Genomic DNA, 55,541 nt, shown 5'->3' on the forward strand with positions numbered 1-55,541 from the left:
CGGTGTTGTGCCAAATAACCAGATGCAGGATCAGGTCAGCATTGATATTGACCCTATCACCTACACCGTGATTAATTACCAGCGTCAGCGCACCACGAATTACTGAAGCCTCACCTACAACTGCACCCCAATCGTAATTCCCGTGTTAGGGGGGAGGTAGGGGTAATTGAAATTATCACGGTTGGTGCTATTGCGTTGCACCTGCCGTGATTGGCACACGCGGAAACCATCTTCCCAACCTATTTTGTATTCGTTCTTGTTTATCTGGCTCAAATCCTTGGAATAGACGAAAGCATTGTTGCCGCCTGCGGATAAACCACTTTGGCAACCGTCGTGATAGCCATTGATAAAGGTTGGCGATTGACCGCTGACCCCCGCCATTTCGCGGGCAAGTTGCGCCTCTGGTGGTGGGCTGGCGCAAGCGGACAGCAAGCAGGCGGTAATGCAAACGTATGGCAAGGTGTGTTTGATGCCCATGATAAATTCCTTGTGCGCTAGCTGAGTTGATTTTTCATTCTGTTATAGTAGAGAGCGCGGCAGCGTAACTCAAGGGAGCAAGGATGACAGTTTGTTTTGAAGAGCGGCATTACCCGTGCGGAACGTTGTATCTCGCGGCAGATGCCGTGGCGCTGCGGGCGGTGGCGTTCAGCACCAACTGGCCTCGCATCAAAGCGGCGTTGGGCGCGGTGCAAGCAGGCAGTAACCCCTTGATCGAACAAGCTGCGCAGCAATTGCACGAATACTTCACCCGCCAGCGGCAAGCATTTGACCTGCCGCTGCATCTGGATGGCACGGCATTCCAGCGCCGTACATGGCAGGCGTTACAAGCAATCCCTTACGGCGAAACCCGCAGTTATGCCGAACAGGCTGCGCTGCTGGGGCAACCGCAAGCTGTCCGCGCGGTCGGGCGCACCAACGGCTTGAACCCGCTTTGCATCATCATTCCCTGCCATCGGGTCATTGCCAAATCCGGTAAGTTGGCAGGCTACGCAGGCGGGTTGGAAGCCAAGCAGTATTTGCTGCAACTGGAAGCGGGCGGCTAGCTGCACCGGGTTTGTGATTTTGCATTGTTTGGGCTAGCGCGGCTGCTTACACTTGCGCCCCATATTTTCACTACAGAAAGGAAATCTCATGTCATACGAATTCAACACCACCATTCAGGGCAGCTTTGACGAAGCGGTGGAAAAAGTCCGCGCAGTATTGCTGGAAGAGCACTTGGGTGTGGTCAGCGAAGTCAACGTACAAGCCATTTTCAAAGCTAAAATGGATAAAGACATTGCGCCTTACCGCATTTTCGGCGCGTGCAACCCTAAATTGGCGTCTGAAATTCTGGCAGTGGAACCGAACGCGGGCACATTGCTGCCGTGCAATTTCGTCATGTACGAAAGCGCACCGGGCAGCGTGGTGGTGAGCTTTATGGATCCCGTAACCGTGCTGGGTTTGGCGCAAAGCGACGCGGCGCACCAAGTCGGTAAAGTGGCAAAAGAAAAACTGCTGCGCGTGATCGACAAGTTGTCAGCGTAAAAAAACTCCCGGCCTCCCCATCAGCGGGGGGCGTGGGATTGCCCTTTATTGCAGCAATATCCGTAGCGCCAGCAAGATCAAAATGACGCCAAGGCTGCGCTCAATCCACACCTGATGTTGCCGTAACCACACCAGCATTTGCCCCTGCGACAGTAACGCTGCTACCAGCACATACCACGCCCCATCCACCAACGTAATCGTGCCGACGAACACACTTTTCGCCGCAAAACTCATGCCCACATGCACAAACTGGCTGAACAGCGCGAGGAAATACAGCCCCACTTTGGGGTTAAACAGCGCCATCAAAAAGCCATCGCGGGCAGCATCACGCAAGGAAGCAGGCGCGGCGAGCGGGTTGCTGGTTTGCCCGCCGTTCGGTTGCGCCCGCAAGCCCTGATAGCCCAGCCACAGTAAATAAGCCGCCCCGGCGTAACTGATGCCTTTGAACAGCAACGGCGATTGCTGCAACAGCAACACTAAACCCAGCACCGACAGCAGCGCATACAGCCCGATGCCGAGTGCGTGGGCAATGCCAGTGACTACGCCGTGCAAGCGCGAGTTATTCAGCGTTTGGCGCAGCACCACCGCAAGGCTTGCGCCGGGGAACATCGCGCCCATCAGGCAAAGGGTGAGGAGGGAAAGCCAAGTGCTGAGGGTCATGGTTATGTGCCTGTTGATCGGATCGGAATTGTTTTACACGTAAACACGTGCTACACAGTAAAGTGTGGAGGTGATCACATGAAACAGAATATTACGCTTTCGTTGGAAAAAGAATTGCTCCAGCAAGTCAAAATCCTCGCAGCCCAGAAATCGACATCCATCAGTGCCTTGCTGACGGCAGAATTGGAACGTCTGCTCAAGAAAGACGATGCTTACCAGCAGGCGATGGAAAAAGCCTTTGCTTCGATGGAAAAAGGCTATGACTTCGGTGGTGGCAATTATTTGACGCGCGAGGAAATGTATGACCGAAAAAACTTTCGTTGATAGCAACATCCTGCTGTATGTCTACGATCATGCAGCAGGCTGGAGGCAGGAAATCTGCAAGCAAGCCGTGCAGGATTTGTGGCGGCAACGTTGCGGGGTGATCAGCACACAGGTCATGCAAGAGTTTTACCACAATGCTACCCGTAAACTGCGTAACCCGATGAATTACGCTGCGGCTAGAGCCGAACTGAAATTGTATCAATTATGGGAGGTTGTGCAGGTTGACCCGTTATTGATCCAGAGCGCGTCTGAAATTCAGGAAACGGCTCGGCTATCGTTCTGGGATGCGTTGATCGTCGCAGCGGCACAGCGGGCAAACGCCAGCGTTTTGTTGAGCGAAGATTTGAATCACGGGCAGGTGATTGGCGGGGTGCGTATCCATAATCCGCTGGTGAATCAGGTGCAGGAAGATGGTGCGGCGTATCAGGTTTAGGTGTGCTGAAAATCGGACAATAGGGCGGATAAACGGTATGATTCTGCCATCATCGCAGAGAGGCTTGTCATGCCAGAGAGTTTACCGCCGCCAACGACGCAAACTTTACCCACCGATTTAGCACCCGTGGAAACGTGGCTGGATGGCCTCAGTAATGCAGAAGCGGGCATTCTGGTATTGCTGTTGACGGTATTGGGCAGCTTGATAATGTGGTTATTCAAGCGCAAAAAGACAGACATACCGCCTCCTCCTCCCGGCAATACTAATACTCTCAATCCGACGATTACAGTCAGTCCGATCATTACGGTTAATCCTGCACCACCTGCATTGCCTGCGGTTGTGAAATCTGAAGATCGGGTTATCCACTCCGACCGCCTCCCCACCGTCAAAGGCGGCTTCTTCGGACGCTCCACCGAACTGCAACTCCTCAACGACGCATGGGCAAACACCACCACCCGCATCATCCAATTCATCGCCCCCGGCGGCACAGGCAAAACCAAACTGCTGCGCCACTGGCTCGACCACACCACCGACATCCCGGTGCTGATTGCGTGGTCGTTCTATTCGCAAGGGGCGAGTGAAGACAAGCAGACTTCCGCCACGCCGTTTTTCAGCCATGCGTTTGAAAAGCTCGGCTCAACCCGTGAGAAATTTTCCACGGAGGAAGACAAAGGTGAACACCTCGCTGACTTGTTGCGCCGTCAGCGTTGCGTGCTGGTGCTGGATGGTTTGGAGCCGCTGCAACATGCGGGGAGCGGAATGCGTGGCGAACTCAAAGACCGCGCCATCCGCCAACTGCTGAAAAGTCTGGCGGGGCGCAACAACGGCCTGTGCATTATCACCACGCGGATTGCAGTGCATGAACTCAGTGACCGTGAAGCCCCCACCGTTATCAGCCATGATCTGCAAAACTTGTGTGAGGTGGATGGCATCCAGTTGCTGCAATCTCTGGGGGCAAACGGCAGCACGGCGGAGTTGGGCAAAGCGGTGGGTGAATACGGCGGTCATGCGCTGGCCTTGAGTTTGCTGGGGAATGCGGTACGGCGGTATTTGGACGGTGACATCCTCAGACGTGACACCATCCGCGAACTGAATGACGGCAGCGGGCAAATCGAACACCATGCCTTCAAGGTGATGCGGGCGTATGAAACGTGGCTGGCGGGTACGGCGGAATTGAAAGTGTTGTACTTGTTGGGTTTGTTCGACCACCCGATTGACCAGCCTGTCCTTGATGTATTGCTGCAAGCACGCATCCCCGGATTGACCGCAGCACCCCAGCCCAAGCGTGGTTGGCTCAGCAAATGGTTGGGCAAGTCCAAGCCTACGTCACTCAGCCAACAAGAACAGCGGGAATGGGGTCAGGCAGTGCTGGCTTTGCGCGAAGAACACCACCTGTTGTCGCAGCATGACAACGGCGGCGACCTCGACTGCCACCCGCTGATCCGCGAATACTTTGGCGGGCAACTACAAACCCAGCAGCCGCAAGCGTGGCAACAGGCGCATGAACGGCTGTACGGCTACTACAAAGCCCTGCCGGAGAAGGAGTTGCCCGATACGCTGGAAGAAATGCAGCCGCTGTTTAGTGCGGTGGCGCATGGGTGTGCGGCGGGGTTGCATCAGCTTGTGGAAGACGAAGTACATTGGCCTCGAATTATTCGTTCAAATGCAAATGAAGGTTATATCGTCCATAAGTTGGGGGCATTCAGTGATGAACTTGCAACTATCTCGCACTACTTCGACGAACCTTGGCGAAAAGTATCGAGCAATCTGATTGTGTCTGATCAAGCGGCTGTTCTGAACTGGGCAGGCTTCGGCTTACGCGCCTTGGGGCGGCTGCGTGAGGCACTGGAGCCGATGCAGGCAAACATCGAAATGAACGTAAAGCGGGAAAACTGGAAAAGTGCCGCTGTCAACGCCAGCAACCTCAGCGAACTGCAACTCACCCTCGGCGATATGGCGCAAGCGGTGGAAAGCGGCGCACGCAGCAGCCGCTACGCCGACCAGTCCGGGGATATGTTCCAGCGTATGGCAAGACGCACCACCCACGCCGATGCCCTGCATCAGGCAGGGGACACCGCCGCCGCCCTTGCCCTGTTCCGGGAAGCGGAGCAACTCCAGCAGGAACACCAGCCTGCGTACCCGCGCCTGTATTCGCTGTGGGGTTTCCGCTACTGCGACCTGCTGTTGGCGCAGGGCAGCACGGCGGAGGTGCTGGAGCGGGCGGAATATGCTTTGAAAATCGCAAAAGATAGTGGGCAATTGCTGAGTATTGCACTGGATCAACTCATCCTTGGACGCGCCCATCTGCAACAACGATTGCTCCCCTCTACCTCTGGGAGAGGGGCTGGGGGTGAGGGTCTTCACTGGCTGGAGCAGGCTGTCGCTGGTTTACGTGCAGCAGGACAACAGGATGATTTACCTCGCGGTCTGCTCGCCCGCGCTGCACTGCACCGCCACACGCACGACTTCGCCCGCGCCCGGCAGGACTTGCAGGAAGTGTTCGACATTGCCGACGGCAGCGGGATGCGGCTGCATTTGACGGATTACCATTTGGAGATGGCGCGGTTGTTGGTGGCGGAGGAAGAAACCCCTCCTAACCTCCCCTTATCAGGGGAGGAACAAGATGCTTCTGCCACTACCGTGCAAGAATGCCCCTCCCCTGATAAGGGGAGGCCGGGAGGGGTTTCTTTCCACATCCGCGAAGCCGAACGCCTGATCCAGGAAACCGGCTACCACCGCCGCGATGCGGAACTCGCAGACCTAAAGACCAAACTTTACACCTGACAAACGCTAGCATATACGCTAGCATGAAAGCATTGAAACCGTAGCGAGTCACCCGCTTGAAAGTTGTTGTTGATACTAATGTCATGGTCGCTGCCCTGTTGGGAAAAGAAGCGGCTACTGCCCGACAAGTCATAGAACTTGGCTTGCAGGACAAAATTACACCCTTGATGGCGGATGCCCTTTTCAACGAATATCTGGACGTTATCAGCCGCGACGATGTAATGCAGAAATGCCCTTTCGATGGCGATGAACGCATGGAATTTCTGTCGGCTTTTCTCGCCTGCTGTCAGTGGTGCAAAATTTATTTCGGTTGGCGACCCAACCTGCAAGATGAGGGCGACAATCACCTAATTGAACTCGCTATCGCAGGTGGAGCCAAATACATCATTACCACGAATGTGCGTGATTTCAAAAACGGGGAGTTGCTGTTCGATGGGCTTAACATCGTCACTCCCCAACAATTTATCAAGGAGGCGTTATGGGCGTAATCACCGTCAGATTGCCAGAAGACACCCACCAACGGGTCAAAACGCTGGCAACATCCCGCAATATCAGCATCAACAAGCTGTACGAAGAATTCACCATCATGGCACTCACCCAGTTTGATGCTGAAAACCGCTTCAAGGCACTCGCCAGCCGGGGCAACAAACAGCGCGGGCTGGAACTGCTGAAAAAACTGCAAAACCACTACGGGGATGCTGGCTGAATTTGTTGGTGCATCGCTGGAGGGTACTCCCCTTTGAAAAAGGGGAGACAGAGGGGATTTTCTTCGATTAGTCGGACAAAATCGCCGATAAACGGTATTATCAGCGCATCAATGCTAAGGATGATGTGATGCCTGACAGCCCAGAACCCGCCCAATTTTGCTACGAATCGCTGACCTGCTTTCACGCATGGGTGCATGACCTGACTGATGGTGAGGCGACTTTGTATTCAATGCTGGTAGCGGGGGCGATTGCCGTATTGGGTTGGTTCATTAAACAACTGTGGGCGATGTTCCGTAAAAAAGAGGATGTTGTTCCTCCGGTAAGCACCAATACGGTTGCGCCTGTTATTACCGTCAATCCTATTATTCGGGTTGAGCATCCTGCCCAATCACTGTTACCCGCAGTTATTTCCAACGAACCGACTACACCCGAACACATCCACTCCGACCGCCTCCCCACCGTCAAAGGCGGCTTCTTCGGACGCTCCGCCGAACTGCAACTCCTCAACGACGCATGGGCAAACACCACCACCCGCATCATCCAATTCATCGCCCCCGGCGGCACTGGCAAAACCAAACTCCTGCGCCACTGGCTCGACCACACCACCGACATTCCGGTGCTAATCGCGTGGTCGTTCTATTCGCAAGGGGCGAGCGAAGACAAGCAGACTTCCGCCACGCCGTTTTTCAGCCATGCGTTTGCCAAGCTGGGTTCGAGCCGCGAGCGGTTTGCGTCGGAGGAAGACAAGGGCGACCACCTCGCCGAATTGCTGCACGGCAAACGCTACGTGCTGGTGCTGGATGGGTTGGAGCCGCTGCAACACGGCGGTGCGGCAATGCGCGGCGAACTCAAGGACAAAGCCATCCGCCAGTTGCTGCGCCAGCTTGCCCGCCATCCGTGCGGCTTGTGCATTATCACCACGCGGATTGCGCTGCATGAACTCAGTGACCGTGACGCGCCCACCGTCATCCGCCACGATTTGCAAAACCTGACAGCGGCGGATGGCATCCAGTTGCTGCAATCGCTGGGGGTAACGGGCAGCACGGCGGAACTGGGCAAGGCGGTGGGTGAATACGGCGGTCATGCGCTGGCGTTGAGTTTGCTGGGGAATGTGTTGCGGCTGCGGCATCAGGGCGATGTGCGCAAGCGCGATACGCTCAAAGCATTGGTCAAAGCCACGGGAAACCGCGACAGCCGTCATGCCTTCAAGGTGATGCAGGCTTACGAAGAATGGTTTGCGGGCGAGCCGGAACTGGCGTTGCTGCACTTGTTGGGGCTGTTCGACCACCCCATCGGGCAAGACGTGCTGCAAATGCTGTGGGATGCGCAGATTCCGCACCTGACCGCAGGCATTGATGAAGACGAATGGCTGGAAGCCATCGCCAGTTTGCGCGAAGAACACCACCTGTTATCGCAACATGACGGCGGCGGCGACCTCGACTGCCACCCGCTGATCCGCGAATACTTCGGCGGGCAACTGCAAACCCAGCAACCGCAAGCGTGGCAGCAGGCGCATGAACGGCTATACGAATACTACAAAGCCCTGCCGGAGAAAGAATTCCCCGATACGCTGGAAGAAATGCAGCCGCTGTTCAGTGCGGTGGCGCATGGGTGTGCAGCGGGGTTGCATCAGCAGGCGTTGGATGAGGTTTACTGGCCTCGTGTCCGGCGTAAGGAAGTGGCTTTCCTCGTCAAAAAACTCGGCGCTTTCAGCGATGACCTCGCTACCGTAGCGCATTTCTTCTCGACCCCGTGGCACACCCCCGCAGCGGGTTTGACGGAAGGCGATAAAGCCGCTGCGCTGAACTGGGCAGGCTTCCGCTTACGCGCCTTGGGGCGGCTGCATGAAGCACTAGAGCCGATGCAGGCAAACATTGAAATGAACGTAAAGCGGGAAAACTGGAAAAGTGCCGCCACCAACGCCAGCAACCTCAGCGAACTGCAACTCACCCTCGGCGATGTGGCGCAAGCGGTGGAGAGCGGCGCACGCAGCAGCCGCTACGCCGACCAGTCCGGGGATATGTTCCAGCGCATGAGCAAACGCACAACCCACGCCGATGCCCTGCATCAGGCAGGGGACACCGCAGCCGCCCTTGCCCTGTTCCGGGAAGCGGAGCAACTTTGGAAAAATCATTTCACTAATTTTCCCCGTATGTCTTCACTGTCTGGTTTCCGTTATTGCGATTTGTTGTTGGTACAGCACTATACTTCGGATGTATTAGATCGTGCGGAATATGCTCTCAAAATTGCTGAAGGACAAAGAAACCTACTAGATATTGCCCTGAATCAACTCACCCTCGGACGCGCCCATCTGCAACAACGCTTACTCCCCTCTACCTCCGGGAGAGGGGCTGGGGGTGAGGGTCTTCACTGGCTAGATCAGGCTGTCGCTGGTTTGCGTGCAGCAGGAACATTGCATAATTTGCCACTCGGCCTGCTCGCCCGCGCCGCCCTGCACCGCCACACCCACGACTTCGCCCGCGCCCGGCAGGACTTGCAGGAAGTGTTCGACATCGCCAACGGCAGCGGGATGCGGCTGCATTTGACGGATTATCATTTGGAGATGGCGCGGTTGTTGGTGGCGGAATCTCTTACCCCCTCTACCGCTTCGCGGGAGAGGGGGGCGGGGGGTGAGGGTCTTCAACACCACATCGCCGCAGCCGCCCGCCTAATCAAGGAAACCGGCTACCACCGCCGCGACCCCGAACTCGCCGAACTCCAGCAGCACCTAGCGTGAGCGCACCTACCGCACCCACCCCGGCAACTGCCCCATTGCCCCCTTCATCTGCGCGTGGATTGCCTTGTATTCCGGCACAAAACCCGCCACCAGCGCCCAAAACCGCTTGGAATGGTTCATCTCCACCGTATGGCACAGCTCGTGGATCAGCACATACCGCACCCATTCCGGCGGCAGCAGCATCAGCTTTTCATTGAGGTTGATGTTGCCGCGTGCCGAACAGCTTCCCCAGCGCGTTTGCTGCCCCTTGATGCGGCAATTCACGTAATGCAAGCCCGTTTCCGCCGCCACTTGCCGCAACTGTTTGCTTAAATGCACCTGTGCATAGCTGCGCAACCACTGGCGTAACGCCTGCTGGCAATGCGCGGGGTCGCTGACCGCCCCGGTAAGTGTCAGGGTGGCGTGCTCAAGGTAGTGCAGGGTAATGCTCTTGCGGGCGCTGGGTGTGTAAATGACGTGCAGGTTTTCGCCCGTTGCCAGCAAGGCCAAGCGTTCTGGCAAGGTGGAAACCGCAGCAGCGGGCGGCGGATGTTGCGCCAGTTTTTGCAAAGCAGCGGTAATCCACGGCTGTTGGCTGAGTACCCATTGGTGCAAAGCACGGGCGCTTACTCCCGGCGGTTGCGTGACCAGCAAACCGTGGGTGGGGTGTAATTGCATCCGCATGTACTTCGCCCGCGCCGACTGCCGTACCTGATAATCCAGCGCCCGCCCATCCGCCAAGGTTAACCGTGCCATCCTGCCAATCCTTTAATCCTGCGAATCCCAGTCCAGAAAGTGGATTCTACCCCGCAACCCGCCTAAAATCCCCGTTTTGACCTAACTTGAAAGCTGCAATGAACATTCGCCAACTGCTTGATGACCGCATTACCGCCGCGCTGCACACCTTGGGCGCACCTGAGACCGTGACCGCCATAGTCAAACCTTCCGCCCGCCCCGAATTCGGCGACTACCAAGCCAACGGCATCATGGCGGCTGCCAAGCAGTTGAAAACCAACCCGCGAGAACTCGCCACCCGCTTGCTAGCAACCCTAGACTTGTCCGATGTCGCCGAAAAGGTCGAAATCGCAGGCCCCGGCTTTATCAACATCCATTTGAAAAATGGCTGGCTCTCCGAATCTCTTACTCCTCCCCTGATAAGGGGAGGCCGGGAGGGGTTTTCTTCCGGCGGTGGAGCTTCAACCATCGTCATCGACTACTCCGGCCCCAACCTCGCCAAAGAAATGCACGTAGGCCACCTGCGTTCCACCATCATCGGCGATGCCGTCGCCCGCGTGCTGGAATTCCAAGGCCATAAAGTCATCCGCCAAAACCACGTCGGCGACTGGGGCACACAATTCGGGATGCTGATCGCGCACATGGTCAGCATTGCCGAGCAAAACGGCGGGGTAAGCGATGTTGCGCCGCAACTTGCCGACCTCGAAACCTTCTACCGCGAAGCTAAAAAGCGTTTCGACGACGAACCAGACTTTGCTAACACCGCCCGCGATTTCGTGGTGAAACTGCAATCCGGTGATGCCGAATGCCGCGCCCATTGGCAGCAATTCATCGACATTTCCTTGCACCATTGCGAAGCCGTGTACGAACGTTTGGGCGTGAGCCTGACCCGCGCCGATGTGAAACCGGAGAGTGCTTACAACGATGACTTGGCAAACGTGGTTAGCGACTTACAGGCCAAAGGTTTGTTGGTGGAAGACCAAGGCGCACAGTGTGCGTTCCTCGATGAATTCAAGAACAAAGACGGCAGCATTACCCCGATCATTGTGCAGAAAACAGGCGGCGGTTACTTGTACGCCACCACCGACCTTGCTGCCCTGCGCTACCGCAGCAGTGTGCTGAACGTCGACCGTGCCTTGTATTTCACCGATGCCCGCCAAGCGCTGCATTTCCAACAAGTGTTCACCTTGGCGCGTAAAGCCGGGTTCGTGCGTGATGAAATCTCGCTGGAACACATGCCCTTCGGCAATATGCTCGGCGAAGACGGCAAGCCCTTCAAAACCCGCACCGGCGGCACGGTCAAGCTGGTGGATTTGCTGGCAGAGGCCGAAGAACGTGCTTTCACCCTCGTGACAGAAAAAAACCCGGAATTGCCAGAAGACGAACGCCGCGCCATCGCCCACACAGTCGGTATCGGCGCGGTCAAATACGCCGACCTGTCGAAAAACCGCAACTCGGATTACATCTTCAACTGGGAAACCATGCTCAGTTTCGAGGGCAATACCGCGCCGTATTTGCAATATGCCTATGCGCGGATCAAGAGCATTTTCCGCAAGGCTGGAAACCCCTCCCCAACCCTCCCCTTATCAGGGGCGGGAGCCAACATCAGCGTGCAAGAATCTGCTGAGCGCACCCTCGCTATGAAGCTGCTGCAATTCGCGGAAGCCACCGACAGCGTGGCGAAAGAAGGCTTGCCTAACCACCTCTGCACGTATTTGTACGAACTGGCGGGCAATTTCATGAGTTTCTACGAAGCCTGCCCAATCTTGAAAGACGGGGTGGCGGAAGACGTGCGTAACAGCCGTTTACGTTTGGCTGATTTGACCGCGCAAACCCTGCAAACCGGCCTCGGCTTGCTGGGGATTGCGGTGATGGAGCGCATGTAAGGCTTACAAACTTTGCATCGCGTTGAGCGTTAAGGGGTAGAGCGCCGCCAGTGCCTCTACCTGTCCTTCGACCCCTGTTGGGTCATTAGCCTCACCTTTGTGCTGCAAATCTTTGCAGATGTCCGCCATTTGTTCCGCGCCTAAACTCACGCAAGAGCCTTTCAGTTTGTGCGCCGCTTTAGCCATATCCAGCCAGTTACCCTGTTGGGTGTGGGTACGGATTTCGTCGAGCAATGCCGGGGTCGTGTCACTGAACATCTTGATCAGCCGGGGCAAAATGACCGAGGGCAGGCTTTGCAAGGTTTCAAGCGCTAACAGTTTCATGAGCGTACTCCGGTTTATTGTGCTTGTTAGGGTTATGTTGGCAGCAGCGTTGTAGGGCAGCTTCGACCGCTTCCGGCAACACCGGCTTGCTGATGTAATCGTTCATGCCTGCATCCAAGCATTCTTGGCGGTCGCCTTCCATGGCGTTGGCAGTCATGGCAATGATGACGGGCTGGCGCTCAGGCGGGAAATCGGCACGGATACGGCGGGTGGCTTCCAGACCATTCATTTCCGGCATCTGCATGTCCATGAAAATCACGTCGTAAGGCTGGCGTTGCAGGGCGGTCAGTGCCTGCACGCCGTTTTCAGCTACATCGACCTGATAAGCCAGTTCTGCCAGAATGGCGGTGGCGACAATCTGGTTGATCGGATTGTCCTCTGCCAGCAGGATGGTAAGCGGCAGACGCTCGCCCAATTTGAGGGTAGAGGGGGGGGCTTTGGCAGGCAACAGGCTGGCCTCACCCAGCACGGTCATCAGGCTGTCGAACAGGCGGCTGCGGGTGAGGGGTTTGGTCAGGTACTGGTTGAACAGCTCACGCACCACTTCCTTGGGATGCCGATCATTGGGTGGGGCAATCAGGATCAGTGATAATTCCTGCTTGCTGTAACGGCTGCGGATATAGCGGCTCAGTTCCAGTGGTGAGTCCCCCGGCAGGTTGGTTTCGATCAGGGCAATATCATACGGTTTGCCCACAGCAAGGAGGCTGACGGCATCGGCAGCGGTTGGTACGGCATCGGCAACTGCTCCCCAGCCCCGGCAGAAATCCTGCAATGCCTGGCAACTGGCGGGATTGTTTTCCACAATCAGGATGCGCTTGCCGATAATCGCCGGGATATTGTTGTGCAGGAACGGTTTGAGCTGCCCTTTGGCTTTGCGTGTCCTGATGGTGAAGTGGAAACGGCTGCCAACTCCCACGGTGCTTTCCACCCAGATGCGCCCGCCCATCATGTCAATCAGGTGGCGGGAAATGGCCAGCCCCAGCCCTGTGCCTTCGCGCTGGCGCACCAGTTTGTCATCGGCACGGCTGAACTGCTCGAAAATGCTGTCGAGCCGGTCAGCGGGAATACCAGGGCCGGTGTCGTTGATCTGGAATTCGAGTTCGTAATCATCACCCTTGCGGCTGCGTGGCAGGACAAAGATGGTGATTTCGCCGCTGTCGGTAAATTTGATGGCATTACCGACCAGATTGGTGAGGATTTGCCGCAAACGCACCATATCGCCTTCAATGAAAACCGGGATGGAAGGGCCAACGGTGTAGGCCAGTTCCAGATTCTTTTCCAGCGCCTTGGCGTGCAGCAGGTTGAGGATTTCCTCGATGCAGGCACGCAGGTCAAACGGTTCGCGCTTGAGGTCGAGCTTGCCTGCTTCGATCTTGGAAAAGTCCAGCACGTCGTTGATCACGGTCAGCAGGTGTTCGCCGCTGAGGTGGATGCTTTCCACGAACTCGCTCTGCTTCTTGCTCATCGGGGTATTCATCAGCAGGCGGGTCATGCCGATCACCCCGTTCATGGGGGTGCGGATTTCGTGGCTCATGGTGGCAAGGAAACGTGCCTTGGTTTTGACGGCTTCCTCGGCAATGGCCTGCGCCCGGCGGGCGTTTTGGGTCATGTGCTGAAAGCGGCGTGAGAAATACAGGCGGCTGAGCAGCATGGCAAGGATGATGGCCAATGTACCCCACAACATGCCTTGCTTGAGCTTGTCTAGGCTAGTCTGGATGTCGCGGATATTTTGCTGGTTGGTTTGGGTAGTGGCATGGAGGGCATCCCGCGCCTGCTTGCCTAGGTGGTCGTCCAGCATATCCACTTGCATGATTTGCGGGTGTATCTGCTGGAGTGTCTGGTGCAGCAGTTTTACTTTGCTGCCCCATTCTACGACCGGGCTGGTTGCGAGAGCGCTGCTCTGCTGGCTGACGTCGGCTACGGCGTGCCGGTAAGCCTGTTTGAGGACTGGGCTGAGTTCTTCTGGCCAGCTTTGCAGCAGCAGTTCGGCCTTGACCGCCAGCGTGTTGCCGAGGATATGGATTTTCCGGGGGCTGAACAGGGACGTGTCTGGCTGGGAAGCCAGGTTGTCCAGCCCGCCCAGCAACTGGTCAAACACTTCGTGTTGGGCGGTAATTTTTGCGTCCAGTTCCTGTTGCTGTGCAAACAGGTGCTGGGTACGCTGGATTTGCAGGGTTGATCCTTCCATGTTGCCAGTCACCTGGCTGGAAACCCCGCTCAGGTTGAACCAGATCAGGGCGGTCAGTAACCCCGCCAACAAAGCTAGCACCAGCCCATCCAGAATGTAGGGCAAGCTGATGTTATGGCGGATGAGCCTGATCATGCCGGTTCCGCCTGCTTGTCCAAGCTGGCGAGTGAACGTTGCAGGGCAGCTTCGATCGCTTCCGGCAGGATCGGTTTGCTGATGTAGTCGTTCATGCCCGCATTCAGGCATTCCTGCTTGTCGCTTTCCATCGCATTGGCAGTCATGGCGATGATGATCGGTTGGCGGTCGGGCGGGAATTCGGCACGGATGGTGCGGGTGGCTTCCAACCCGTCCATTTCCGGCATCTGCATGTCCATGAAAATCACATCGAATGGCTTCTTGCGCAGGGCGTCCACCGCTTGCCGCCCGTTTTCGGCAATTTCGGCCTTGTAAGCCATTTCCTCGAGGATGGAGGTCGCCACAATCTGGTTGATCGGGTTGTCTTCTGCCAGCAGGATGGAAAGCGGCAAGCGTTCGCCCAGTTTGAGGCGGGATTGTTCCGGGCGCACGGTGACGAGGTTGAGTTCACCCATGACCGTCATCAGGCTGTCGAACAGGCGGCTGCGGGTAATCGGTTTGGTTAGGTACAGGTTGAAGATTTCCCGCACCGTGTCTTTGGGGTGGGCATCGTTGGGTGGGGCAATCAGGATCAGCGGGAATTCCTGCTTGCTGTAACGGCTGCGCACGTATTTGCCTAAATCCAGCGCGGAAGCATTCGGCAGGTTGCTGTCTACCAGCCCGATGTCGTAGGTGCTGCCGGTGGCAATCAGGGCAATCGCTTCACTGGTGGTGCAGCAGGCTTGGGTAATGGCTCCCCAGCCTGAGCAGAAGTCCCGCAATGCCTGATGGCTGGCGGGGTTGTTTTCCACAATCAGGATGCGCTTGCCGATGATTTCCGGGATGTCGGGGTGCAGGAACGGTTTGAGCTTGCCTTCGGTTTTGCGGGTCTTGATGGTGAAGTGGAAACGGCTGCCGACACCGAGGGTGCTTTCTGCCCAGATTCTGCCATCCATCATTTCCACCAGACGGCGGGAAATCGCCAGCCCCAAGCCTGTGCCTTCACCCCGGCGGGTCAGGGCATTGTCGGCCTGGCTGAACTGTTCAAAGATACTTTCCACCCGGTCAGCGGGAATACCTGCGCCCGTGTCGTTGATTTGGAATTCGAGTTCGTACTCATCCCCTTGGTGGCTGTGCGGCATCACGAATACGGTAATTTCGCCCTGTTCGGTGAACTTGATGGCGTTGCCGAGGAGGTTGGTGAGGACTTGCCGCAGGCGCACCATATCGCCTTCGATGAAAAGCGGGATGGAAGGGCCAACGGCGTAGGCCAGTTCCAGATTTTTTTCCATCGCCTTGGAGGTCAGCAGGTTGAATACGTCTTCGATACACGCCCGCAATTCCAGCGGCTCACGCTTGAGGTCGAGTTTGCCTGCTTCGATCTTGGAAAAGTCCAGCACATCGTTAATGACGGTGAGCAGGTGTTCGCCGCTGAGGTGGATGCTTTCCACAAACTCGCTCTGCTTTTTGCTCATGGGCGTATTCATCAGCAAGCGGGTCATGCCGATTACGCCATTCATGGGGGTGCGGATTTCGTGGCTCATGGTGGCGAGGAACCGCGCCTTGGTTTTGACCGCATCTTCGGCGGTGGTTTGGGCATGACGGGCGGAGTAAATGAGCTGTTTGAAATTGCCTGAAAAATAGGTGCGGCTAATAATGAGCAAGGTGATTAACAGGGCGGCGATCCACAGGGTGCGGTACTGGATGGTTGCTAGGCGGGTTGCCATTTGTTCGGCATTGCTGGCATTGCTGTCCATCGACTGCTGGATGGCTGACATCACCTGCTTGGCCATGGTGTCATCCATTGCTTCCAGTTCTTCCATCAGTTCGCGGGCTTCGATGGCAGTATCGTGGGCATCACGTGCCAGTTGCTGCCATTGATACGGTGATAATGCCGTTTCCAGTTCAGCGGTGAGGTTGGCCATGATGCCAGTGTATTCCTCAAACTGTTCCCGCAGTTGTGGGTCAGCGTCAGCAGGCCAGGCTTGCAGGAGCTGCTTGTATTTCAGCATCAAGTCATCAGACAGGTCATTCAGGACAGGCAGGTAGCTGCGGTCGCTATTCGGGTTATTGGCGAATTTGAAAAACTCTTGTTCCAGCGTGTCGTAGGCTTCGCGTTGCGCATCAATGCGGGTTTCCAGTTCTACCTGCTGCTGGAAAGAGGCATAGGCTTCCTGCATGGCTGTGGCAGATTGCTGCTGGTTCTGCTGGGCTTTGTGCGAAACATTGCTGAGGCTGAACCACAGCAACAGGGCAATAATCCCCAGCAGAATGATCAGCAGGGCGCTGTCGATAATTTGCAGCAGCCGCAGGTTGGTGAGAATACGCATGTGCTATGCTCGCTGCCGCTTCAGAATTTGAACAGCAGAGTAGTGGAAGTGAAGTGTTTGTTGTTATCGTCATGGTCAAACACGGCGATAGCTCCCTTTACGCTGCCATCCGGTGTGAAGCGCACGTCATCGGTCTGTTGTGTATCCAGCTTGCGGCTTTGTTCCAGATACCACTTGCCATCTTTCCATACCCCTTTGGCCTTGATGTCATCCATGCCTTTCAATAGTGGCTCTCGTGCCACGTATTTGGGCATCACATCTTGCTGTTTCTTGAAATAGCGTTTGGATTCATAGGGTTCTTCCCCGGCATCGGTGGGGCGCAGGATGTAGAGGGTTGCACCATCCGGCAGTGTGGCCTTGTAGGAACCTTCCATGGCCTGCTTGCTGATGATGGTCATCTTGTCGTGGGCAATGCCCATCGGGTTGGTGCGGCCCGCTTTCCAGTTCCACATGTCGGCCTTGAATTCCTTGCCGGAAAACCAGTTGGCGTCGTAATCACCATCCATTGCAAATTCGAGGGCGAAACGGTCTTCACGTTGTGGGCCTTCGATGTATTTCTGTTGGGCTTCATCCCACACATGCGGCTTGTGCTGGGTGTCTTCGGTGCTGTCTTCCCATTCGCTGTAGAAGAAGACTTCATCGCCGAACACACCGGCTTTCAGGGTGACAGTCTTGGTCAGTTCCGGTTTGCCGAGATAGGTGAGGGGGATTTGAGCGCCTGCAATATCTTTCCAGTCGTCTGCGGAGCCGTCTACTTGCGGTGCTGCTTTCAGTTTGCCGATAGTGATGGTTTGCGTGTCGGCGTGGGCAGCACCCAACAAGCCGCAGAGGAGGATAGTGGATATTCCCAATAGATGGCGTTTCATGCGCTTGTTCCTCATTAGTTTTGTTGTATTAGTTAGCAGCGCGAGTGCTTCTTGTGTGCTTTTTAATGCTAGCAGCAATTTTATTTATTGTGAATAGCCATTTACTGGTGCAGAAACGAAAAAGCCCCGCAAGTCATTGACTATACGGGGCTTTTAAATGATGGCGGAAAAGAAGGGATTCGAACCCTTGATACGTTACCGTATACACACTTTCCAGGCGTGCTCCTTCGACCACTCGGACACTTTTCCGCAGGATTTTACACGGGGCAAAATCAAGGGCGCAATCGTAGCGCAGGACAGGCGGCTTGTAAACTGCCGATTGATTGCCCGGTAGGTAAATATACACTTGGTCGGGTCAAGTTCGACAGACGGGGGTGGGTGGGTTAGGCTTGCCGCTGGGGTTCTTCAATAAAAATATAAAAATATGTCATTCATGCCAAAACTTCGAGCATTCATGCGCTGGTGGGGGGAAGGGTTATTCAATAGCCTGCCGGATGCATTGCGTAAATTATTCCGTAGTGACCTGCCGTGCCTTGTCTTGCACCTGCGTGATGCCACGCACATTGATGTGACTTGGCAACAGGATGGCAAGACCCAGACCTGCGGTGAGTTCCTGCTGGGGGAAGCCGGTTCCGCGCTGGATTGCGTGCCTGCCTCAATGGCGGGTAAGCCGTATCAGGTTGAATTGCGTTTGGGCAAGGCACAGGTGTTACACCTGCAACGCCATTTTCCCGAAGCGGTGAAAGATAACTTGCGCCAAGTGGTGGGCTACCAGCTTGACCGCCTGACACCTTTCAGTGTGGATAATGTGTTGTTTGATGCGCATCAGGTGCAGCACGATAAGGCACGTAAAGAAGTGCTTGCTGACATCCATGTCGTCCCCAAACACATTATTGACCGCCTGCTGCGGCAATTGGAGGAGGCAGGGATTGTGCAAGTGCATAGCCTTTCCGTGGCGGATGCTGCCAGCCACGTCAACTTGATGCAGGATCAGCACGCCGCACGGGCGCAGGGCTGGTCGATGATTCCTTTGTATTGCTTTATCGGGGCGCTGATCCTCTCGCTGCTGGCTCCGCTGGCTTATAAATACCGGCGGGTGGAACAAATTGACGAGGCGCTGGCGGGCTTGCGCCAATCTTCCGCTGCGCAATTGGCAATCCGCGACAAGCTGATGGCGGCGCAAGATGCCCTCAAGTTTCTGGAAGAAAAACGCAAAACCTCCCCAGTCGCCTTGGATGTGGTGGAAAAGCTATCAGATAAAATCCCCAGCGACACATGGTTGGAACGCCTGACCTTGGGTAACAAAGTGCTGGAAATCCGTGGTGAGTCGGGCAAGGCGCTGAGCCTGATTGACACGCTGGAAGAAGCACCGGAATTTTCCAATGTGCATTTCAAGTCGCCTGTGACCCGTAACAAGGATAACGGCAATGACCGCTTCCATATCGAAGCAACGGTGGAGGTCGCCCATGCTCAATGAAGCCTTACTGAAAAAGCACCAAACCTTATTGTCATGGGGGCTGCTGGCGGTGCTGCTGTTGGTGCTGGTATTCCTGCTGGTGATCCCTTTGGTGCAAGCGACTTTGGATTATGGGCAGCGGGTTGAAAGTGGCTATCAGCAATTGAGCCGTTTCCGCCAAGTTTCCAACGCGACCCCGGAACTCACTGCTGAATACGAGCGCGTGCAACAGCAGGGCTTGGATAAGCTGTTTTACCCGGCAGGCATGACTTCGGCGCAGGTGGCGAAGGAATTGCAGAAACATCTGGCGACCGTGATTACCCGCGACAATGGCGTATTGGTCAGTTCCGAAGTGGTTGACGATGCCCAGCAAGCGGATGAAAAGGAAAAAGATTCCGTCTATCAGCGGGTGATGGTCAAGGCGGTTTTCCAGAGTAGCCCAGCGTTATTGCGGGAAGTGTTGCATCAGGCGTACCGCGCCCGCCCGCTCATTTTCGTCGAAAGCATTGATATAAAGCCGATTGAGGATGAGGGCAAAGATAAGCAGGTGGTGAAGGCGGAAGTGATGATTTCCAGCTACTGGCGCGGTGGGGAGGTTAGCCATGAAGAAGCTAATTAATCCGCCCATCCAATCGCTGTTGTTGCTGGGCAGTGCAGGACTGCTGGGGTTGGCAGCGTGGAGTTTGGTCAGCCTGAAAATGCAGGATGAAAACCAAGGGCAGGCAGCGGACGAAGTCAGCGTGCATATCCCGGATGCCGGGGTGTTGGACACGCCAGAGATGGATGCTTACCCGCAAATGGTTAAAACCCCGCTGTTCTGGGCAGGCCGCAAAGCCGTGGAGCCACCCAAAGTAGAAGCCGTAGCACCCGTTATGGCGACGGTCGATTCCGCGCTGCCGGAAGGGCGGCTGATTGGCATCATTGATATGGGCGACCATTTGTTTGGGATTATGCAAAATTCCGCAGGTGGCAGCGTGCATTTGAAAGTGGGGGATACGTGGGGGGCGTGGACAGTATCCGGCATTGATCCTGACCGCTTGATTGTGGCCTTGGGTGAGCAAAAGCAAGATATTCCCTTGGTGGGTGATTTCGCGTCGCCGCAAGAAAACCCGCAGCTTGCCCAAACCAAAGCCGTGCAACAGCAAGCCAAGCAACAACAGGCGGCAACTGCCAAAACAAGGCCCCCGGCGCAGATGGCTCCGGTTCCGCAAGCGCTTGCCGCCGCTGTGCCTGCGGAGGCGATGCCTCATACGGGTGATCCGGCGAAAGAGGGGGCGGGTTTGCCGTTTCCGGCGGATACCGCGAAACAACCGCCCGCGCTGTCCGTCAAGGAAGCGCTGGAAGCACGCCAACGCTTGATGGCTTCGCGTTGGGGGAGCTTGGCTGGCGATGCAGAAGAGGCGCCACCGCCAACACCGGGGCAACCCGCCAAGCAGTAATATCGGGGGACTTCCGATAAACTGTACTTTTTATTGCATAAAAAAAATATTACTATGAATGGGGCTTCACATATCTGACCGCAAGGCGGATGTGTCGCATGATAAAAATAATAATGGGGTTTGCTTTGTGAATTACAGGGACAACATCGTTGGACTGGTCAGCGTGGCGGTACTTATGTCTGCTTGCGCATCCATTAAAGACAGTCCGGGCTATCGTGATAATACCAAATCCAAGGGTTTCCAACGCAGCGCGTCCATCCGGGAGTTGGATGATAAGGCGTATGCGCCTCCCGTGCTGCATCCAGTCAATACCGGCGGAGTAATGCCTGTCAGCGATACGGGTAACACGTCCGTGACGCCCTCAACATCCACCACACCCGCATGGGATACCATGCAGCCGACGGCTGCTGCCGCCAGTGCTGATGCTGATAAGAAAGGCAAAGGTGATGTGGAACTGATCTTGGGCGACCAGCAATATTACCGTAACGATGTGAAACGCCCGGCAATGGGTGGGAAAAAGGGCGATGATGACGGTGTGGCGCTCAATTTTGAACGCGCCAGCATCCGCGAAGTGGTGAAAGTGGTTTTGGGGGACATCCTCAAGCAAACCTACACCGTAGAGCCGGGGGTGGAAGGGGAAGTGACCATCAGTTCCACCGATCCGATCCCGCGTGACACCTTGATTCCGACCCTTGAATCTTTGCTGCAAACCCAAGGTGCGGTGCTGTACAAGGATGATACTGGCAACTACCGGGTGGCTGCCCGCGCTAATCTGAAAGGGCGGGGGTTTATGCCATCCGCAGGGCAAATCAAGCCGGGTTACAGTATGCAAGTCGTGACCCTGCGTTACATCCCTGCTGCCGAAATGCAGAAAATTCTGGAGCCACTGGCTAGCCCGGATGCCTTCGTGCGGGTTGACCCGAACCGCAATATGTTGGTGCTGGCGGGAACCAGTTCCGAGCTTGCCAACTTGGCGGCAACCGTCAAGACTTTCGACGTGGATGTGCTGAAAGGCATGTCGGTGGGGCTTTACCGCGTCAAAAATGTCGAAGCGGCAGTGGTGGCGAAAAACCTCGATGCCCTGTTCGGCGAAAGCGGCAATAGCCCGATGGCGGGTATGATCAAGATCATGCCGATTGAGCACATGAACAGCATCATGATCATTTCCGCCAACCCCGATTACCTCAAGGACATGAAGGACTGGGTAGACCGTTTCGACCAAGTAAGCCCGACCGCAGGCCAGCAATTGTTTGTTTACCACGTGCAAAACGGCGATGCGGAACATCTCGCGGATATGCTCAACCAAATTTTTGGCGGTAAGAAAAGTAGCAGTTCTAAAGTGGCGGGTGGCGGCAGTGCGTCCAGCCTTGCGCCGGGTTTGACTCCTGCTACCGTAGGCGCGGATGGGCAGGCAGCAGCGGGAACGGATCAAGCAGCAGCGGAACCTGCCAAAACCATGCTCGGCGATTCCAGTGGGGGTGGCGTCAATATCGACCCAGATGCGGAAGTGCGTATCGTTGCGGACAAAACCAATAACTCGCTGATGATTATGTCTACCAATGAGACTTACCAGCAAATTTTGGAATCACTCAAACGTATCGACCAGATGCCGATGCAGGTGCAGGTGGAGGCTTCCATTATGGAAGTGACCCTGACCGACGGGCTGGAATACGGCTTGCAGTGGTACTTCAGGAATACCGGCAATCTTGTGGGCAGTAACGGTTTGGGCAGGGCTACAGCTTCTAGCACAGGTTTTGTGCCGCCAGCGGGCTTCTCGTTCTCAACCAGTGGTGCGGCCTCCAACATCTTTGGTGTGGTTAATGCTTTGGCGCGTGAATCCAAGGTGCGGGTATTGTCTTCGCCATCAGTGTTGGTGCTGGATAACCAGACGGCTTCCATCCGCGTGGGCGACCAGCAGCCGATCTTTACCGGCAAGCTGGATACCGCGCAAGGTTCATCTTCCACCACCGTGCAGTACAAAGATACCGGGGTTTCCTTGCAAGTCACACCGCATGTGAACTCCAACGGTTTGGTGAAAATGGACATCCAGCAGGATATTACCGACACGGGTGAAATTGATGCTGCCACCGGCAACCGCAGTTTCTTGCAGCGTAATATCAAAAGTAACGTGGCAGTTAAGAGTGGCGAAACCATCGTGTTGGGTGGCTTGATCCGCGACAACAATTCCAGTGGGCGTAACGGTGTGCCGGGGCTGAGCAAAGTGCCGGTAGTCGGTGAATTGTTCAGCGGCAACAGCAGCAGCGGCAAGCGTACCGAATTACTGGTGCTGATTACCCCGACCGCGATTAAGGATCAGCATGACTTGGTAACGACTGGCGAGGAAATGCGTGACCGTATGCAACGCTTGATGGATGGCGATAACTTTATTCCACAATTGAAGGGGCAATATGCAAAGTAAACAGACTTTTATGGTATTGGCATTGTGCTTGCCGGTATTGCTATCAGCTTGCAATTTGTCAGCGGAATCGACAGTGGCTGCAAGTGCGCAACAGCGTTGGGATTCCCTCATTGCGGGGGATACGGAGCAGGCTTACCACTACTACACGGATGCTTTCCAGCAATCCACGCCGTATGCGCATTTCAAAAATAAGTTGCATGGTATCGGTTTGTGGAGCCATGCCAAAGTGGATAAAGCTGAGTGCGAACCATCCGGTAAGCGTTGTACGGTGGCGGTGGATGTGACGGTTACGATGAAAATGCGTGGCTTATCCAAGCCCGTGGATACCACTGACCGGGTGTCGGAAACATGGGTGAAAGATGGTTGGTTTTCGGACTGGCGGTATGTAAAACAATAGGTTTGGGTATAAAAAGACGAAATGGATTCACGTATAATGGCACGGTCTGCCCCGGAAATAGGTTGGTCTGGGAACATGCCTGAGATTATAAAAATGAATCCAACTACTACTCCGTAACAATAGATAAAAGATAGAAACAGGAGGCACGCAAGTGTTCATGAAAAACAAAATAGCCATCGGTGTTGCTGTTGGCATTCTGGGGGCTGTGGGGGTCATCACCAGTGCACAAGCTGTGCATGTCAACCCCGATGGTACAGGGCAGGTTCTGCTATTCCCATACTACAATGCGCGGGATGGCTATGTTACCAACGTCAACTTGGTCAACTCCACCGACCAGACCAAAGCCGTCAAAATCCGTTTCCGTGAAGGTAAAACCAGCAATGACGTGCTGGACTTCAATATCTATATGTCTCCGAATGATGTATGGACAGGTTCCGTCAAAGCCGGTGTGGATAAGGCCGGTAAACCAATAGGTGCGGTGAGCACCGCAGACCGTAGCTGTACATTGCCTGCACTGGTCAACTGTAGTAATGGTGAATGTGGCGGCAAACCCCAGCCATTTACAGGGCCAAACCTGTACCCTAACGTTACCGCTGATGATACCCGCGAAGGTTATGTGGAAGTCATCGAAATGGGTGTCGTTGATGATGCGACAGTCAAAGCTGGTGTCCTGCATAAGAATGGCACACCAACCAACTGCCAAGCGGTTGCCGATGCTTGGAGCACGAAAAAAGGCGGCGTCTTCACTAAAGGTCAGGGAATTTCTGCCCCAACAGGTGGCCTGTTCGGTTCTTCTGCTATCTTGAACGTGGCGGAAGGTTCAGCGTTCTCGGTTGACCCGGTTGCTATCGACAATTACAGCACGAAAGCCCAACACTACCGTGCGGATGACGTTAACAACTTCCTGCTGCCGTCCTTGGCTTCTGGTGATGTGACCAGCAGTAGTGTCATGGTGACAAAACCTACAGGTGAAACCGAAATGGTTGTCACCGATTGGAAGAGTGGCGCAGAAGTGGGTGATGCTTGCCTGAAAGACGGTGATTCACTGACACCTGCTTGCGGCACGAACCCTTATCCTGTTGCCCATGCCCTGCTTGCACCGCATTTGTTGAATGAATACTTCCTTGACCCGTCGTTTGGTTATGATGGTCACACGGACTGGGTAGTGACATTCCCGATGAAGAAACACGGGATTGCCAATGCCGGTAGTGACGTAATTGCTAGCTTTGAAAATGGTATCTTTGACCGTGAAGAGGGCAGCCAAGCTTCTTCAGGTGGTGGTACTGGTGGCAGCACTTCCGATGAAGAATTTGGTTTCTCACCGCCAGTGGGTGGCACAAACCCAGTGGATACCAGCAGTTCCTTGATACGTGAAGTTAACGTCATCAGCTTCAAGTCTACTGACCCATCGTACAATGACAGCCGCACAATCCTCTCCAGTGCTTCCAAACAAAGTGTCAGCGTTGGCCCATTTGTTACGGGTTGGGCACGCTTGTCATTCGCTGGTTACAGCTTGAAAGATGGCTTCAAGTCGGCAAAAGGTTACAGTGCTTCACCGGGTACGTATACGGCTGACAGCAATGTGTATAAAGGTGTTCCGGCGACTGGCGCAGCCTTTATCGAAGGTAATGTCAGCGAGAATGCCCATTCCCTGTTTGGCGATGCGCTCCCGCACAAAATCCAACGCGACTAATCTTGCGTTTGGTCAGGGGGGCGGCTAGTGCTGCCCCCCATTTTCTTGTTTCTGGCTTGCTCATTATTGTTGGTGCTTATGCTGCGTAAATACTTTTCCGCGCTGCTTTGCGCGTTCCTCCCCTTTTCGGTTGTGCTCGCTGATGCGGCGATGACGCCTGAAAACTTGTATATCCGTGATGCTTTGGCTGAAAAAGGAGTGAGTAAAGGCTTGGATAAAAGCCCCGAACTCGAAAAGCTGGTTGTCGAATTCCGTAAAGACCAATTAGCGCGTTTGGCGCTGCAAGCTTCCCTTGATGAAGGGATGCCGGATTTCAATGCCCGTGCTGAAGAACTCTACCAAGCCCGCAAAGACAAGCAATACCACTTGCCCTTACGTCTGCGGGTACGGATGCTGGAAATGGCAGCGTCTGGTGACAAAGAAGCTGCAACCCGTAAACAGTTGGCAGACATCCGCTCCCAAGTTTCCGCAGGGAAGCAGGATTTCAAAGCAGCCGTGCTGCAATACAGCGAAGAACCCGAGCGTAAATTGAGCGAAGGTGACAGCCAATGGTTTTCCGATGGGCAAAAGCCTGATGCCATTTACGCTACCGCTGAGAAACTGAGTGCTGCGCAACCCTTGAGCGATGTTATCGTGCAAGGCGGTACGGCGTATCTGCTGTATTTCCTCGACCGCAAGGAAGCCGAAACCCGCTCGCTGGAAGCCGTAAAGCCGGAAATCATTGCCGAATTACAGCAAGAGTACCGTCAAGACCAAGAAAAAGTGGTGCTGGACGGCTTGCGTGAAAAATTCAAGCAGAATGCAAAGATGTGAATAGCGCAAACCTGACCCTCCTGTGGCAACTGTTGCGGCGCGACCTGCAAGAACGTTACGCAGGCACGGCGCTGGGAGTGTTTTGGCTGTTGGCGCAACCGTTGTTCCTGTTGCTGGTGTATGCGCTGGTGTTCGGTGAAATCCTGCAACTGCGTTTTGGGGCGCAAACCAGTTCCGGGCAGTTTGCTGCCAACCTGTTCGCGGGTTTGACGGCTTTCAACGCACTCGCAGAAGTGTTGTCACGTGCGCCCGCTATCCTCACGGAACGGCGTGATTTGTTGCTGCATTCGCCGCTTTCCCCGATGTTGCTGCCATTATTACCTGTCGGTTCGTCACTGGTGTTGGAAGCTTTATCCATCGGTTTGCTGCTGTTGTGGCTGTGTGTGCAGGGGCTATGCCAGCCTACTGGCGTGTTGTTTTACCTGCCATTTTTGCTGTTGCGGGTGCTTTTTTCGCTGGCATTTGCTTACAGCTTGGCGGTGCTGGGGGTATTCCTGCGTGACTTGCGCCAACTGATGCCGCCGTTGTTGACGGTGTTGCTGTTGGTTTCCGCTATTGTTTACCCGCCCGAACTTGTGCCGGAACGTTTCCAGCCATTTTTGCAGTTGAATCCGTTGGCGCAACTGGTGCAGGGGTATCGTGCTGCGTTGCTGGAAAGCAGTTTCCGTTGGGAAAATTTCACCGCGTTGTTGTTGCTGGCGGGTGGTTTGCTAGCCTTGGCGCTGTGGCTGTTCCAACGCTTGATGCCGCGTGCAAGGTATGTGTTATGAGTGCGGCAATCCGGTTGGAACAGGCAAGTGTGGCTTACCAGCGTTACGCGCACCCGCGTGATGCTTTGTTGGAATGGTTGTTGCGCCGCCCACGCCATACGCTTTTCCACGCTTTGCAGGAGGTCAGTTTTAGCTTGGCAGCGGGGGATTCGCTGGGTGTTATCGGTGACAACGGCGCGGGGAAAAGTACCCTGTTGAAAATGCTGGCGGGCAACCTCCCGCCTACCTCCGGTAGCTGCGAAGTGCAGGGCAGGCGTTCGGCTTTGCTGGAACTCGGCACAGGAATGCAGCCGGAATTCAGCGGTGTGGAAAATGCGCGGATGGGCTTAGCATTACGTGGTCTTACCCGCAGCGAAATCGAAGCGCAGTTACCAAGCGTGTTGGCCTTCGCCGAACTGGGCGAGTTTGCCCAACAGCCAGTGAAAACCTATTCCAGCGGGATGGTGGTGCGCTTGGTATTCGCCATTGCAGCCGTCATCAAACCCGATGTGCTGATCGTGGACGAAGCGCTTTCCGTCGGCGACCAATATTTCCAGAAAAAATCCCTCGACCGGATGCGGGCAATCCTGCGTAACGGCGCTACGCTGGTGTTTTGTTCCCACAACCTCTACCAAGTGCGCGAAATGTGCCGCCAAGCCGTGTGGCTGGAACAGGGCAGGGTGAGGATGCTGGGCGATGCACAGACGGTGGTGGATGCGTATCAGGATGCGGTACGGGGCAGGGGGGAAGGGCTAGAAAAAAAGGATAGGGTGGTGTGTCGCATCGACGGTTCTCCGCAATTGCTCAATGTCACGCTCAATCGTCCGTACTTCCAAACTCACGACCGTTTTGCCGTCACTGTCCAAGCCAGCCGTGGCGACCGCCCATTGACTGATGTGCATGTGGGCATCGTCATTCGCCGCAACGACGACATCCAATGCTTCGGCATCAGCACCTTACACGACGGTGTGCAGATGCAAGACAACGGCAACGGCTTGCTGTCCGCGAGATTCGTCATCGACCGCTTGCCGCTGCTTTCCGGTGAATACTGTCTGGAAGTGTGGCTGATCGACAGTAGTGGTGTGCATGTCTATGACTCGCGGGAACGTTGCTGCCATTTCCGTGTGCAGCAAGCGTCGCAAGCGCAAGGGGTGGGGATGGTGAATTTGCCGCACCGCTGGGAAATGCCAGAAGTGTTGGAAAAGCAGGAGGAGCGGGAAGATGCGTTGGCGCTCTGATGATTTTTCCGTCCGTTACGATGTGTTGTTCCCCCTGTATGCGCAGTTGCCGCCGCGTGTTGGCTACGCTTTGGCGGCGCGGCAGGCTAGTTTTTTTGCCCGCAAGAAACAGGATGAACGTGCTGCCATCCGCAACCAGATGCAAGCCTGTTTGCCGGAAGCGACTGAATCGCAGCTTGACGGCTGGCTCGGCGATTATTTCCGTATGGTGGAACAGGAAGCGCTGGATACGTGGTATCTGCAACACCGACCGATTGCCGACATCGTGGCATTGCAAGGTTTTGAGGTGGTGCAGGAAGCGCTTGCGCAAGGCAAGCGGGTGCTGCTGACGGGTGGGCATTTCGGGCGTTTCTGGTTTGCCGGGTCGGCGATGCGGGCATTAGGGTATACGACTGGCACGATTACCCGCGATGGTGGTGATGAAAATATCCACGGGCTGCATCCGGCGGAATACCGCTTCCGTTTATTTAAGTTACAACGCTTGCAGCAGGCGCTGGGTGGGCCATTTTTAGTGGAAGGCAATGACCTGCGTCCGCTCTACCGGGCGTTGGATAATCACTTGATTGCATTGATTTTCGATGTGCCATACACACAAGCGCACACGGGTAACGTGACAGTGCCGTTTTTCGGTAGTACGATTGGATTACCTGCCGGTATCTATAGGATTGCAAAAAAAATGGAGGCAGTGGTCGCGCCCTTCTACATGCGTGACCGGGGGAATGGACAGGTAGTTGCGGAGTTTTCTGCCTTGCTTGATCCAAACGATTATAACGAACAAGCGATGATGTGCCAGCTTGCCAGCCAGCTCGAAGCGCGGATCAAGGAAAGTCCCGGACACTGGTGGTTATGGCCTGCATTGCCGCTATTACAACGGGACAACAATAATGAATCAGGCCGCTTTTGAACTGCCGTTGCACGACAACCATTCCCATAGCCAAATTGTGCGCCGTGTGCCGCGTTATGCACGGGTTTTAGAATTGGGTTGTGCGGATGGCAGCATGTCCCGCCTCCTCAAACAACAATGCGAAGCCAGCGTTATCGGTGTGGAGCAAAATGTTTATGCCGCATGGCAAGCGCAATGTTTCTGCGATTACGTTTTCACCGAAAACTTGGATGATCCGCATAGCCTAGATGCGCTTGAAGGTGAAAAATTCGACGTAATTACCTTGGTGGATGTGTTGGAACATTTGCAACATCCCGCTGATCTGTTGAAACGCCTGAAACCGCTATTGCTGGATGAGGGGCAGTTGTTGCTGTCAGTGCCCAATATTGCCCACGCTTCGGTACGTTTGGAGTTACTCAAAGGCGGCTTCAATTACGAAGCTACGGGGATTTTGGACGAAACGCACCTAAAGTTTTTTACCGCAGCCACTTTGCAAGCGCTGTTGACGGAAGCGGGTTACGACATGCAGGACTTGGATTACACCAGTCACGACCTTGCTGATACGGTGATTGCTGAACATTTGCAGGCCGCCGGTTTGCAGGTAACGCCCGCAACGTTGGCAACATTTCATGCCCCGGATGCAGTTGCTTACCAGTTCATTGCAGCAGCTTTACCCGTGCAAAGCACTACCAGACAGACGCGGATGCAACCGTTGAAACCTTTGGCGGCATCGCAAGATAGCTGGGCAGGTTTACAAAGTGAATTGGCGCAAACCCAACGAGCATTGGCAGATGCGCAAGCGGAATTGGGGCGCGTTTATTCGACACGGAGCTGGCAGATGCTACGGCGTGGTGCAGAGGCGTGGCGGGAGATTCAGTCGCGGTTCACGCACCGCTGATACACTCGAAGTGAATTAAATTGCAATAATAATAACAAGTTGGGGGCAGGTGTGGAGCAGCTAGCAGGCGGGAACATCAAGGTCAGCGTGATAATGCCAGCCTTTAACCATGCCGGTTGGGTCGGTCAGGCATTGGAATCGGTGCTGAAACAATCGTTTGGTGCATTTGAATTGATTGTGATTGACGATGCCTCCAGCGATGCGACGTGGGCGGCTATCCAGTCGGTGCGGGAAACCTACCGCGATGATTTACGTTTGCATTGCATCCGCCATACTAGCAACCAAGGCGCACCCGCCACCATTAATGAAGCCCTGCAACACGCACAAGGCGAATACATCGCCATCATCAATTCCGACGACGTGTGGGATGAGCAGCGTTTGGAACGCTTGCTGGCGGTAGCGGAAACCGGGCAATACGACTTTCTGTGTACTGATGTCACCTTGTTGGATGCCGATTCCTGTGTCTGCGAAACCCACGAACCGCATTGGGTCGCGTGGTTTGAAGCCTTAAAGCAAGATTACGCCAGCCACGCTGATGTTATCGCCACTTTGTTGCGCGGGAATTTTCTGATTACCACCTCCAATTTCTTTTTCCACCGGCGTGTGTATGCGCAGATTGGCGAATTTGCTGAGCTGCGTTACGTGCATGATTACGACTATGCGCTGCGGGTGTTGGTGGCTGGATTTAAGCTGCACTTTTTGGCGGAAGAAAAACTGCTGGGCTATCGCTTGCACGGTTCCAACACCATCCGCGAAAAGCCCTTGGCAGCAATTGAGGAAAACACCCGTTTGCTGCTGAATTGGTTGCCTTGCTTACACGGTTTGCTGGATGAGCAGCGTTTGCTGGGTTTGCAGTTCCAATTGCAGGGTTTGTACCGCTACACAGGTGAGGAATGGCAAACCACGGTGCATCGGCGTTTGGTGGCAAAAGAGGCGGAATTATTGCCGCTGATTGCTGACCGCGATGCTTGGATTGCTGAGCGTGACCAATTGATTGCTGCTTTGCAGCATCACTTACAACAACACCAACAATGGGTGGCTGACCGCGACCAGTGGATCGGGGAGCGCGACACCATTATCGAACAACAAACGGCTTTGCTCAGCGACCGTGAGCGCTGGTTACAAGACCGTGATGGCTGGATCGCCGAGCGCGACAGCCTGATCCGACAATTACAACAACAACAATCTGAATTGCGCAACAGCCGTGCTTTCCGTTTAGGGGAAAGCCTGTTGACGCCACTGCGCCGTTTTCGGCAGCTTTTTGTGGGGGATACGTTATGCCTGAAAAACTAATCTTACGTGATTGGCAGAAAATCCGTACTTGGCTGGAGCCGCGCATTGAAGCGGGGCAAGTCAGGCTTATTTCACTCGACATCTTTGATACCTTGCTGGCGCGCTGTGTGGAGCCGCCGGTGATCGTGCAGCACGCCGTGTGCCGTGCAGTCGGTAAGCAAGTGGGCATGGCTCCCAGCCTTGTGTGGCAAGCCCGCCAAGAGGCGGAACAGGCATTACGGGCGGAAGCGGTGGCAGCAGGGCTTGACCACGAATGCCGTTATGTCGAATTGTTACCGCGCTGGATGGAAAATATGTTCAAGGAACATGATCCAGCACTGGGGCGTTCGATTTGCCAAACCGAATTGTCCTTGGAAAACGCCAGTCTGCATATCAAACCGGATGCGCAAGTATTCATGGATTGGGTGCGTGAGCAAGGCGTGCGCATGGTGGCAATGTCCGATATGTACCTTAATGGCGATTTATTGGGCGAATTGCTGGGGCGCAAGGGGCTGCTGCATTACTTCGACAATGTATATGTATCGGCGGATTACAAGGAAGGCAAATACTCCGGGCGCTTGTTCCGGCGCATGTTGCAACGTCAGGAAGTGCGGGCTGGGCATGTGGTGCATATCGGTGACAACCCGATTTCCGACCGGCGCATGGCGTGCAAGGAAGGTCTCCAAGGCGTGTGGCTGTACGAGAAAAAAGATTTGCGCCGCCGCGAACGCTTGGCCTTATCTGCACGTATGGCGCAGCGCGGTGGCATTTGGGTGGGGCGGCATTTCTTCGATACCGTGCAAACCCGCATCCAGCAAAACGATGGCTTGAACCCGCGTAACTTTTTCTTCCGCTACGGGCGCGATGTGTTGGGGCCTGCGTTCAGCGTATTTATGCAAGGTTTGCAGGAGCGTTTAAACCGCCAGCTTCAAGCCAAACAGCCAGTGGAAAAACTGCTGTTTGTGGCGCGGGATGGTTTCCTGTTTGAGCGCATGTATCGGGAGCTGGATGAAAAGCTGCCCAGCGAATACGTGTACCTGTCACGCAAAGTGATTACCGCCGCTTCCACCGCTGATGGTTTGGATCACGCCCAAGCGATTGTGGCGTTTTACAACCCCAAACAGCAGGGGCTGGAATCGGTGTGCAAGGTTTATGGTTTGCCGGAAGAAGCCTTGCAACCCTTGGCACGCGAACACGGTTTCGCCAATTTCGCCGAACCGATCCACAACTGGGAAGACACCCGCCTGCACAATTTCCTCAAAGACCAGCGCGTGCAAAGCATTGTCCAGCGGGTCGGGCGCAAACACCGCGACTTGTTGCAACGTTATTTGGAACAGGTCGGTTTTTTTGCGCACAAGCGGGTGGCGCTGGTGGACATCGGCTGGAATGGCACGGTGCAGAAATTCCTCAAGCAAGCGTTTGGCAAACGGGCAGATTTCCCGATTTTGCACGGTTACTATTTCGCCTTCGTCCCCAAGCTGTACAACGACTTTGGGGAAAATAACGTCTGCGAAGGCATCGTGCATGATTCGCGGCGCGGCAATGCCTGCGAGCGTATTCCGGCAGAGTTCGAGGAAATCTTCGAGCAAGGTGCACGTTCGTGGGAAGGCACGACCATCGGCTACCGTGACTGCGACGGGCGCATTGAGCCGGTGCTGAAACCTGACAGTGCCCCTGACCGTCAGGCTGAATTGCGCTGCAACGCCTCGGTGGCGAGGATGCAGGAAGGCATTTTGTGCCATTGGGAACATTACCGTGCCGTGCAACAGTTGACCGGCTATGCCAGCCAGCAAGTGCTGCCCTACGTGCATGGCCTGTTGGAGCGTGCAGTGGTGTACCCGACTGCGGAGGAAACCCGCGAGTTGACCCGTTTGGTGCATACCGAAGATTTCGGGCATGACAATGTATTGGCCTTGGGTAACCGCGCTTTCGGTGTGCGTGATTTGTTACGCCCACAGCAAGTGTGGAACCGCATGAAAGTGGCGGCTTGGCGTTACGCACTATTGGATAAAATACCGACAGGATTGCCGAATTTCGCATTTCGGATTGCGTATTTGCATACCGTCGAAAAATAAAAAATAACAAAAGGGAAGGGCTTGAATGGTACTCAGTCCAATTAAACTGTTTTTGTATGCGCTGGCATTCCATTTCTCATCGGGGCGCGGGCGCTGCTTCAGCCCCGGCTTCAAGGCGCTGGCGGTGTGGTACGCCAGCCGTGCCGAAATGTTGCTGTTTGACCGTTCCGCAGCCAAATGGTGGCGCGGGCAACTGGAACGGGGTTGAACATGGAACCGTGCAGCGTACAGATTTTACTTTCAACGTGGAATGGCGAGCGTTGGTTGCCAGAGTTGTTGGAGTCATTGCGCTGGCAAACTTTCCAGAACTGGCAATTGCTGGTGCGCGACGACGGTTCTAACGACCAGACTTTGCGTATTTTGTTGGAATGGCAGGACGCGAACCCGGAAAAAGTGGCGGGGATTTTGTCGGATGGCGTCCATCTGGGCAGCACCCAAAGTTTCAGCCGTTTGGTGGAATTCAGCACTGCGCCGTATTTGCTGTTCTGCGACCAAGATGATGTGTGGTTTCCTGAAAAAGTGGAATTGCAATACACCCGTTTGCGCAGCCTGCAAGGTGAATACGGGGCGGAAACCCCGTTGCTAGTGCATTCTGACCTAGCGGTGGTGGATCGTCATCGGGAACTGCTGTCGGCCTCTTTCTGGGAATATCGCGGCTTTGATGTGGAACAAGAGCGCTGGGCTTACTTGCTCGACAATGTGGTGACGGGGTGTGCCACCGCGTTTAACCGCACGGCGGCGGATATGGCTTTTCCCTTGCCTGCGCAAGCGATGCAACATGACCGTTGGTTGGCGTTGGTGTGTGCGTGGTTTGGGCATATCCGCGCGATTCCCCATCCGTTGCTGCTTTACCGCCAGCATGAGGGTAATGCCATCGGTGCGCAAGCGGGTACATTGCGGGCGTTAGATGCGCGGGTACAAGCGTGGGGTGGGCAAGCGGAAGCCTTCCTGCAACGTTTCGGTGAACGCATGGCGGTCGCGGATTACCGCCGGGTGGAAGCGTTGGCTGATTTGCCACGTTTGCACGGCTGGGAACGGCGGCAGCACATTGTGCGTCACCGTTTGTTCAAACACGGGGTCTGGGCGAACCTCGCATTACTGCTGTTTGCATAAAATAAGGACAAAATAATGACAACAAGAACGCTCCGTCCTGACGTGGCGGTGATTGTGCTGACCCGTAATGCTGGGCGTTTGTGGCCGGAATGGTTGGATGCCATCCAGCAACAGACGGTTGAGGCGGGGCGCTATCTGGTGATTGATTCGATGTCTGCCGACCATACAGCAGAGTTGGCACAAGCCGCCGGGTTGGAAGTGTTGCGCATCCACCCGCAAGATTTCAGCCACGGTGGAACCCGCCAGCTTGCCGTCGAGCTTTGCCCCGATGCGGAATTGCTGGTGTTCCTGACGCAAGACGCGCTCCTTAAACAGCCGGATTCCTTGGCAACCATCCTGCAACAGTTTGATGCTGACCCACGGGTGGGGATGGCCTACGGGCGGCATTTGCCGCGTGCGGATGCGGATTTGTTGGAATGCCATGCACGCGGGTTTACGTACCCGGCGCAATCTTCCGTGCGTGAGCGTGACAGTTTCCACACTTTGGGTTATCGCGCGGCGTTTTCCTCGGATGTGTATGCAGTGTACCGGGCGCGGGCATTACGCAGCATTGGCGGGTTTCCGCACCATATTATTGTCAGCGAAGATAGCTATGTGGCGGCACGTTTGCTGCTGGCAAGCTGGAAAGCGGTGTATTCGGCGGACAGCACGGTGGAGCATTCCCACAGCTATTCCTTATGGCAGACCTTCCGCCGCTATTTTGATGTAGGGGTGTTCCACGCCTGTGAGCAGCCACTGATGCGCATGGTGGGTGCACCTGACAGGGAGGCCGGGGCGTATGTGCGTTCCTTGATTAGCTACCTCTACCAGCGGCGTAAACGGTTGTTGCCACTGGCGGCGTTGCAGACCTTGGTCAAGTTAGTGGGTTTCCGCTTGGGTAAACGTTACCAGTCATTGCCACCAGCGGTGTGCCGGGTACTCAGTGTGCAAAAAGCCTATTGGCGGGACGCGGGGGAACAGCCATCCGCCTTGCCCGCTTACCTGCCGAAAAAGTGTGAAAAATATATGACAAAAACGTTAAAGAATGTTGACAGTGAAGAGTTAGTTTATTAGAATATTCTCATATTGTTTGACACCGGACTAACACTCCTCCATCCTCCTTTGGTGGTAATTGCGCGGCCTAAAGTAACTGGCCGCGTTTTTTTTGTCCGCGATTTGGTCATCCCCCGTTTTTTCATGTGGTTGGCAACATTTATGGCCTTCCCTCTGGTGGAAGGCATTTTTTTGTCTGGGCTTCGGCGAAATACTTGAGAAATGGTGCGGCTTAGCCTAGAATGCCGCGTTTCTTTATTCCCTCAACTTTCGTGTTGGGGTGAATCGGCAAAACAGATTTTGAAGTGGATAGAGCAAGATGAAAACATTCAGTGCAAAGCCAGCTGAGGTCAAACGCGACTGGTTCGTCGTAGACGCCCAAGGCAAGGCGCTTGGCCGCCTGGCCTCCGAAGTTGCCCGGCGTTTGCGTGGAAAGCACAAGCCGGAATATACCCAACACGTTGATACAGGTGATTACATCATCATCATCAACGCGGACAAAGTGGGTATTACAGGCAATAAAGCTAAAGACAAGACCTATTACTCACACACAGGTTACATCGGTAACATGCGTGCGTTCACCTTTGAAAAAATGCAACAACGTGCACCAGGCCGTGTCGTCGAAATGGCGATCAAAGGCATGTTGCCAAAGAACCCACTGGGCCGCGCCATGTACCGTAAGCTGAAAGTTTACGCTGGCACTGAGCATAACCACCAAGCACAACAGCCTCAAGCGCTGGACTTCTGATCGGGTAGGAATGAATTACAATGGCTGAAACACAATATTATGGTACTGGTCGCCGCAAATCCTCATCTGCCCGCGTCTTTCTGCGTGCAGGTAGCGGTGAAATTGTCGTCAATGGCAAGCCACTGAACCAGTTCTTCGGGCGCGAAACAGGCAGCATGATTGTTCGCCAACCTTTGCACCTCGTTGACATGGTTGAAAAGTTTGATGCATACGTCACTGTTGAAGGTGGCGGTATCACTGGTCAAGCGGGCGCTATCCGTCTGGGTATTTCCCGTGCACTGCTGCAATACGATGAAACCATGCGTGGCACACTGAAAGCTGAAGGCTTCCTGACTCGTGACGCCCGTGAAGTTGAACGTAAGAAAGTCGGCTTGCACAAAGCACGTCGCGCTACTCAGTTCTCCAAGCGTTAATCGCTTTCCGGTACTGGATAGGCAAAAAAGCCGCGCTGTCACTAGCGCGGCTTTTTTTTGCCCAAAAAACGCCCGATTGTCGTCTTTTCAAGGATGTACTGTGGGGGTATCTGGTAGAACACCTGCGCTCATATTAGACTTGCGCCAATTTTTCTGTAAAGGCATCTATAAATGGAATGGGTATCAGACATTAATATCTGGAGTTCACTGTTGACGCTGACAGTGCTGGAGATCGTGCTGGGTATCGACAATATCATTTTCCTGACCTTGCTGGTCGCTAAAGTGCCAGAACACAAGCGCAACTTCGCCCGCCAGTTTGGTTTGTTGGCAGCGATGGGGACGCGGATTTTACTGTTGCTGTCGGTGGCATGGTTGGCGCGTCTGGTTGCACCGTTGTTTGAAGTCATGGGACACGAGGTTTCCGGGCGCGACTTGGTGTTACTGTTTGGGGGCTTGTTCCTGATCTATAAAGCGGTTTCGGAAATTCATGGCAGTCTGGAAGGCGGCGATGAAATGCATGGCCCCAAGCACGTTGCTGATGTGCTGCTGCTGGTAATTATACAAATTGCGGTGATTGACATCGTGTTTTCACTGGATTCGGTCATTACTGCTGTGGGCTTGGCGGAGCATGTAGAAGTCATGGTGGCAGCGATTGTGATTGCCATCGGGGTGATGATGTTTGCCGCTAAGCCGATTGGTGATTTCGTTGAAACCCACCCTACGGTAAAAATGTTGGCATTGGCTTTCCTTGTGTTGGTTGGTGTGGCACTGGTGGCGGAGGGTATGGGCGAAGAAATTCCTAAAGGCTATTTGTATTTCGCGATGGCATTCTCGTTTGGTGTGGAAATGCTCAACTTGCGTTTGCGTAAGTCTGATGAGCCAGTGCGTTTGCATCAGATTTACGATGATGAGCAGCGTGAGGCGGATGAGGCCGCACGTAAAGCGGCAGAGCGGGAATCATAGGATGGGCATAGCACGGATGCTTATGCCGCTGTGGTTGTTGCTGGCGGGAGTGTTGCCTGCCTCCAGCCATGCAGGTACACCGCAACTGCAAGTGCTTGACAGTTTTGTGATCCCTGCCGATAAGGTTGATGGGGTTAGGGTCAGTGAGCTTTCCGGTTTGGCGTGGGATGAAGACGAGCAGTTGTTGTATGCCGTTTCTGACCGGGGCGATGTGTTCCATTTCCGGCTGAAGTTGGAGGATGGCAGGATTATGGCGGTCGACCCGGTGTTTGCCGCTAAATTGCTGGACAGCAAAGGCAATGAACTGAAAAAGAAACGCCGCGATTCGGAAGGGCTGGCAGTGCTCAATGCCGCGAATGGCAAGCCGGGGGATACGCAATTGGTGATTTCCTTGGAAGGCGAGCCGAGGGTGGTGCGTTTCACCCCTCAAGGCCGGGCGATCCAGAATATCGGGTTGCCCCGTGCCTTGGATAAGAAAAACCTGCGGCACGGGAATGATGGGTTGGAAGCAGTTACGATCCACCCGCGTTACGGCGTGATCACTGCGCCAGAGATGCCTTTGAAAGGCCAGCCGGAAAATTGGCATACCCTCTATTCGACCACGGGGCGCGAATGGTCATTCACTGCTTATCCGGCGGAAAATAGCGGCATTTCTGCCTTGGAAGCGCTGCCGGATGGTAATTTGTTGGTGTTGGAACGCGCTTGGTCAGGGTTCCCTAGCCCTTTGGTGGTTAGCTTACGCTATCTGGATTTTAGGCAGTGTGACAAAGGGGGCGCGTGTACCTTGCAGGATTTGCAGGTGTTCTCCAGCCATCTGTTGATGGATAACTACGAAGGGCTTACCCACGTGAGTGGCAACCAATACCTGCTGGTCAGCGACGATGGTGGCGGGGATTGGCAACGTACCGTGCTGACCTTGTTTACGCTGGATTAGCTTAACGGTTTTCCAGCCGTTTGAGCCGCGCGTCAAGACGGTCAACGTCCATACGCAAGGTGTCCACCGCATCAAGATAGTGGCGGATTTCAGCATCAGCGGGCAACACCCGCGCTTCTTCCTGTAAGTATTCCTGTGTATTCAAGCGCATGGCGTGGGCGGAACTGCCCAGCCAGCCTTTGGCATTGCGTACCACTTGCCCCATTTGGTGCGCGAGCACATCACCTACCGCACGGGAAAGCAATTCTTCCCAATCCACGTCGATTTCGCGCAGGATTTGGCTGAAACGGTTGCCCAAGCCCATATCGCCTTCAAGTTTAATGCCCTGTTCCAACATGGCTTTACCGCTATCTTCGGCGGCGGAAAGACGCATCAGTGCCAGTGCTGAGCCGTGGATGGTTACGTCCGGTTCTGCATCGTAGGCGGTGGTAACGCGCACGCTGTCTGCGGTTGGCAGGAAATAGAGCCGCAGGTCGGGGTTGCTGATGTGCAGGCAAATCAGTTTGCCCTGCAAGGTTTGCAGGCGGGTGAGGGCAGAGCCGTGGGTTTCGGCATCCAGCTTCAGCCACGTATTGAAGGCGGTTTCGAGGGTGGCGGTGAGTGCGGCGAACAACATGGGCTAAATCCTTGTGGCGGTGTCCAATAGCTGCAAATCATACTACAAGTTATTTATCGGGCATTAGATTATTCTGTTCAGTTTTCATTAATCTTTCATTCACTTTCGGTTCAGCTTGTGGCACTATTAGCTCAACCAGAAACAAGTGTAGTTTGGTGACAGGAAGTCTCAATCATAACAATAAGGAAGAAGCAACATACGCGGAAACTTAGCCCTTTTCCCCGTCTTGTTTTGGTGTATAACAAACAATTATCTCTGGAAAGCCCATTGCGCCGTATGTCCCCTCATACGGCGCAAGTTTTTTTGTGTTCCCCACTATTCTTTGGTGTAATGACTTCAACTAGGAGCCACACCATGCTAATAAAACGCCCATCTGACATCCGTGAACACGAAGTAACCGATTTTGCGCTTTACCAGCGTCGCCGCGAATTCCTCAAAACTTTGGGTGGTTTTGCGCTGTTGGGGGCAAGTGGCCTGCCTTTGGTCGCGCACGGTAAATCCGCATTTTCAACGGATGACGAACCGACCCCTTACGACGATATTGTCAATTACAACAATTTCATTGAACTCGGCACGGGCAAGGAAGCACCGGCTGAAAATGCTGCCTTGCTGAAAACCTCCCCGTGGAGCGTCACCGTTGATGGCGAATGCGCCAAACCCGGTCAATTTACCTTGGAAGACATCCTCAAACCGCACCCCACCGAAGAACGCATTTACCGCCTGCGTTGTGTGGAGGGCTGGTCGATGGTGATTCCGTGGCAGGGTTTTCCGCTCGCGGCCTTGCTCAAACGTTTTCAGCCGACTTCCAAAGCCAAATACGTGAGCTTTGAAACATTGTTGGATCGGGCGCGGATGCCGGGGCAGAAGCGCAACCCGATTGGTTGGCCTTACACGGAAGGTTTACGTATGGATGAGGCGATGCACCCGCTGAGCTTCATTGCTACCGGGTTGTATGGCGCAACCTTACCTGCCCAAAGCGGTGCACCGCTGCGCTTGGTTGTGCCGTGGAAATACGGTTACAAGAGCATCAAATCCATCGTGCGTATTCGTTTTGTTGAGCAGCAACCCGCCACCAGTTGGTCGGTGGAAGTGCCGGATGAATACGGCTTTTACGCCAACGTTAACCCCGAAGTGGATCACCCGCGCTGGAGTCAACGTAAAGAGCGCCGCATCGGTGAATTCCTCAAGCGCGAAACCCTGCCGTTCAATGGCTATGCCGAACAGGTGGCGAGCCTGTACAGCGGCATGGATTTGCGGGCAAATTTCTGATGCAAATCCGTGAGCCGTATTTCACCAAGCTGTTTAAGCCTGCGGTGTTCCTGTTGGCACTGGTTCCGTTGGTGTTGCTGGGTTTGGGGGTATGGCAGGATACGCTGGGGGCAAACCCGATTGAAAAACTGACGCGCAGTTTGGGTGAGTGGGCGTTGCGTTTCCTGCTGTTGACGCTGCTGGTTTCACCCTTGCGGCGTGTCACGGGCTGGACGCAGATATTGCGCTTGCGGCGGATGCTGGGGTTGTTCGCGTTCTTTTACGCCACGCTACACCTGTGCAGCTACGTGGTGCTTGACCAGTTTTTTGATTGGGCGGAAATCTGGCGCGACATCCTCAAACGCCCGTTCATCACCGTGGGGATGCTCACTTTCCTGCTGCTATTGCCGTTGGCGCTGACTTCGTTCAAGCTGGCAATGCGTAAGTTGGGGCGTAACTGGTCACGTCTGCACAAGTTGGTTTACCCACTGACGATGCTGGCGGTGCTGCATTTCTGGTGGCTGGCGGATAGCAAAGCTCGAACAGACATGCCGCTGCTGTACACGGTATTACTGGCTATCTTACTGGGCGAACGCTTGTATCAGGCAGCGCGGAAGTAGGGCGTTCAGTAACTGCGGTTGTTACTCAGGCAATGTTCGATACCGTGCTGGATTTCCCGTTCCATTTTTTCAGCATCGTGGATGTGCATGTGCGCCCCGATGAATGAAACCACGCGGCGGGGAAGCCATTGCGCATCTTCCATGGGGGCGATCACGGCGGCGTAAAGGTCTTTGCCATTTTCCAGAAAGCTGCAAATCAAGTTTTTGAGGGCGGATTCGTCGGCAATCACGTACATGGCGAATTGCCGGGCGTGTTGGCTGACCGTCACGAAATTTCCATGTGAAACGGTGATGATGGGGTTTTTCATCGTTATGCTCCTGCGGTGCGGTATTTGTCTTTATTTCGGTTCATTTGACCGGACAGTGTGGGGGTGGTGGGGGTGTAAAGCAAGCCTACACCCGACTGGCGTCACTGGTATTATCCCTTGCTTAGGCACGGCACATTCAAATCACGAGGTTATGTATGGCACTGATGGATTGTCCTGAATGCAAACGGCAGATCAGCTCGCGGGTGACAGTGTGCCCGCATTGCGGCTTCCCGATTTTGTCGGCGCTGGAAAAAGACCACGCCAGCACCCAAAAAGCCAAGGGCTGGGTGGTTAACTTTCTGGCGCTACCGGCGCTGTTAGGGTCGGGTTGGTTGCAATTGCTGGCAAGCAAACTGGGGATTGAATTGCCGGAGTTCGGTTTCGGCGAAGCGAAAAGCTTTGGTGAAGTGCTGATCCTGACCGCGCCGTTGACGTTGGGCATCACTTTCATGGTGTTGGCCTTGCTGCGCGGTTGGCTGGCAAGTTTCTATACCATCATGGCTGCGGGGGCGTTGGTGCTGGCGGGTACGTCGTACCTTGGCATCCATCTCGTGCCGTGGTTTGGGCTTGACCCCGATGTGCTGTCAGTCGCGGCTTCGCGTGCGGGATTGGGTGGGTTCACCAGCTATTTTTCACTGGAAAACATTACGAAATTCCTCATCTGGCTGCTGTTCGGCTATTGGCAAAGTTTCGGCTGGTGGTATTTCGTGTCGTCGTTTGTGGTCGGTGGGTATATCGGGTGGTGGTTGCACAAGGATATGTTGCGGCGGTGGTTGGATGAGGTTTAATTGGTAAGCCGCGAAGTCATCGTGCGTTTTGCGGTATACTGGCAGCACGGCAAGAAATGGGAGAAACAACATGGTTAGCGCAGAAACAATTTTTCAAAAGGCACAACGGCTTGATGTCTTCCGGTTACAGGAACTGGCGGATTTTCTCGACTTTTTGCTGAGCAAACAGCCTGTTGTCCAGAAAAAATCATCAGCATTTCCGCCAACTCAAATTGAATGGCCTCAAAATAGACCTGTCTATCAAGGCAAGCCATTGTCTATTGAGGAAATGGATGAGGCGATCGAGTATGAGGCAGGTTTGCATAAATGATTGCGGTTGATACCAATATTCTGGTGCGTTATGCCGTCAATGATGATCCAGAGCAAGCATTCCTTGCCGCTACCTTTTTGAATGAAAATCACTGCTTCGTACAGCACACGGTATTGCTAGAAACAGTGTGGGTACTGGGGGCGAAAAGTACTTATAACATGCCCAAAGAAGAGATTTTGGGCTGGATTCGCCGCATTTTAGGATTGCCTAATGTTACGACGCAAGATGAAGCTGCTGTTGCCAAAGCCTTGGAATGGTATGAAGCAGGTATGGATTTTGCGGATGCACTGCACTTCGCAACCAGTCATGGTTTAGTAGGGTTTGCCACATTTGACCGCAGAATGCGTAACAAGGCTACCCAGCTAAATGCCCCACAAACGCTAATTTTCATTGGCAAAGAACTCCACTAACTATGCTAGTTTTCTCCAATCTCGGTTTGCGGCGCGGTAGCAAGGAATTGCTCGGTGCGGCGACATTAAACATCCATCCGGGGCAACGGGTCGGTTTGACGGGCGCGAATGGCACAGGCAAGTCCAGCCTGTTTTCACTGATCCGGGGCGAACTGTCGCCAGACGTGGGCAATTTCAGCATTCCCACCAGTTGGGTGATTGCGCATGTGAAGCAAGAAACCCCCGCCACTGACACCAGTGCGCTGGATTACGCGCTCGAAGGCGATGCCGAATACGTCAGCCTGAAAGCGCAATTGGAACATGCCGACGGGATGCATCTTGGCGAGTTATACACCAAGCTCGAAGCGATTGACGGCTACACCACCGAAAGCCGCGCTGCTACTTTGCTGCACGGTTTGGGTTTTAAACCCGAAGAAATCCGCAACCCTGTTTCCAGTTTCTCCGGCGGTTGGCGGATGCGCCTTAACCTCGTGCAAGCCCTGATGTGCCGTTCCGACCTGCTGCTGCTGGACGAACCGACCAACCACCTTGACCTCGATGCGGTCATCTGGCTGCAAGATTGGTTGAAAAGCTATCGTGGCACGCTGCTGCTGATTTCACATGACCGTGAGTTTCTGGACGCGATTTGCACCCAGATTGCGCACATCGAACAAAGCCGCCTCACGCTCTACACCGGCAACTATTCCACCTTTGAAGTCACGCGCACCGAACGCCTTGCGCAACAGCAATCTGCTTTCCAGAAGCAGCAGCGCGAACGGGCGCACATCCAAAGTTACGTCGACCGTTTCCGCGCCCAAGCCACCAAAGCACGCCAAGCCCAAAGCCGTTTGAAAGCGCTGGAACGCATGGAAACCATCGGCCCTGCGCACGTCGATTCACCGTTTACCTTCAGTTTTAAAGCGCCAGCGAAATTGCCCGACCGCTTGCTGCATGTGGATAAAGTCAGCATCGGTTATGGCGACAAAAGCATCGTTTCTGGTATCGAATTGCAAATCATGCCCGGTGAACGCATTGGTTTGATCGGCCCTAACGGCGCGGGGAAATCCACCCTGATCAAGTTCATGGCTGGCCTATTACCCGCGCAACGTGGTGAAAGCTGGCAGGCCGCCGACATCAAAATCGGTTACTTTGCCCAGCACCAACTGGAGCAACTGAAAATCGACCAGTCGCCGCTGCAACATTTGCGCGAACTCGACAAGCAAGCCCGTGAGCAGGATTTGCGTAACTACCTCGGCGGTTTTGCTTTCCAAGGCACGCGGGTGGATGAGGCCATTGAGCCGTTTTCCGGCGGTGAAAAAGCGCGTTTGGCGCTGGCTTTATTGATTTACCAACGCCCCAATTTGTTGCTGCTGGACGAACCAACTAACCACCTTGACCTCGATATGCGCCTTGCCCTGAGCATGGCTTTGCAGGATTACGTGGGGGCAATGGTGATCGTCTCGCATGACCGCCACATGCTGAAAATGGTGACGGACAAGCTGCTACTGGTGGAAGGTGGCAAAGCGCAAGAGTTCGACGGCGACTTGGACGATTATGCCGTGTGGCTGCAAAACCGCTTCCGTGCCGAGGAACAAGCTGCCGGATTGGGCGATGCTCCGGCTGCTCCCGTTGCCTCCCACAGTGCCGCAGGGCGCAAAGACCAGCGCCGCGAAGCTGCCGAAAAGCGCAAACGCTTCCAACCGCTCAAGCAACAAGCGGATAAGCTGGAAAAGGAAATCGACAAGCTCAACCAGCAAAAAGCCGCGCTGGAAGCACAACTCGCAGCCCCGGATACGCACAGCGAGGCCAACAAGCCTAAGCTGAAAAAACTGCTGGCAGACCAGCTTGCATTGGAAGCCAAGTTAGGTGAGGCGGAGTTGAAGTGGATGGAGGCGAGTGAGGCGTATGATGCGGCGATCGCGGGCGATTAAATCTTCGCCCACAAGGTAAACTGCTGCTCACTCAACCCCAACTGTTCACACAATGCCTGCAATCGCCCCAAGTCCTTATCCCCCCGCCGTAAATCGGTGGGGATTTCCGGCACATCGCAATAAATCCCAGTCAATTGCCGCGCCAGTCGCACCGCATCTTGGTGCTTTTCCACCAGCCCTTGCAGGCGTTTTGCGCCAAAGGTTTTCATTTGCCCGATTTCGGGGATGCGTGACAGCAGTATTTCCACCGTATTGAATTTCTGCAACAACTTGGCGGCGGTAGACATGCCAATGCCCGGAATGCCGGGAATATTATCCGCCACATCCCCCGCGATGGCTAATTGGTCGGGGATTTGCGCAGGCCATACGCCGAATTCGCGTTTCACCCCGCCCTTGGGCAGTGCTTGGCGTTTGGCGTAATCCCACCAAATGTCGTGTTCGCCGACCAGTTGCGCCAAGTCTTTGTCGCCGCTGATGATCATGCAGGCTTGCCCGTTTTCGCGCTGCTGTTTCACCCACGTACCGATCACGTCATCGGCCTCATGATGTTGGCTAGCGGTTTGCACAATTCCTAATGCATCGAGAAAGTCGCGGCACAGTTGGAATTGGAGTTTGAGTTCACTGGGGGCAGGGGAACGGTTGCCTTTATAGCCGGGGTAAATGGCCTTGCGTTGCGAGGTGAGCAAGCTGGTGTCAAAGGCGAATGCGATGGCTTGCGGCTGTTCGGTTTGCAGCAGGTTGTAAACAAAGCGCAGGAACCCCAGCACCGCATTCACCGGATTTCCTTCGCAGTCCTGCTGGATAGGTTGGCGCACGAACCACGGGCGGAACACGTAAATGCTGGCATCGACTAACCAAACGGGGTTTTCAGGCATGTGTTTTTCTTGGGGCAAGGATAAGTTTTTGGACTATAACCATAAGAGCATAAAAATGCACGGCTGGGCTTTTTATGAAAGAATGGGGAATGCGTTTTTGTTGGAGGAACGGGTATGCTGAATTTACGTGCAATTAGTTGGATCGGGCTGGCAATCTGTGCAGCCGTTAGCATGACGGGTTGCGGCGATAAGTCAGATACCGGCAAGAAAGCCAGCGTCAAGCCTGTGGAAATGTTATCCGTCGACGGTATCGGCCCAATTAATGCACAGACGCCATTTAACCTGCACGATATTACCGCCGCCTTTCAGGGCTTCAATGTCAGTCAGCACACTAATTATACCGAAGGCCAGCAATACCCCGTGATTGAGGTGGCAAAAGACCTGAAAACCTTGCTGGTCATCAACCCCGACGTTAAACAGGAAAAAATCTTTTCCGTGATGGTGCAAGATAACCTGATCGGCAACCGCCTTGGACATTCCATCGGCATGGCCTTTGCCGACATTTACGCCTACGGGCAAACCGAGGAGTGCGCGGCGGGGGCGGAAGAGCTTTCCGGTAAAGTGCTGTGTTACGCGCCTAAAACCGGCAATATCCTCTACCAATTTGGCGGAAGCTGGAGCGGGCCAAACGGTACGGTTCCGCCTAAAGACGTGTTGGCAGGCTGGAAAATGGAATCCATGATCTGGAAACCACTTTCCCCACGAGCGCCTTAAACCGGCTTAAAATTCTCAATCGTGCTCGCGCCACCGCCGAAGAAGAACTTTTCCATTTCCTCTTCCAGAAACTTGCGGTGTTGTGGGTTGATGGGGCTAAGGCGGTATTCGTTGATCAGCATGGTTTGCTGGCGCAGCCATTTGCCCCACGCTTCTTTGGATACATGCTCAAATACGCGCTTGCCCAAGACGCCGGGGTAAGTTTGCATTGCCAATCCTTCTGCTTCACGTCCCAGATGGACGCAGTTCACCATGCGTGTCATGTCGTTTCCTCAAATTGCTTGTGTGCTGAAAAAGGTGCGGACTGCGGCGGAAAGCCCGCCATTCAGTTCTGAGCCTGCTTTATACCAGAGCCAGCTTGCGCCTTCCATTATCCTTGCTGGCTGAGCGTCCAAATCCACCCGCAGTGGTTGCAGGTGCAGGCGGTAATGCGAAAACGTGTGGGTCAATACCGGCAATTTTTCCGCCGAAATACGCGCATGGGTGCAATGGGTCTGTAGCCATTCGCCCATGTCGGTTTCATCGACAAATTCGGGGAAGCTCCATAATCCGCCCCAAATGCCCGTCGGGGGGCGTTTCTGTAACAAGATTTCACCCGCTGCATTACGCAGCAATAACGCGATGGCAGTTTTTTCGGGCAATACTTTACTGGGGCGTTTGTTGGGGTAAAGCGTTTGTTGGCCTTGTTTGAAGGCTAGGCAATCCGCCTGCAAGGGGCACAGCAGGCATGCGGGTTTGCTGCGGGTACACAGGGTTGCGCCCATATCCATCATCGCTTGGGTGTAATCGGCATTGCGGGTGCGGGGTAAATGTTGCGCGGCGTATTCCCACAAACGTTGCAGGGTGCGGGTTTCGCCTGTCCAACCGTCGATGGCGTGGTAACGTGCCAGTACGCGCTTAACGTTGCCATCAAGGATCGCGTGCGGCTGCCCGTGGCTGAGCGAGAGGATCGCGCCAGCGGTGGAACGCCCGATTCCCGGTAAGGCTTCCATGCCCGCCAGATCGGTGGGAAATTCGCCCGTATGATTGTCGCGCACGATTTGCGCCGCTTTGTGCAAATTACGGGCGCGACTGTAATAGCCCAAGCCTTCCCACAGTTTCAACACTTCGTCTTGTGGTGCATCTGCCAGTGTCAGCACATCGGGGAAACGCTGCATAAAGCGCGTGAAATACGGGATGACGGTGGTAACTTGGGTTTGTTGCAGCATGATTTCCGACACCCACACGCGGTAGGGGGTGGGGTTGTGTTGCCACGGTAAATCCTTGCGCCCGTGCTGGTCGAACCATACCAGCACTTTGGCGGCGAACCCGTCAGCCACAGTCACTTGCACCGCAACACGCGCCACCGGCAATTTGTACGGGTGGGCAAGGATAATCGCCGTAAGAACAAAATACGCAGCAGTCGCCCGGCTTGGTTTGCAACAACGTATGGCAGTTGGTGCATTCGTATTGGTACTGGCAGGAGCTTTCCGGCATTTCCTCCTGCTTTTGGAAGCCACATATCGGGCAAGTGATGACAGATTCAAGGATCATGATTGTTCTCTTCAGCAAAACGCATTACAATTACGACCCTCTGACAGTATCCCATTGCGCGGGTGTAGTTCAATGGTAGAACGGCAGCTTCCCAAGCTGCACACGAGGGTTCGATTCCCTTCACCCGCTCCATCCTTCAGTTGCATTCCCCCGTTACCTGCCTTTATCCTGTGCTAATTCATCGTAATAGGACTGAAACCATGATGCAAAAATGGCTGGGATTGGCTATCGTACTGGCTTTGCTGGCAGGTTGTGGCAATAAAGGGCCACTGTACTTGCCGGATGACGCAAGAGCAAAACAGGAACAGGCAAAATAAACAATGGATCATTTTGAATACCGCAATGGGCAACTGCACGCCGAAAACTCGGCAGTCGCTGACATTGCCCGCGCCCACGGCACACCCTGCTACATTTATTCCCGCGCCACACTCGAACGCCACTGGCACGCTTTCAACGACGCCTTCGGTGCGCAGCCGCATCTGGTGTGTTATGCGGTGAAAGCCAACTCTAACCTTGCCATCCTCAACCTGTTTGCACGTTTGGGTTCGGGGTTTGACATCGTATCGGGCGGTGAATTGGAACGGGTACTGCGGGCAGGCGGCGATCCTAGCAAGGTCGTGTTTTCCGGCGTTGGCAAAAAAGCGGCAGAAATCCGTAAGGCGCTGGAAGTTGGCATCCGTTGTTTCAACGTCGAATCCGAGGCTGAGCTTGACCGCATCAATGATGTGGCGGGTGCGTTGGGTAAGGTTGCGCCGATCTCTTTGCGTGTCAATCCAGACGTGGATGCGCAAACCCATCCCTATATTTCCACCGGCTTGAAAGAAAACAAATTCGGTATCGAAATTAGCCGCGCCGAAGAAGTTTATTTGAAAGCTGCCGCCATGCCGCATTTGAACGTGGTCGGCATTGACTGCCACATCGGTTCGCAATTGCTGACGCTTTCGCCGTTTATGGATGCCTTGCAACGGGTGTTGGCATTGGCGGAACGGCTAGCAACGCATGGCGTCAAAGTGCATCATCTCGACATCGGTGGTGGTTTGGGCGTGCGTTACCGCGAAGGGCAGGATGCTCCCAGCCCGGCGGATTATATGGCACAATTGTTCACCGATGAACGCTTGCGCCAGTACGAAATTTTCGTCGAGCCGGGCAGGGCAATTGCGGCGAATGCGGGCATTTTGGTGACAGAGGTCGAATTCCTGAAACTGGCGGAATACAAAAACTTCGCGGTAGTCGATGCGGCGATGAACGATTTGATCCGCCCGGCCTTGTACAGCGCGTGGCAGGAAATCATCCCAGTTGTGCCGCGTGATGGCGAAACTTCAACCTACGACATCGTGGGGCCAGTGTGCGAAACGGGTGACTTTTTGGGCAAGGAACGCGACTTGAATATCCAAGCAGGCGACTTGCTGGCGGTGCGTTCGTCTGGCGCGTATGGTTTTACCATGTCCTCCAACTACAACACCCGCACGCGGGCGGCGGAAGTGATGGTGGATGGCGACGCCGTGCACGTGGTGCGCCAGCGGGAGACACTGGATGATCTGCTGCGCGGTGAGCAGGTTTTGCCTGTGTAATCAGACTCTTGCTCCCTTCCTCCCTTGAGGGGGGGAAGGGCAGGTGATGGATGGGGGATTACTCAGTCCATGACGTTGTACTCGCCACTTTCTTCAGCTTCGGCAATTGCTTGCGGATTTCATTGATATTCCATCCGGTCATTTTCGCCAAGTTTTTGGCGGCCTCATCTTGTTGTTTCGGCGCGGTTTTGTTTAGGTATTCGTTCGCGGCGGGGCAACTGGCTTCGCCTTGCCAAGGGTGGCGGACGATGTAACGCCCTTGGTAGTTTCCGGTATTGCCTGTGGTTTGGAACATCAAATCTTCGGGGAAGGTTTCGCGGTCGTAACGCACATGCAAGCGAGTGACGTAAGCATCCGCTGCGCCGCCACCCATATTATTGGCTTCCGGTTTTACCCAGAATGCGCCGAGTTCCTGTAATTCCTTGCTGGAAAGTGGGTCAGCCGCGCACGGGTCGCACCAATTCATATCCCAAGCGTATTCGAGGAATACCGCGCCGCCTTCCTTTTCGACCTGATTGCGGAACATATCGCGGTAGAAATTGGCGAACTGCTTTTTGTCCTTGATGTATTCGGGGATTTCCAAATCGCTGGGTAATTTGACGGTACGGTAATTGGTGGTTTCTACCCGTCCCTTAGGTGTCAGTGCATAAATGAACAGGTCTTGCTTGCCAGTGGAGTTCACCGTGCCGAGGCGGATCGGTAGCATGAAACGTTTTTCGCGGTAATTGACCTGAATTGGGCGCAACTGGGTGAAACCTGTTTTGGAGTATTCCTTGAGGTTAACCTTGGCGATAAAGAATTTCATGTTTTGCTTGAGGTAACTGCCGATCACGGGTTCTGCCCCTTGCGGGATTTTGTAACCATTTTCGGTCAGCCAAGTGATCAAGCCGGTGCTTTCCTGCCCAGATAACACCATGATGTCGTATTCGCCCAGCGTGTATTGCGCCTCAATGGTAACGCCGAGTTCTTTGGCACGGGTTTTCGCTGGGACAGGGGCAGCCATGGGGGGCGCTGGTGTGGCTTTGCTATACATCATCTGCATACACGGGTCGTCGTCGAAATATTCCACCAGACGCGGCGCGGTGTAAGCATCCAAATGCTTGATGGTGCTGTTATTGACCAATTTGACCTGTTCTTTTTGCACGACTACGGGCACAGGAATCACCATCGCAAACTCTTTCACATCGCCTTTGAAATCGCTGCCCATGGTCACGATGCTGCGGTCAGCGTTGCGTGCATATACTACTTGGGAAGATTCATTGAATAGCCCCGTATCAGCTTTGGCAACGTAAAAGCCACAGAAAGCGGATACGTGTGTGGGCAATAGGCTCGCAGTCAGTAATGCGGCGGCACTGATTATTTTTTTCATGGGGTTTCCTCGGGTTTAGTTATCGGCTTTGACCATTCAAACGCGGGGTAATTCAGCCAACGATTGAACAAAAACACGCTGGGCGATAAGGCCAGCAGTGCATACAAAAAAGCATTCGGCAGGAATAAACGGAATTGTAACCACACTGCCAGTAACGCCACGCTGACGCCGAACAATACGCGCCCAAGCGGGTGTGCTGGAGTGGTTTTTGGGTCAGACAGCATGAAAAAACTGAACAATAGTAAGGAACCGTTTTGCAGTTGATGCTGCGGAATTGTCCACGGGTCGCCCAGCCACCACGCTTTCAGGAATAACAAGCTGGTGTAAGCCAGTAAAAAACTCACCGTCGCCAACATAGTGCGCCAGCCGACCAGCCCAACCAAGCCACTGCCCGCGATTAACAGAAACAGCCACAAACCATGTCCCCATTGCCCCGGTGCTGCCCATACCTCACTGGTCAGGAGCAAGGCTATCACAATCCCAAAATTGGAGGGGTTAAACACATGCTTGCCATCCAAGCGCAGTAAAAATTTGCTGGCAATGCCCAAGGCGGCAGCCACGGCAAGCCACAGTGCAGCTTGGGCGTGTAACAGCAGCAACACCGACAAGCTGGTATTCAAGGTACTTAATAACAGGTTGGGCAGTTTAAACAGATAGCAAAATAGCCGTTGGGTAAGGAGTGCCGTGCCTATAACAGCGAGGATTTGCTGCCAAGTGATCGGAAATTCCAATACCCAGATGCCCCACAGTAGCAAGGTGGTTTGTACTGTGAGCTGGTAATGGCGTGGGTCGAGTCTGCTTAGGTACGACATAAGGCCGTTGTTGGTTGTTACTTATGCTGATGAGCATAAACGCCATCCCAGTCTTTGGGTAGGGGGGAATGCTCCAGTTGCGCGATCCGCCGTAAATAAAGTTCTGCCAGTGGGTCATGGGGTGAGCGTATGAGCAATTGCGCAAACAATTTCGCCGCCCGCGACCACTCGCGGTTCCAGTAATAATGCATGGCGCGTTCGTGCAGCTTCCACAGGTCTTGTGCCTGCGGGGACAAGTCGGTGCTGAACCCCAAGGGTTGGAACAGCAGTACGGTTTCGTGCTTACCCTTCACCTGTACCCGGTCGATGGTGCGGAACACAATGCCTTTGCATTGCCTGCGGGTATGTTCGCTGACCAAAATATCCACGGCGTAAAAGCGTGTCAGCGACTCAATCCGTGCCGCGAGGTTCACTGCGTCGCCCAGCACGGTGTAAGCGCGACGGTGGTCTGAACCCATATCGCCGACGTTCATGTCGCCGGTATTGATGCCGATCCCCAGTTGCAGCGGGGTAATGCCGAATTGGCGGAATTCATCGGCACGTTCCACCAACATCTGGCGTAACCCCAGTGCGGCTAATACCGTTTGGCGGGCATGGAGCGGTTCGCGGAGTGGCGCATTCCAAAACGCCATCACCATGTCGCCGATGTATTTATCAATCGTGCCATTGTGCTGGAAAATCACTTCCGTCGCGGCATTCAGGTAGCGGTTGAGCAGGTTTTTCAGCGCTTGCGTATCCATGCGTTCGGCGATGGAGGTGAAATTATGCAGGTCGGCGAACAGCACCGTCATTTCACGCTTTTCGCCGGTAAAACTGACCGCTTTCGGTTTTGCGAGCATCTGCTGGATGTGTTCCGGCGGCACGTATTGCCCGAACAGGTGTTGCAAACGCTTACGGTCACGGTTTTCATGCAGCAGGTCGTAAATCACAAACCATCCAGTGATAAACAGGATCAGCAGCAGGGAAGGGATCAGGTCAAGGCGGACGTGTTGGTAGTGCCACATCCAAGCATTGGCGGCGACGATGACCAGCGCCAAACCGAGACCCATCAGCAGCAAGGAGCGCGGGCCACACAAGGGGAATACTGCCAGCATCAGCGCACTGAGCACCACCAGCCCGACCAGTTCCAGCGTCAAGCCCCACGCGGGTTCCCGCAATAGGATGTCGGGGTGCAACAAGCCTTGCAGGGCATGGGCGTGGATGACAACCCCCGGCATGTCCGCCCGTACTGGGGTACTTTTCAGGTCGCCCAGTAGCAGGGAAGATGTGCCGATCATCACGATTGCCCCTTCCATCGTGTTAGGTTTGAGGCCGCCGCTGTTGCGCATGATGTCAGTGGCTTTGATGGTCTTGAACGGGTCGGTATCGGCATCATAGGGAATCAGGATTTCCCCTGTCTCATTGGTCGGGATGAAATTCCCTTTCAGCGTTATCCCGGCGTAAAACGGTTGCCCGCCGATGCTGCCGGGTTGCACTTGCCAATCCTCTTCCAGTTGGTAACGTTGTGCTGCTGCCAATGCCAGCGAAGGGTAGAGGTAACTGTCGTATTGCAGGAACAAAGGGATGCGCCGCGCTATGCCATCGTCGGTTGCCAGTAAGGTGTTCATGTAACCTTCCGCTTTGCTGGCCTGTTGCAACAGTGGCACGCTGGTGGAATAGCCAGTTGCTTCCCACGTGTTGATCATGTCCTCGGGAATTTGTTTTTGGCTGACGGGCAGTGTGCCATTCACCAAATATTCCTGATGGAAGAGGAAGCCCGTTGCCACGTCGTATTGCGCAATGGCGGCGGCAAGCTGGCGGTCAGCATCCGTAATGGGCAAGTTATTGGCAGACGAAGTGGAGCAAAAATCCGCAGTACAACTGGTGGGAAGTAGTGGGATTGGTTCGGTTTCGCCGAACAATACGTCCAGCACGATCAGCGTGGGTTCTTGTGCGCCGATGCGCTTGACCAGCTCCGCCACCCGGTCGCGGGGCCAAGGCCAACGGCCTTCGCGTTTCTGGCTGAGTTCGTCAATGTCGACGATGATGATCGGCGGCTCTTGTTCTGCGGGCGTAAAACCCTCACCCAGCCGGATACGCAGGTCATAAAGCGCCATTTCAGCGCGATCCAGCACATTCTCGATGGGGTTGGAGGAGGACACCAGTGCAAACACCAACAAGGCACTGAACAGCAAGCCGATGAGAATTTCAGGGGTATGTTCCCGGTACTTTTGCCATATCATCGGATAAATGTGGCACATTTTGCGATAAACGGCGACATTAGATTTTGTGCATCGGATAGGCGGTAAGCGGCTTACCACCGCATCGGCAGCTTACGCTCAATCACAATCTGCTTGTTTTCCATACGGATGTACCCACCTTTGCGTAAATCCCCCAGTATGCGGCTGACCATTTCGCGTGAGGAGCCGACCATTTCGGCGATGTCCTGATGGGTCAGGCGTGGGGTAATCCGGTCTTTTTCATGCAATTCCGCTTCGTTGAGCAATACCCGTGCGACCCGCCCGTACACGTCTAGCGTCGACAGTGAACAGATGGTGTCATCCATCGCCCGTAAGCGCCGCGCCAAGATACGCAGCATCGGCAATAGGTTTTCTGGGTGGGCATCAATGAAGCGCCGGAAACTGTCTTGGGTCAGGCACAGCAACCGCGCAGGCTCTACGGTCATGACCGACGCGGAACGTGGTTCGTCATCCAGCAAGCTCAACTCGCCGAAAAAATCCCCTTTATTGAGGAACGCCAGCAAGGCTTGCCGCCCTTCTTCGTCGGTGACGTAGACCTTCAGGCGGCCTTCGAGAATGATGTACAGCGAATTGCTGCGCTCGCCTTGGGTCAGGATGATGCTGTTTTTTTCGTAGCGGCATTCGTGTGCCAGTTTGAGCAGATAATCGAGTTGTTCGGTGGGCAAACTTTGGAACAGGGGGATGTCTGCAAACATGGGGTTTCCCTTCTAACTTTGGTGTGCTTCAAGTATGGCATGGATTGGGCAAGATGCCATTCAGCCGTGATGTTGGCGCGTTTAAACGGTTCAAGCGGAGGGATTTTTGGCAGAATGGTCAGGCTGGACTATGCTTTAAGGTGGGTATTGCGAGGTAATCTTAAATCTAAATGGAGTTGATTTATGCCAGCAGCAGCAACAGGACGTGAGCAAGCAGGCGTTGTACTTTCCAAACGTGGCAAGGTGACAGCAAAGCGAGCAGGTGATGAAGCACGGATTCTCAAGCGGGGCGACCCGGTTTACCTTGATGAGGCCGTGTATACGGTGAGAGGCGCGAATGTGCAGTTAAAAATGCAAGACCGCAACGTGGTGATGTTGCGTGGCGGCTGCACATTCCGTGTGAATTTGTACCATCCACGCTATTCCGTGAATGGGCAACGTTACGAGTATGTCGGGGGTGTATTGCGCGAAAGCCGCCGCGATTCCGTGCCCGCCGGATTAGGCATCACAGGTTAATGCCCGTTATTGCAGGCAGCGCTGGAAGCTGTCTGCGGCATTCTGCAACAGCGTGATGTAAGTATTTTCATCCAATGGCAGTTTCATTCCGAGCGGGTCGATTTCACCCACGTGTATGTTTGTGCCTTCCACCAGCGTTTTGACTAAGGCCGGTGGGAATTGCGGCTCTTGCAGCAGGCATACTGCCTTTTGTTGTTCAATGATTTGGCGGATGTCATGTACGTGGCGAGCACCCGGCAGGCGGGATACATCCAGCGTTACCGCGCCAGCAAAAGCCAATCCGTAATGGGTGTCGAAATGTTGCCATGCGTCATGGAAGGCGAGGTAAGGTTTCGCACGTAACGGTTCCAGTTGCTGGCGGATGTGGCTGTCAGCGGCTTGGATGCGTTGCACAAGCTGCCGCGCATTGACGGCATAGTCGGCTTGGTGCGGCGGGTCAATGGTGGCGAGGGTGCGGGCAATCCCCATGCTCATGGCGATGGCATTTTGCGGATTCAGCCAAAGGTGCAAGTCTTCAGTATTCTCCGCTTCGTGTTCGTCATGTCCGCCACGGGAATGCAAATGCTGGATGTCAGCGGCGTTGACCAACGCGACCACCTGTGTATTGCCGGATAAGTTTTCCAAGGGTTTACTGAGGAAGGTTTCCAGCCCGTTGCCGATATAAAAGATCGCGCTGGCGTTTCCCAATGTGCGCAAATCGGAAGGTTTGAGTGCGTAATGGTGCGGTGATGCGCCATCCGGCAGCAATTGGTGCAGTTCCAGCGCCTCCGCGTGTTTGCCTGCTACCGCGACGACCAGCGCTTGCACGGGCTTGATGCTGCTGATGACCAGCGGCTTTTCTTGGGTGTGTTGCTGGCAGGATTGCAAAACGGGTGCGCAC

At 54.6% G+C, this 55,541-nt stretch carries 58 protein-coding genes and 2 tRNA genes (2 of these 60 cut by a window edge); 41 read left to right on the plus strand and 19 right to left on the minus strand.

Annotated elements, in window-relative coordinates; genetic code table 11:
• Positions 1–106: the end of a hypothetical protein gene (locus PHE17_RS09925; protein ID WP_301015689.1), read on the plus strand. 305 nt of this gene lie to the left of the window's left edge; the window shows 106 of its 411 coding nt (coding positions 306–411); its start codon lies off the left edge, out of view; the stop codon is at positions 104–106.
• A gap of 8 nt (positions 107–114) precedes the next feature.
• On the opposite strand, the gene PHE17_RS09930 is transcribed toward PHE17_RS09925, so the two are convergent.
• The gene (locus PHE17_RS09930) at positions 115–477 is read right to left on the minus strand and encodes a hypothetical protein (RefSeq protein ID WP_301015690.1); all 363 of its coding nucleotides are present in this window, start codon (positions 475–477) and stop codon (positions 115–117) included.
• Between the two features lie 83 nt (positions 478–560).
• Between PHE17_RS09930 and PHE17_RS09935 the strand changes: the two genes are divergently transcribed.
• On the plus strand, positions 561–1,043 hold the full coding sequence (locus PHE17_RS09935; RefSeq protein WP_301015691.1) for a methylated-DNA--[protein]-cysteine S-methyltransferase: 483 nt from the start codon (positions 561–563) through the stop codon (positions 1,041–1,043).
• 88 nt (positions 1,044–1,131) lie between these two features.
• Positions 1,132–1,524 (plus strand): DUF302 domain-containing protein, encoded by a 393-nt coding sequence (locus PHE17_RS09940; RefSeq protein WP_301015692.1) that lies wholly within the window; start codon positions 1,132–1,134, stop codon positions 1,522–1,524.
• A gap of 45 nt (positions 1,525–1,569) precedes the next feature.
• Here PHE17_RS09940 and PHE17_RS09945 read toward each other — a convergent pair whose 3' ends face one another.
• Positions 1,570–2,184 carry a LysE family translocator gene (locus PHE17_RS09945; protein WP_301015693.1) on the minus strand — a complete coding sequence of 205 codons (615 nt, stop codon included), beginning with the start codon at positions 2,182–2,184 and terminating at the stop codon, positions 1,570–1,572.
• A gap of 78 nt (positions 2,185–2,262) precedes the next feature.
• Here PHE17_RS09945 and PHE17_RS09950 point away from each other — a divergent pair, with 78 nt between their 5' ends.
• The 6 genes from PHE17_RS09950 to PHE17_RS09975 all read left to right on the plus strand — a co-directional run bounded on the left by PHE17_RS09950 (position 2,263) and on the right by PHE17_RS09975 (position 9,169).
• Positions 2,263–2,508 carry a hypothetical protein gene (locus PHE17_RS09950; RefSeq protein WP_301015694.1) on the plus strand — a complete coding sequence of 82 codons (246 nt, stop codon included), beginning with the start codon at positions 2,263–2,265 and terminating at the stop codon, positions 2,506–2,508.
• Positions 2,486–2,941, plus strand: a complete 456-nt coding sequence (locus PHE17_RS09955) for a PIN domain-containing protein (protein ID WP_301015695.1) — start codon at positions 2,486–2,488, stop codon at positions 2,939–2,941. The genes PHE17_RS09950 and PHE17_RS09955 overlap by 23 nt, the downstream gene beginning before the upstream one ends.
• Before the next feature lie 69 nt (positions 2,942–3,010).
• Positions 3,011–5,725, plus strand: a complete 2,715-nt coding sequence (locus PHE17_RS09960) for a hypothetical protein (RefSeq protein ID WP_301015696.1) — start codon at positions 3,011–3,013, stop codon at positions 5,723–5,725.
• A gap of 56 nt (positions 5,726–5,781) precedes the next feature.
• Entirely contained in the window at positions 5,782–6,213 is a 432-nt protein-coding gene (locus PHE17_RS09965) for a putative toxin-antitoxin system toxin component, PIN family (protein ID WP_301015697.1), read from the plus strand.
• Positions 6,204–6,431 (plus strand): toxin-antitoxin system HicB family antitoxin, encoded by a 228-nt coding sequence (locus tag PHE17_RS09970; RefSeq protein ID WP_301015698.1) that lies wholly within the window; start codon positions 6,204–6,206, stop codon positions 6,429–6,431. Before PHE17_RS09965 ends, PHE17_RS09970 begins: the two co-directional genes overlap by 10 nt.
• 128 nt (positions 6,432–6,559) lie before the next feature.
• Positions 6,560–9,169, plus strand: a complete 2,610-nt coding sequence (locus tag PHE17_RS09975; protein WP_301015699.1) for a hypothetical protein — start codon at positions 6,560–6,562, stop codon at positions 9,167–9,169.
• Positions 9,170–9,175: 6 nt separating this feature from the next.
• On the opposite strand, the gene PHE17_RS09980 is transcribed toward PHE17_RS09975, so the two are convergent.
• Positions 9,176–9,904, minus strand: coding sequence for a SprT family zinc-dependent metalloprotease (locus PHE17_RS09980; protein ID WP_301015700.1), 729 nt, complete (start codon positions 9,902–9,904; stop codon positions 9,176–9,178).
• A gap of 98 nt (positions 9,905–10,002) precedes the next feature.
• Here PHE17_RS09980 and argS point away from each other — a divergent pair, with 98 nt between their 5' ends.
• Positions 10,003–11,769: an arginine--tRNA ligase gene (gene argS, locus PHE17_RS09985; protein WP_301015701.1), complete on the plus strand. Its 1,767-nt coding sequence runs from the start codon at positions 10,003–10,005 to the stop codon at positions 11,767–11,769.
• A 3-nt stretch (positions 11,770–11,772) separates the two neighbouring features.
• Here argS and PHE17_RS09990 read toward each other — a convergent pair whose 3' ends face one another.
• From PHE17_RS09990 to PHE17_RS10010, 5 genes are all read right to left on the minus strand, one after another.
• Complete coding sequence (locus tag PHE17_RS09990) at positions 11,773–12,093, minus strand: Hpt domain-containing protein (protein WP_301015702.1); 321 nt, start codon at positions 12,091–12,093, stop codon at positions 11,773–11,775.
• Entirely contained in the window at positions 12,074–14,416 is a 2,343-nt protein-coding gene (locus tag PHE17_RS09995; RefSeq protein ID WP_301015703.1) for a response regulator, read from the minus strand. The genes PHE17_RS09990 and PHE17_RS09995 overlap by 20 nt, the downstream gene beginning before the upstream one ends.
• Positions 14,413–16,725, minus strand: coding sequence for a response regulator (locus PHE17_RS10000; RefSeq protein ID WP_301015704.1), 2,313 nt, complete (start codon positions 16,723–16,725; stop codon positions 14,413–14,415). Before PHE17_RS10000 ends, PHE17_RS09995 begins: the two co-directional genes overlap by 4 nt.
• 20 nt (positions 16,726–16,745) lie before the next feature.
• The gene (locus PHE17_RS10005) at positions 16,746–17,591 is read right to left on the minus strand and encodes an ethylbenzene dehydrogenase-related protein (RefSeq protein ID WP_301015705.1); all 846 of its coding nucleotides are present in this window, start codon (positions 17,589–17,591) and stop codon (positions 16,746–16,748) included.
• A 161-nt stretch (positions 17,592–17,752) separates the two neighbouring features.
• Positions 17,753–17,840 (minus strand) — tRNA-Ser (locus tag PHE17_RS10010).
• Between the two features lie 184 nt (positions 17,841–18,024).
• Between PHE17_RS10010 and PHE17_RS10015 the strand changes: the two genes are divergently transcribed.
• The 20 genes from PHE17_RS10015 to PHE17_RS10110 all read left to right on the plus strand — a co-directional run bounded on the left by PHE17_RS10015 (position 18,025) and on the right by PHE17_RS10110 (position 38,126).
• Positions 18,025–19,068: a PilN domain-containing protein gene (locus PHE17_RS10015; protein WP_301015706.1), complete on the plus strand. Its 1,044-nt coding sequence runs from the start codon at positions 18,025–18,027 to the stop codon at positions 19,066–19,068.
• Positions 19,058–19,666 carry a type II secretion system protein GspM gene (gene gspM / locus PHE17_RS10020; protein WP_301015707.1) on the plus strand — a complete coding sequence of 203 codons (609 nt, stop codon included), beginning with the start codon at positions 19,058–19,060 and terminating at the stop codon, positions 19,664–19,666. The genes PHE17_RS10015 and gspM overlap by 11 nt, the downstream gene beginning before the upstream one ends.
• A complete protein-coding gene (locus PHE17_RS10025) occupies positions 19,650–20,486 on the plus strand; it encodes a hypothetical protein (protein WP_301015708.1) in 837 nt (278 codons plus the stop codon). Before gspM ends, PHE17_RS10025 begins: the two co-directional genes overlap by 17 nt.
• Positions 20,487–20,613: 127 nt before the next feature.
• Complete coding sequence (gene gspD / locus PHE17_RS10030) at positions 20,614–22,905, plus strand: type II secretion system secretin GspD (protein WP_301015709.1); 2,292 nt, start codon at positions 20,614–20,616, stop codon at positions 22,903–22,905.
• Positions 22,895–23,302: a hypothetical protein gene (locus tag PHE17_RS10035; RefSeq protein WP_301015710.1), complete on the plus strand. Its 408-nt coding sequence runs from the start codon at positions 22,895–22,897 to the stop codon at positions 23,300–23,302. Before gspD ends, PHE17_RS10035 begins: the two co-directional genes overlap by 11 nt.
• A gap of 157 nt (positions 23,303–23,459) precedes the next feature.
• Positions 23,460–24,995 (plus strand): hypothetical protein, encoded by a 1,536-nt coding sequence (locus tag PHE17_RS10040; protein ID WP_301015711.1) that lies wholly within the window; start codon positions 23,460–23,462, stop codon positions 24,993–24,995.
• Between the two features lie 27 nt (positions 24,996–25,022).
• On the plus strand, positions 25,023–25,808 hold the full coding sequence (locus tag PHE17_RS10045) for a peptidylprolyl isomerase (RefSeq protein ID WP_301015712.1): 786 nt from the start codon (positions 25,023–25,025) through the stop codon (positions 25,806–25,808).
• Positions 25,805–26,578, plus strand: a complete 774-nt coding sequence (locus PHE17_RS10050) for an ABC transporter permease (RefSeq protein ID WP_301015713.1) — start codon at positions 25,805–25,807, stop codon at positions 26,576–26,578. The genes PHE17_RS10045 and PHE17_RS10050 overlap by 4 nt, the downstream gene beginning before the upstream one ends.
• Positions 26,575–27,795: an ABC transporter ATP-binding protein gene (locus tag PHE17_RS10055; protein WP_301015714.1), complete on the plus strand. Its 1,221-nt coding sequence runs from the start codon at positions 26,575–26,577 to the stop codon at positions 27,793–27,795. Before PHE17_RS10050 ends, PHE17_RS10055 begins: the two co-directional genes overlap by 4 nt.
• A complete protein-coding gene (locus PHE17_RS10060; RefSeq protein WP_301015715.1) occupies positions 27,779–28,699 on the plus strand; it encodes a lipid A biosynthesis acyltransferase in 921 nt (306 codons plus the stop codon). The genes PHE17_RS10055 and PHE17_RS10060 overlap by 17 nt, the downstream gene beginning before the upstream one ends.
• Positions 28,680–29,576, plus strand: coding sequence for a methyltransferase domain-containing protein (locus PHE17_RS10065; protein ID WP_301015716.1), 897 nt, complete (start codon positions 28,680–28,682; stop codon positions 29,574–29,576). Before PHE17_RS10060 ends, PHE17_RS10065 begins: the two co-directional genes overlap by 20 nt.
• 51 nt (positions 29,577–29,627) lie before the next feature.
• Positions 29,628–30,869 carry a glycosyltransferase gene (locus tag PHE17_RS10070; RefSeq protein WP_301015717.1) on the plus strand — a complete coding sequence of 414 codons (1,242 nt, stop codon included), beginning with the start codon at positions 29,628–29,630 and terminating at the stop codon, positions 30,867–30,869.
• The gene (locus PHE17_RS10075; RefSeq protein ID WP_301015718.1) at positions 30,854–32,923 is read left to right on the plus strand and encodes an HAD family hydrolase; all 2,070 of its coding nucleotides are present in this window, start codon (positions 30,854–30,856) and stop codon (positions 32,921–32,923) included. Before PHE17_RS10070 ends, PHE17_RS10075 begins: the two co-directional genes overlap by 16 nt.
• 25 nt (positions 32,924–32,948) lie before the next feature.
• On the plus strand, positions 32,949–33,131 hold the full coding sequence (locus PHE17_RS10080) for a hypothetical protein (protein ID WP_301015719.1): 183 nt from the start codon (positions 32,949–32,951) through the stop codon (positions 33,129–33,131).
• Between the two features lie 2 nt (positions 33,132–33,133).
• Positions 33,134–34,036, plus strand: coding sequence for a glycosyltransferase family 2 protein (locus tag PHE17_RS10085; protein ID WP_301015721.1), 903 nt, complete (start codon positions 33,134–33,136; stop codon positions 34,034–34,036).
• A 15-nt stretch (positions 34,037–34,051) separates the two neighbouring features.
• Positions 34,052–35,089, plus strand: a complete 1,038-nt coding sequence (locus PHE17_RS10090; protein WP_301015722.1) for a glycosyltransferase family 2 protein — start codon at positions 34,052–34,054, stop codon at positions 35,087–35,089.
• A 298-nt stretch (positions 35,090–35,387) separates the two neighbouring features.
• A complete protein-coding gene (rplM, locus tag PHE17_RS10095; protein ID WP_301015723.1) occupies positions 35,388–35,816 on the plus strand; it encodes a 50S ribosomal protein L13 in 429 nt (142 codons plus the stop codon).
• Positions 35,817–35,836: 20 nt separating this feature from the next.
• On the plus strand, positions 35,837–36,229 hold the full coding sequence (gene rpsI / locus PHE17_RS10100) for a 30S ribosomal protein S9 (RefSeq protein WP_301015724.1): 393 nt from the start codon (positions 35,837–35,839) through the stop codon (positions 36,227–36,229).
• Positions 36,230–36,400: 171 nt separating this feature from the next.
• Complete coding sequence (locus PHE17_RS10105) at positions 36,401–37,192, plus strand: TerC family protein (protein ID WP_301015725.1); 792 nt, start codon at positions 36,401–36,403, stop codon at positions 37,190–37,192.
• A 1-nt stretch (position 37,193) separates the two neighbouring features.
• On the plus strand, positions 37,194–38,126 hold the full coding sequence (locus PHE17_RS10110) for an esterase-like activity of phytase family protein (RefSeq protein ID WP_301015726.1): 933 nt from the start codon (positions 37,194–37,196) through the stop codon (positions 38,124–38,126).
• Position 38,127: 1 nt separating this feature from the next.
• Here PHE17_RS10110 and PHE17_RS10115 read toward each other — a convergent pair whose 3' ends face one another.
• The gene (locus tag PHE17_RS10115) at positions 38,128–38,742 is read right to left on the minus strand and encodes an SCP2 sterol-binding domain-containing protein (protein WP_301015727.1); all 615 of its coding nucleotides are present in this window, start codon (positions 38,740–38,742) and stop codon (positions 38,128–38,130) included.
• Positions 38,743–39,096: 354 nt separating this feature from the next.
• Here PHE17_RS10115 and msrP point away from each other — a divergent pair, with 354 nt between their 5' ends.
• On the plus strand, positions 39,097–40,011 hold the full coding sequence (gene msrP, locus PHE17_RS10120; RefSeq protein ID WP_301015728.1) for a protein-methionine-sulfoxide reductase catalytic subunit MsrP: 915 nt from the start codon (positions 39,097–39,099) through the stop codon (positions 40,009–40,011).
• Positions 40,011–40,610 carry a protein-methionine-sulfoxide reductase heme-binding subunit MsrQ gene (locus tag PHE17_RS10125; RefSeq protein WP_301015729.1) on the plus strand — a complete coding sequence of 200 codons (600 nt, stop codon included), beginning with the start codon at positions 40,011–40,013 and terminating at the stop codon, positions 40,608–40,610. Before msrP ends, PHE17_RS10125 begins: the two co-directional genes overlap by 1 nt.
• A 5-nt stretch (positions 40,611–40,615) precedes the next feature.
• Here PHE17_RS10125 and PHE17_RS10130 read toward each other — a convergent pair whose 3' ends face one another.
• Entirely contained in the window at positions 40,616–40,918 is a 303-nt protein-coding gene (locus PHE17_RS10130) for a hypothetical protein (RefSeq protein WP_301015730.1), read from the minus strand.
• 155 nt (positions 40,919–41,073) lie between these two features.
• Between PHE17_RS10130 and PHE17_RS10135 the strand changes: the two genes are divergently transcribed.
• The 4 genes from PHE17_RS10135 (at position 41,074) to PHE17_RS10150 (ending at position 44,336) form a co-directional block, all read left to right on the plus strand.
• Positions 41,074–41,706: a zinc ribbon domain-containing protein gene (locus PHE17_RS10135; RefSeq protein ID WP_301015731.1), complete on the plus strand. Its 633-nt coding sequence runs from the start codon at positions 41,074–41,076 to the stop codon at positions 41,704–41,706.
• A 70-nt stretch (positions 41,707–41,776) separates the two neighbouring features.
• The gene (locus PHE17_RS10140; protein WP_301015732.1) at positions 41,777–42,016 is read left to right on the plus strand and encodes a hypothetical protein; all 240 of its coding nucleotides are present in this window, start codon (positions 41,777–41,779) and stop codon (positions 42,014–42,016) included.
• On the plus strand, positions 42,013–42,426 hold the full coding sequence (locus tag PHE17_RS10145; RefSeq protein ID WP_301015733.1) for a type II toxin-antitoxin system VapC family toxin: 414 nt from the start codon (positions 42,013–42,015) through the stop codon (positions 42,424–42,426). Before PHE17_RS10140 ends, PHE17_RS10145 begins: the two co-directional genes overlap by 4 nt.
• 2 nt (positions 42,427–42,428) lie before the next feature.
• Positions 42,429–44,336: an ATP-binding cassette domain-containing protein gene (locus PHE17_RS10150; RefSeq protein WP_301015734.1), complete on the plus strand. Its 1,908-nt coding sequence runs from the start codon at positions 42,429–42,431 to the stop codon at positions 44,334–44,336.
• Here PHE17_RS10150 and PHE17_RS10155 read toward each other — a convergent pair.
• Complete coding sequence (locus PHE17_RS10155; RefSeq protein WP_301015735.1) at positions 44,333–45,211, minus strand: 5'-3' exonuclease H3TH domain-containing protein; 879 nt, start codon at positions 45,209–45,211, stop codon at positions 44,333–44,335. The two genes, PHE17_RS10150 and PHE17_RS10155, sit on opposite strands and share 4 nt — an antisense overlap.
• Before the next feature lie 114 nt (positions 45,212–45,325).
• Here PHE17_RS10155 and PHE17_RS10160 point away from each other — a divergent pair, with 114 nt between their 5' ends.
• Complete coding sequence (locus PHE17_RS10160) at positions 45,326–45,925, plus strand: DUF1131 family protein (protein WP_301015736.1); 600 nt, start codon at positions 45,326–45,328, stop codon at positions 45,923–45,925.
• On the opposite strand, the gene PHE17_RS10165 is transcribed toward PHE17_RS10160, so the two are convergent.
• Genes PHE17_RS10165 through PHE17_RS10175 form a run of 3 tightly spaced genes read right to left on the minus strand, consistent with a single transcriptional unit; the run spans position 45,922 to position 47,458 of the window.
• The gene (locus PHE17_RS10165; RefSeq protein ID WP_301015737.1) at positions 45,922–46,188 is read right to left on the minus strand and encodes an oxidative damage protection protein; all 267 of its coding nucleotides are present in this window, start codon (positions 46,186–46,188) and stop codon (positions 45,922–45,924) included. The genes PHE17_RS10160 and PHE17_RS10165 overlap by 4 nt on opposite strands.
• 9 nt (positions 46,189–46,197) lie before the next feature.
• Complete coding sequence (gene mutY, locus PHE17_RS10170; RefSeq protein ID WP_301015738.1) at positions 46,198–47,244, minus strand: A/G-specific adenine glycosylase; 1,047 nt, start codon at positions 47,242–47,244, stop codon at positions 46,198–46,200.
• Positions 47,237–47,458: a GDCCVxC domain-containing (seleno)protein gene (locus PHE17_RS10175; protein ID WP_363320100.1), complete on the minus strand. Its 222-nt coding sequence runs from the start codon at positions 47,456–47,458 to the stop codon at positions 47,237–47,239. The genes mutY and PHE17_RS10175 overlap by 8 nt, the downstream gene beginning before the upstream one ends.
• Before the next feature lie 58 nt (positions 47,459–47,516).
• Between PHE17_RS10175 and PHE17_RS10180 the strand changes: the two genes are divergently transcribed.
• The 3 genes from PHE17_RS10180 to lysA all read left to right on the plus strand — a co-directional run bounded on the left by PHE17_RS10180 (position 47,517) and on the right by lysA (position 49,029).
• Positions 47,517–47,590 (plus strand) — tRNA-Gly (locus tag PHE17_RS10180).
• Between the two features lie 68 nt (positions 47,591–47,658).
• A complete protein-coding gene (locus tag PHE17_RS10185) occupies positions 47,659–47,775 on the plus strand; it encodes a lipoprotein (RefSeq protein ID WP_210219385.1) in 117 nt (38 codons plus the stop codon).
• Between the two features lie 3 nt (positions 47,776–47,778).
• A complete protein-coding gene (lysA, locus tag PHE17_RS10190) occupies positions 47,779–49,029 on the plus strand; it encodes a diaminopimelate decarboxylase (protein WP_301015739.1) in 1,251 nt (416 codons plus the stop codon).
• A 58-nt stretch (positions 49,030–49,087) separates the two neighbouring features.
• Here the strand turns inward: lysA and PHE17_RS10195 are convergent, their stop codons facing one another.
• The 4 genes from PHE17_RS10195 to PHE17_RS10210 form a co-directional block, all read right to left on the minus strand.
• Positions 49,088–50,398 carry a DUF2330 domain-containing protein gene (locus PHE17_RS10195; RefSeq protein ID WP_301015740.1) on the minus strand — a complete coding sequence of 437 codons (1,311 nt, stop codon included), beginning with the start codon at positions 50,396–50,398 and terminating at the stop codon, positions 49,088–49,090.
• Positions 50,395–51,210 (minus strand): RnfABCDGE type electron transport complex subunit D, encoded by an 816-nt coding sequence (locus tag PHE17_RS10200; RefSeq protein WP_301015741.1) that lies wholly within the window; start codon positions 51,208–51,210, stop codon positions 50,395–50,397. The genes PHE17_RS10195 and PHE17_RS10200 overlap by 4 nt, the downstream gene beginning before the upstream one ends.
• Before the next feature lie 17 nt (positions 51,211–51,227).
• Positions 51,228–53,432, minus strand: coding sequence for an adenylate/guanylate cyclase domain-containing protein (locus PHE17_RS10205; RefSeq protein WP_301015742.1), 2,205 nt, complete (start codon positions 53,430–53,432; stop codon positions 51,228–51,230).
• A gap of 71 nt (positions 53,433–53,503) precedes the next feature.
• Positions 53,504–54,145 carry a Crp/Fnr family transcriptional regulator gene (locus PHE17_RS10210; protein WP_301015743.1) on the minus strand — a complete coding sequence of 214 codons (642 nt, stop codon included), beginning with the start codon at positions 54,143–54,145 and terminating at the stop codon, positions 53,504–53,506.
• A 183-nt stretch (positions 54,146–54,328) separates the two neighbouring features.
• On the opposite strand from PHE17_RS10210, the gene PHE17_RS10215 reads away from it, so the two are divergent.
• Complete coding sequence (locus PHE17_RS10215) at positions 54,329–54,661, plus strand: hypothetical protein (protein WP_301015744.1); 333 nt, start codon at positions 54,329–54,331, stop codon at positions 54,659–54,661.
• 6 nt (positions 54,662–54,667) lie between these two features.
• Here the strand turns inward: PHE17_RS10215 and PHE17_RS10220 are convergent, their stop codons facing one another.
• Positions 54,668–55,541, minus strand: partial view of a zinc ABC transporter substrate-binding protein gene (locus PHE17_RS10220; protein ID WP_301015745.1) — the 3' portion only. Its footprint extends 32 nt past the window's final position; the window shows 874 of its 906 coding nt (coding positions 33–906); its start codon lies off the right edge, out of view — the gene reads right to left on this strand; it ends in the stop codon at positions 54,668–54,670.

The sequence above is a fragment of the Thiothrix sp. genome (genome assembly GCF_028714775.1).
In the GTDB taxonomy this organism is placed as follows: Bacteria; Pseudomonadota; Gammaproteobacteria; order Thiotrichales; family Thiotrichaceae; genus Thiothrix.

Excerpts from the sequence above, each read along its gene's own strand:
- PHE17_RS09930 (WP_301015690.1), bottom strand. The coding sequence starts at position 477 with ATGGGCATCAAACACACCTTGCCATACGTTTGCATTACCGCCTGCTTG.
- PHE17_RS09935 (WP_301015691.1), top strand. The coding sequence starts at position 561 with ATGACAGTTTGTTTTGAAGAGCGGCATTACCCGTGCGGAACGTTGTAT.
- PHE17_RS09940 (WP_301015692.1), top strand. The coding sequence starts at position 1,132 with ATGTCATACGAATTCAACACCACCATTCAGGGCAGCTTTGACGAAGCG.
- PHE17_RS09945 (WP_301015693.1), bottom strand. The coding sequence starts at position 2,184 with ATGACCCTCAGCACTTGGCTTTCCCTCCTCACCCTTTGCCTGATGGGC.
- PHE17_RS09950 (WP_301015694.1), top strand. The coding sequence starts at position 2,263 with ATGAAACAGAATATTACGCTTTCGTTGGAAAAAGAATTGCTCCAGCAA.
- PHE17_RS09955 (WP_301015695.1), top strand. The coding sequence starts at position 2,486 with ATGACCGAAAAAACTTTCGTTGATAGCAACATCCTGCTGTATGTCTAC.
- PHE17_RS09960 (WP_301015696.1), top strand. The coding sequence starts at position 3,011 with ATGCCAGAGAGTTTACCGCCGCCAACGACGCAAACTTTACCCACCGAT.
- PHE17_RS09970 (WP_301015698.1), top strand. The coding sequence starts at position 6,204 with ATGGGCGTAATCACCGTCAGATTGCCAGAAGACACCCACCAACGGGTC.
- PHE17_RS09975 (WP_301015699.1), top strand. The coding sequence starts at position 6,560 with ATGCCTGACAGCCCAGAACCCGCCCAATTTTGCTACGAATCGCTGACC.
- PHE17_RS09980 (WP_301015700.1), bottom strand. The coding sequence starts at position 9,904 with ATGGCACGGTTAACCTTGGCGGATGGGCGGGCGCTGGATTATCAGGTA.
- argS (WP_301015701.1), top strand. The coding sequence starts at position 10,003 with ATGAACATTCGCCAACTGCTTGATGACCGCATTACCGCCGCGCTGCAC.
- PHE17_RS09990 (WP_301015702.1), bottom strand. The coding sequence starts at position 12,093 with ATGAAACTGTTAGCGCTTGAAACCTTGCAAAGCCTGCCCTCGGTCATT.
- PHE17_RS09995 (WP_301015703.1), bottom strand. The coding sequence starts at position 14,416 with ATGATCAGGCTCATCCGCCATAACATCAGCTTGCCCTACATTCTGGAT.
- PHE17_RS10000 (WP_301015704.1), bottom strand. The coding sequence starts at position 16,725 with ATGCGTATTCTCACCAACCTGCGGCTGCTGCAAATTATCGACAGCGCC.
- PHE17_RS10005 (WP_301015705.1), bottom strand. The coding sequence starts at position 17,591 with ATGAAACGCCATCTATTGGGAATATCCACTATCCTCCTCTGCGGCTTG.
- PHE17_RS10015 (WP_301015706.1), top strand. The coding sequence starts at position 18,025 with ATGCCAAAACTTCGAGCATTCATGCGCTGGTGGGGGGAAGGGTTATTC.
- gspM (WP_301015707.1), top strand. The coding sequence starts at position 19,058 with ATGCTCAATGAAGCCTTACTGAAAAAGCACCAAACCTTATTGTCATGG.
- PHE17_RS10025 (WP_301015708.1), top strand. The coding sequence starts at position 19,650 with ATGAAGAAGCTAATTAATCCGCCCATCCAATCGCTGTTGTTGCTGGGC.
- PHE17_RS10035 (WP_301015710.1), top strand. The coding sequence starts at position 22,895 with ATGCAAAGTAAACAGACTTTTATGGTATTGGCATTGTGCTTGCCGGTA.
- PHE17_RS10040 (WP_301015711.1), top strand. The coding sequence starts at position 23,460 with ATGAAAAACAAAATAGCCATCGGTGTTGCTGTTGGCATTCTGGGGGCT.
- PHE17_RS10055 (WP_301015714.1), top strand. The coding sequence starts at position 26,575 with ATGAGTGCGGCAATCCGGTTGGAACAGGCAAGTGTGGCTTACCAGCGT.
- PHE17_RS10060 (WP_301015715.1), top strand. The coding sequence starts at position 27,779 with ATGCGTTGGCGCTCTGATGATTTTTCCGTCCGTTACGATGTGTTGTTC.
- PHE17_RS10065 (WP_301015716.1), top strand. The coding sequence starts at position 28,680 with ATGAATCAGGCCGCTTTTGAACTGCCGTTGCACGACAACCATTCCCAT.
- PHE17_RS10075 (WP_301015718.1), top strand. The coding sequence starts at position 30,854 with ATGCCTGAAAAACTAATCTTACGTGATTGGCAGAAAATCCGTACTTGG.
- PHE17_RS10080 (WP_301015719.1), top strand. The coding sequence starts at position 32,949 with ATGGTACTCAGTCCAATTAAACTGTTTTTGTATGCGCTGGCATTCCAT.
- PHE17_RS10085 (WP_301015721.1), top strand. The coding sequence starts at position 33,134 with ATGGAACCGTGCAGCGTACAGATTTTACTTTCAACGTGGAATGGCGAG.
- PHE17_RS10090 (WP_301015722.1), top strand. The coding sequence starts at position 34,052 with ATGACAACAAGAACGCTCCGTCCTGACGTGGCGGTGATTGTGCTGACC.
- rplM (WP_301015723.1), top strand. The coding sequence starts at position 35,388 with ATGAAAACATTCAGTGCAAAGCCAGCTGAGGTCAAACGCGACTGGTTC.
- rpsI (WP_301015724.1), top strand. The coding sequence starts at position 35,837 with ATGGCTGAAACACAATATTATGGTACTGGTCGCCGCAAATCCTCATCT.
- PHE17_RS10105 (WP_301015725.1), top strand. The coding sequence starts at position 36,401 with ATGGAATGGGTATCAGACATTAATATCTGGAGTTCACTGTTGACGCTG.
- PHE17_RS10110 (WP_301015726.1), top strand. The coding sequence starts at position 37,194 with ATGGGCATAGCACGGATGCTTATGCCGCTGTGGTTGTTGCTGGCGGGA.
- PHE17_RS10115 (WP_301015727.1), bottom strand. The coding sequence starts at position 38,742 with ATGTTGTTCGCCGCACTCACCGCCACCCTCGAAACCGCCTTCAATACG.
- msrP (WP_301015728.1), top strand. The coding sequence starts at position 39,097 with ATGCTAATAAAACGCCCATCTGACATCCGTGAACACGAAGTAACCGAT.
- PHE17_RS10125 (WP_301015729.1), top strand. The coding sequence starts at position 40,011 with ATGCAAATCCGTGAGCCGTATTTCACCAAGCTGTTTAAGCCTGCGGTG.
- PHE17_RS10130 (WP_301015730.1), bottom strand. The coding sequence starts at position 40,918 with ATGAAAAACCCCATCATCACCGTTTCACATGGAAATTTCGTGACGGTC.
- PHE17_RS10135 (WP_301015731.1), top strand. The coding sequence starts at position 41,074 with ATGGCACTGATGGATTGTCCTGAATGCAAACGGCAGATCAGCTCGCGG.
- PHE17_RS10140 (WP_301015732.1), top strand. The coding sequence starts at position 41,777 with ATGGTTAGCGCAGAAACAATTTTTCAAAAGGCACAACGGCTTGATGTC.
- PHE17_RS10145 (WP_301015733.1), top strand. The coding sequence starts at position 42,013 with ATGATTGCGGTTGATACCAATATTCTGGTGCGTTATGCCGTCAATGAT.
- PHE17_RS10150 (WP_301015734.1), top strand. The coding sequence starts at position 42,429 with ATGCTAGTTTTCTCCAATCTCGGTTTGCGGCGCGGTAGCAAGGAATTG.
- PHE17_RS10155 (WP_301015735.1), bottom strand. The coding sequence starts at position 45,211 with ATGCCTGAAAACCCCGTTTGGTTAGTCGATGCCAGCATTTACGTGTTC.
- PHE17_RS10160 (WP_301015736.1), top strand. The coding sequence starts at position 45,326 with ATGCTGAATTTACGTGCAATTAGTTGGATCGGGCTGGCAATCTGTGCA.
- PHE17_RS10165 (WP_301015737.1), bottom strand. The coding sequence starts at position 46,188 with ATGACACGCATGGTGAACTGCGTCCATCTGGGACGTGAAGCAGAAGGA.
- PHE17_RS10175 (WP_363320100.1), bottom strand. The coding sequence starts at position 47,458 with ATGATCCTTGAATCTGTCATCACTTGCCCGATATGTGGCTTCCAAAAG.
- PHE17_RS10185 (WP_210219385.1), top strand. The coding sequence starts at position 47,659 with ATGATGCAAAAATGGCTGGGATTGGCTATCGTACTGGCTTTGCTGGCA.
- lysA (WP_301015739.1), top strand. The coding sequence starts at position 47,779 with ATGGATCATTTTGAATACCGCAATGGGCAACTGCACGCCGAAAACTCG.
- PHE17_RS10195 (WP_301015740.1), bottom strand. The coding sequence starts at position 50,398 with ATGAAAAAAATAATCAGTGCCGCCGCATTACTGACTGCGAGCCTATTG.
- PHE17_RS10200 (WP_301015741.1), bottom strand. The coding sequence starts at position 51,210 with ATGTCGTACCTAAGCAGACTCGACCCACGCCATTACCAGCTCACAGTA.
- PHE17_RS10205 (WP_301015742.1), bottom strand. The coding sequence starts at position 53,432 with ATGATATGGCAAAAGTACCGGGAACATACCCCTGAAATTCTCATCGGC.
- PHE17_RS10210 (WP_301015743.1), bottom strand. The coding sequence starts at position 54,145 with ATGTTTGCAGACATCCCCCTGTTCCAAAGTTTGCCCACCGAACAACTC.
- PHE17_RS10215 (WP_301015744.1), top strand. The coding sequence starts at position 54,329 with ATGCCAGCAGCAGCAACAGGACGTGAGCAAGCAGGCGTTGTACTTTCC.